Here is a 55,664-nt window from a genome sequence, read left to right as displayed (position 1 = left end):
ACCGGGATCGCGTATACGGCCGCGTCGTCACGCCTGGTCGCGACGGCCACCACGATGCCAAGGACACGCCCCGTCTTCGGGTCGAGGACCGGCGTGCCGCTGTACCCCGGCCGGGCCATGTGGGCGCCATGGGCCCGCTGGTCGACCTGCTGCCTGAACTGCTTGACCAGCGGGCGCAGTCGGGCCGATATCCAGCCGCCTGGCCGGCCCTCGACCGGCCCGAACAACAGGACGTCCCCCTCCGTGAGGTCTTCGTGGGCCAACGGCATGGGGGTCGCACCGATCGGCCTGGCTTCACCGACGAGCGTCAGCCCCGCCACGTCGAGCCCGTCGAACGCGGTCCCGGGCTCCGCCCAGACGTCGACCCGAGCACGGCGTTCCGGTGCCAGCGCGGCGAGCTGGGACAGCAACGGAAATTCGAGCCGGACGACCTGTCCCGTGGCATCGTCGGCGCTGCGCGGTGAACGTCCAAGTGCCGCGTTCACGACGTGTGCACAGGTGACGATGTGGTCCTCGTCAACGAGGACACCGTGTCCGACGATTCCCCCACCCGAGGAGCGGAAACGGACGACGGCCGCACCGGACGCGACCATCACGCAGGCGAGGGCTCGGCGGGCACGGGCCGGGGCGTCCACTGGACGGTCACGGTGAAATGCACCTCCGCGGTCCCCTTGGCGAAGATGACCCCCGTCTCGCCTCCCAGCTTGAGCCCGAATTCGATCGACACCGCGTCCGCACTGAGCTCTTCCAGTGTCTTCGCCAGGCCGGTCAGGGCGGGACGAAGGCTCTGAAGGCTCGACTCCAGGGTCCGCGACGCTTGCCCCACCGACCGTCCCGGCTCGGGAGAGGCCAGGACCACGGAGTCCTCCGGGATGTCGGCGAGGTCCACCTCCGCGACGAGGAACTCCCCCGCGTCCAGCGGAATCCGCACCAGCCCGGTCATCCGGCCTCTCCCCTCCGCCACCCGCCTCAGCCCTTCATCGTCTCTCGAAGGGCCACCGTCACACAGCCCCCGTCACAGGCTTTTCCCCGGGCTTGGCCGGTGCCGTGCGACGTGCCCTCGTCGTCGACAACCGGCCGCGGGGCCGACGCAGCCGCAGCACGAGCGCGTCCAGTGCGGTGGCGAGGGCGAAGACCACTGCCACGGCGACGACGAAGAGGACGGCGAAGAGCCTCCAGAACTCCGGGGTCAATGACGTACCCACGATGCTCTCCTCCTCTCGCCGGTGTTTCCCTGCCTTCATCGAACACCGCCGTGCGATCGCCGCGCAGGGGCCACCAGGCCCCCGTACGTCCCGGCTCGGCCCGTCCGCCGGGCCGGGTGGCCCCTGGTGTGCGGTGGGATACCGCGTCACTCTGAAGGTGCCGGGCCGGTACGCCCACCGGGCCGCGGGGCGCGGCCACTCGGACCTCATCCGGCAGGCCCGGTGTCCGCCGCCCGGTGGCATCTGCCGAAGCCGTGGCAAGCCCGTATCGTGGAAGGAGCGACGGTTCCTCTCCGCCCCGCCCCGGCGTGAGCCCATGAGGGAGCCACCATGCCTGATGACAAGACCGTCGAGCGGTTGGTCGCCGCTGCGGCGACCGCACCGTCGATGCACAACGCGCAACCCTGGCGGTTCCGCTTCCTGCGCGACAGCGACACCCTCGAATTGCGCGCCGACCCGGCACGGGCCATGCCCGCTTCCGATCCGTCGCACCGTGCCCTGCACATCGGATGCGGAGCCGCGCTGTTCAATCTGCGCGTCGCGGCGGCGCACGCGGGCCGGCTGCCGCAGGTGCGTCTGCTGCCCGACCACGCCGACCCGGGGCTGCTCGCCAGCGTCGGCCTGTCCGACGGTCCTCCGGAGGGACCGGACGCCGAGCTGGAAAGGCTGTATCCGGCGATACACCGCAGGCACACGAGCCGATACCCCTTCTCCGAGCAGGGGCTCTCGGACGCCCAGCGGGCCGTGCTGGCCCAGGCCGCCGACCGCGAGGGCGCTGTTCTGCTGTTCCCCTCCACCTGGCATCTGGAAGCGCTGCTCGACCTGGTCCAGGACGCCGAGGGGCGTGACGGCGTCGAGCCGGCCCGCGACGAGGACCTCGCCCGCTGGACACGGCTCGGTGCGGCCGAGGCCGACACGGCCACCGAAGGCGTCCCCGAGTACGCCTTCGGCCCTCACAAGCGGGACGGCCGCGCCCCGGTGCGCGACTTCGCAGGCCGTCGGCCCGTCTCCGACCGCGGGACGACCACCTTCGAGTCCCAGCCGAACCTGGTCCTGCTCGGCACCGCGGACGACCGGCCGGCCGACTGGCTGCGCGCCGGCCAGGCCATGGAACGGGTCCTCCTGCGGGCCACGCTCGACGGCCTGGCCACTTCCCTCACGTCTCATGCCCTGGAGTGGCCGGACCTGCGCGAGCTCGTGCGGGATCCGACGTCGGCCGTGGGCTTCGTGCAGATGGTGCTGCGCATCGGTCACGGCCCGCACGGGCCGACGACCCGCCGTCGCCCGGTGCGCGAGGTTCTGGAGTTCGGGTAGGGCCGGTCGGCCCCTGCCGGGACCTGGTCGGCCCTTCCACCTCAGTCGCCCCACGCACGACACTGAAATCGAAGCCAGGTGCGAATCGAGGCCGTGAACGATCGAGGCAAGGGCAACTCGCCGTCCTCGGCGACTCCGGCCCTGACCAGGAGGTACGCATCATGTCCCGCACTGTCGTCGCCGGTTTCGACGGCTCCCCCGAGAGCCGTGCCGCCGCCGAGTGGGCGGTCCGCGAGGCACAGCTGCTCGGCTCGGAGCTGAAGCTGGTCAGCGTCTGGCAGCCCGTTCCGCTGGCGTACACGCCGTTCCTCGGTGCCGAGAGCCAGCAGCACGAGGCGGTACGGGTGCCTCATGAGGCGGCCGACGGCCTCAGGTTGCGCCACCCCGGTGTGTCCGTGAGCGTGGAGCAGCTCAGCGGGCGGCCCAGTGAGGTGCTGGCCTCCGCGGCGGACGAGGCCGGGCTGTTGGTTCTCGGGGCGCGCGGGCTGAGCGGTCTCGGCGGTTTCCTGGTCGGGTCCGTGGGGCAGGCCGTGGTGGCCCATGCCCGACGCCCGGTGGTCCTCGTCCGGGCAGGGGAACAAGCCGCGGACGAGCACGTTCAGGACCCGTCCGGGATCCCGTCCGCCGCGACGGCGTACCGGCCCGTCGTCCTAGGGCTCGACGCCGACAGCCCCGACGCGTCGGTGATCGAGTTCGCCTTCGAGGCCGCGGCGCGCCGTGAGACGGCCCTGCGCGTCGTCCACGCCTGGCCGCTGCCTCCATACTTCGCCTACGGCCTCCCCGAGGACCCCGAACTCAACGCCCGGCTGGCCAAGGACGACGCGGCCGCTCTGACCGACGTCCTCGGCTCCTGGCGGCAGAAGTTCCCGTCCGTCGAGGTGCGGGAGGAATCCCGCCCCGGCAGGCCCGCGGACCACCTGACCGCCGCCTCCAAGGACGCCTCGCTCGTGGTCGTCGGGCGCCGCGTCCGCAGCTCACCGGTCGGTCCCCGCATCGGGCCGGTCACGCACGCGGTGCTGCACCACGCGGCCGCCCCGGTCGCCGTCGTCCCGCACGACTGACTCGAACAGGACGGGTGAAGGAGATGCCGCGCATGGAACTGCCCGTGGTCGTCGGCGTCGACGGTTCCGCTCCGAGCATGCGGGCCGTGGACTGGGCGTCGGACGAGGCCGCCCTGCACGGCGTGCCGTTGCGGCTGGTGTACGCCTCGTTGTGGGAGCGCTACGAAGGGCCCGCGCTGGCGCAGGTGCTGGGCAAGCCCTCGCAGCATGTGCGCGCCGACCTCATCGTCGGCGGTGCCGTCGAACGGGCCGAGCGCCGCGTACCGGATCTGAAGATCTCCGCCGAAGTGCTGCGCGCCGACGCGGTGAGCGCCCTGCTCCGGGAGGCCCGCAACGCCTCCATGGTGGTCGTGGCGTCCCGCGGCCGCAGTGGCGTCGCCGAGTTGCTGCTCGGCTCGGTCAGCCTGGCGGTCGCCGCACGAGCCGCCTGCCCCGTCGTCGTGCTGCGCGACGGCCGCGGCCAGGGTCCTTGGACCCGTGCCGGGCAGCGGATCGTGCTCGGGGTCGGCGACGAGGCGGACTCGGCGGCGGTGCGCTTCGCGTTCCAGGAGGCCGCCGACCGCCACGCCGCACTGCACGCCGTACGGGCGTGGCGCTGTCCCGCGCACGACTCGTCCGATCCCCCGCTCACGGTCGGCGATGCCGCCCGTGACCACGAACAACGCGCCACGGACCTGGTGAACGAGACGCTGCGGGACGCGGTGGTGGAGCACCCCTCCGTGCGGGTACGCCCCCGGATGGTCGAGGGGGTGGCACGCACGGCGCTGGTGGAGGCTTCGCGCACCGCCGACCTCCTCGTCGTGGGCGCCCGCCGACACCGCGGACACCTCGGTCTCCAGCTCGGCCGGGTCACGCACGCGGTGCTGCACCATTCCGCCTGCCCCGTGGCCGTCGTCCCGCAGCGGACGTGACGCCGGTGCCCCGCTCAGAGCCCGGCCGTGTGGTCGGCAGCGACACGGGGGCGCTTCCTCCTTCCGGCCACGCCGCCTCCCTTGTTCTTCGAGTGCTCCTCGAACCGCTCCTCGACCCATCCAACGACGTTCACGAGGTTGTTCATGACCAACGCCAGGCAAGAGCACCCGGACAGCAGCACGACGTTGACCGACGAGGAACTACGCACACTGGACGCCCACTGGCGGGCCGCCAACTACTTGGCGGTCGGCCAGATCTACCTGCTCGCCAATCCCCTGCTCACCGAGCCGCTGCGGCCCGAGCACATCAAGCCGCGGCTGCTCGGACACTGGGGCACATCGCCCGGACTCAACCTGGTCCACACACACCTCAACCGTGTGATCAAGGAGCGCGGCCAGGACGCCCTGTGCGTCTGGGGGCCCGGTCACGGTGGGCCGGCCGTCCTCGCCAACTCCTGGCTCGAAGGCAGCTACAGCCAGACGTACCCCGATGTGACCCGGGACGCGGTGGGCATGGAGCGGCTGTTCCGCCAGTTCTCCTTCCCTGGCGGAGTGCCGAGCCACGTCGCCCCCGAGACCCCGGGCTCCATCCATGAGGGCGGCGAACTCGGCTACGCCCTCTCCCACGCCTACGGCGCCGCACTCGACAACCCCCAGCTCCTTGTCACCTGCGTGATCGGCGACGGCGAGGCGGAGACGGGACCGCTGGCCGCCTCCTGGCACTCCAACAAGTTCCTCGACCCCGTGCACGACGGCGCGGTCCTGCCGGTCCTGCACCTCAACGGCTACAAGATCGCCAACCCCACGGTGCTGTCCCGGCTCCCGGAGGCCGAACTCGACGAGCTGCTGCGGGGATACGGCCACGCCCCGCTCCATGTCACGGGCCACGATCCGCTCCAGGTCCACCGGGACATGGCCCAGGCCATGGACACCGCCCTGGACCGCATCACCGAGATCCAGCGCACGGCACGCAAGGAGGGCGGGATCGACCGGCCCCTGTGGCCCGTGATCGTGCTGCGCACCCCCAAGGGCTGGACCGGACCCGCCGAGGTCGACGGGCTGCCCGTGGAGGGCACATGGCGCTCCCACCAGGTCCCGCTGTCCGGCGTCCGCGACAACGGGGAGCATCTGCGGCAGCTCGAGGAGTGGATGCGGTCGTACCGGCCCGAGGAACTCTTCGACGCACAGGGACGGCCGCGGGAGCAGGTCCTCGCCTGTGTCCCCGAGGGCACGCGGCGCCTTGGCTCCACCCCGCACGCCAACGGCGGACTGCTGCTGCGGGAGCTGCCGGTACCGCCCCTGGAGAAGTACGCCGTCGCCGTGGACAAGCCCGGCGCCACCCTGCACGAGCCCACCCGTGTGCTCGGCGACCTGCTCGAATCCGTCATGTCGGCGACGAGCGAGCGGCGTGACTTCCGGATCGTCGGTCCTGACGAGACCGCCTCCAACCGTCTCCAGGCCGTCTATGCCGCCAGCGGCAAAGCCTGGCAGGCCGAGATGCTGCCCGTGGACGAACACCTCGACCGGCACGGCCGAGTCATGGAGATCCTCTCCGAGCACACCTGCCAGGGCTGGCTGGAGGGCTATCTGCTCACCGGCCGACACGGCCTGTTCTCCTGCTACGAGGCGTTCGTCCACATCGTCGACTCGATGGTCAACCAGCACATCAAGTGGCTGCGGGTCACCCGTCGCCTGCCCTGGCGCGCGCCCATCGCCTCGCTCAACTACCTGCTGACGTCGCACGTATGGCGCCAGGACCACAACGGCTTCTCCCACCAGGACCCCGGCTTCGTCGACCACGTCCTCAACAAGAGCCCCGAGGTCGTACGGGTCTATCTCCCGCCGGACACCAACACCCTGCTGTCCGTGGCCGACCACACCCTGCGCAGCCGCGACTACGTGAACGTGATCGTCGCGGGGAAGCAGCCCTGTTTCGACTGGCTCAGCCTGGAGCAGGCGCGCGCCCACTGCGCCCGCGGTGCGGGGATCTGGACCTGGGCCGGTACCGAGGACAGCGCGCGGGAACCGGACGTGGTGCTCGCGGGTGCGGGTGACGTACCCACCCAGGAAGTGCTGGCCGCGGCGCAGTTGCTCCGCCAGCATCTGCCGGAGCTCGCCGTACGGGTCGTCAACGTCGTCGACCTGGCCCGCCTGCTGCCCGCCGAGGAGCACCCGCACGGCATGCCCGCCGCCCAGTACGACGCCCTGTTCACCCAGGACAAGCCGGTCATCTTCGCGTACCACGGCTATCCGTGGCTGATCCACCGCCTCGCCTACCGTCGCACCGGCCACCACAACCTGCACGTGCGCGGCTACAAGGAGATCGGCACCACGACGACGCCCTTCGACATGGTGGTCCGCAACGACATGGACCGTTACCGCCTGGTCATGGACGTCATCGACCGCGTCCCTGGCCTCGCCGTCCGCGCTGCCGACGTACGGCAGTCGATGGAGGACACCCGGCTGCGCCACCACGCCTGGATCCGCGAACACGGCACCGATCTCCCCGAGGTCGCCGACTGGACCTGGACCGCCTGACGTGCCCCGGCCCGTACGGGAGTACGTCTCCATGAGCGCAAGCACCGGCCTCGGCTCCGGCATCCGCCGATGAGCTCGGGTCCCGCCCGGGCCGCCGTTCCCCGCGCACTGCGGGGCACGGCGGCCGTGGTCCTCGACACCGACGGCGTCATCACCGATTCGGCGCGGGTGCACGCCGCCGCGTGGAAGACGGCCTTCGACGCCCACCTGCGCGACCGGCAGGTCCACCAGCGCCCCTTCGACGTCCGCGACGACTACCTGCGGTACGTCGACGGCAAGTCACGTCTCGACGGGGCACGGGCCTTCCTGGAGTCCCGCGGGCTCGACTCCGCCGAGGACGAGGTGCGGGCCGTAGCCGCCGACAAAGAACGGCTGTTCACCGAGCGGCTGCGTCGGCACGGCATCGACGCCTATCCCGGCACGGTCCGGCTGCTGCGTGTCCTGCGGTCGGCGGGACTTCCGCTGGCTGCCGCGTCCGCGTCCCGGCACGCTCCGGAACTCCTCGACCACGCGGGGGTACGGGACCTCTTCGACACCCTGGTCGACGGTGCCGCGGCCGCCCGCCTGCACCTGCCCGGCAAGCCCGACCCCGCCCTGTTCCTGGAGGCCGCCCGCCGCCTGGGCGTCCCCGCCGCTCGCACCGCCGTCGTCGAGGACGCCCTCGCGGGCGTGGCGGCAGGGCGGCGCGGCGGCTTCGGCCTGGTCGTCGGCGTGGACCGGGCCCGCACCCCGCAGACACGTGCCGCTCTCCTGGACCACGGCGCGGACATCGTGGTCGACGACCTCGCCGATCTCCTCGCATCGGAGGACTGAGCATGCCCGACGGGACCGACCTCACGGACCTCACCGACTGGACCTGGGAGTACGAGGGCTACGACCCCGCGCAGGAACGGCTCCGTGAGTCGCTGTGCACCCTCGGCAACGGCTATTTCGCCACACGCGGCGCCGCCCCCGAGTGCGCCGCCGGCACCGTCCACTACCCCGGCACGTACGCCGCGGGCTGCTACAACCGGCTGACGTCCGAGGTGGCCGGGCGCTCGATCGAGAACGAGGACATGGTCAACCTGCCCAACTGGCTGCCGCTGCGCTTCCGTACCGGCGCGGGCGAATGGCTGGCCCCCGACACGCACAAGCTCCTCGACCACCGCCTGAGCCTCGACCTGCGCTCCGGGATCCTCACCCGCACCCTGCGCTACGAAGACGAAGACGGCCGCCGTCTGGCGGTGCGCCAACTGCGCCTCGCGCACATGGCGGACCCTCATCTGGCACTGCTGCGCACCGAGTTCACCGCGGAAGGATGGTCCGGGGACCTCGACGTCGAAGCGGCGCTCGACGGGACGGTCACCAACGCCGGCGTCGAGCGCTACCGGCGACTGGCCGCACGCCATCTCACACACGCACACACCGGCGCCTCGGACGACAGGACCACGGTGTGGTTGCGCTGCCGCACCACGACGTCCGACATCCGCGTCGGCCTGGCCGCCCGGACCACCGCCGACGCTCCGGCGAGGATATCCGTCGCGCGCGACGACGGGCGGGCCGTCCAGCGACTGCTGCTCCGCCTCACCGACGGACAGACCGTGACCCTCGACAAGACCGTCGCGCTGCACACCTCGCGCGACCCGGCCATCAGCGACCCGCTGCACGCCGCCATCGACCGGGTGGGCCGCGCTCCCGACGCCACCGCGCTGATCGCCTCGCACCGCACCGCCTGGCGGCAGCTGTGGCGCAACGCCGAGCTGGACGTCCCCGACAGCACGGGTCCGGTGCTGCGGCTGCACCTCTTCCACGTCCTGCAGACCCTCTCCCCGCACACGGCCGACCTGGACGTCGGCGTCCCGGCTCGCGGCCTGCACGGAGAGGCCTACCGGGGCCACGTGTTCTGGGACGAGCTGTTCATCCTGCCCTACCTCAACCTGCACCTGCCCGAGGTCTCCCGCGCCCTGCTCGCCTACCGCCACCGCCGTCTGGAACAAGCCTGCTTCGCCGCCCGCGACGCCGGGCACAGCGGCGCCATGTACCCGTGGCAGAGCGGCAGCGACGGCCGGGAGGAGACCCAGGAGCTGCACCTCAACCCGCGCTCGGGCCGCTGGCTGCCCGACCACTCCCGCCTCCAGCACCACGTCGGTTCGGCGATCGCGTACAACGTGTGGCAGTACTGCGAGGCGAGCGGCGACAGCGAGTTCCTGCACACCAAGGGCGCCGAGATGCTGGCGCAGATCGCACGGTTCTGGGCCGGGCTCGCCACGTACGACAAGGCGCTCGGCCGCTACCGCATCCGCGGCGTGGTCGGCCCCGACGAGTACCACGACGCCTATCCGGGATCGGCGCGCCCGGGCCTCGACGACAACGCGTACACGAACGTCACCGCCGCCTGGGTGCTGGCCCGAGCACTCGACGTGGTCCGCGGCCTGCCCGAACCGCGTCGCCGGGACCTCGCCGAGCGCATCTCCCTCGCCGCCGGTGAGCTCGACGCCTGGGAGGACGTGTCCCGGAAGCTGTACGTGCCTTTCCACGGCGGCGTCATCAGCCAGTTCGAGGGCTACGGCGAGCTGGCCGAGCTCGACTGGGTGTCGTACCGGGCGCGTTACGGCGACATCCGGCGCCTGGACCGGATCCTGGAGGCCGAGGGCGACAGCGTCAACCACTATCAGGCGTCCAAGCAGGCCGACGTCCTGATGCTCGGCTATCTCTTCGGGCCGCGCGAACTCCAGGGCCTCTTCCGGCGGTTGGGGTACGTACTGGACGACGCCACGTGGCAGCGCACCGTCGATCACTACCTGGCCCGTACCAGCCACGGATCCACTCTCAGCAGCCTCGTCCACGGCTGGGTCCTGGCCCGCGCCCGGCGCTCCGATGCCTGGACCTACGTCCAGGAGGCGCTGGCCGGGGACATCGCCGATCTGCAGGGCGGCACCACCGGGGAGGGCATCCACCTCGGCGCCATGGCCGGCACGCTCGACCTCGTCCAGCGCGGTCTCACCGGCCTCGAGACCCGCGGCGGGGCGCTGCGCCTGGATCCCGTACCGCTGCCGGAGCTGTCCGAGTACGGCTTCGCGATCCGCTATCGGGGGCACTGGAGTGTCCGGCTGCGGCTGAGCGCGGGACAGCTGCGGATCACCGTGCCGGAGTCCGACCGGGATCCGATCGACATCGCGCTCGCCGACCGCACCGTGCCGGTGGCGCCCGGGGAGTCGTGCGCCCTCGCCCTCACGGGCGAGCAAAGGGCGTGGACGGCATGAGCCAGTCCACGCCCCTCGACCCCCGCGCCGGGTACCCGCGGCTTCCGGTCAGCGCAGCCAGTGGTTGCGACGGACCACGGGGAGCCTCGCCCACAGCCTGCCGACGCCCAAGGTGTCGCCGGAGGAGGCCGCCGCGAGGGCTATGAGTGCCACGGCGTAGATGAGGTGGTACTCCACCAGGGGGTTCGTGGACATGCTCGCTCCGCCGTCGGAGAGGTGCTTGGCGGGCGGCCATTCGGCCATCCACATCAGGGCCATCATGAGCGTGCCCGCCAGCGCGGCGAGACGCAGGGCGATGCCGCTGACCAGGGCGACTCCGATACCGAGCAGGCCGAGCATGAACAGCCAGTCGGCCCAGGCGTCACCGGCCCAGGAGTGGAACGTGGACTCCATCGGGCCGGCCGCCACATTGCTCAGGAACCCCTTGGTCGGCGAACCGCCGTCAACCCACCCCTGGCCCGACGCGGTGGCGTAGCCGAAGCCGAAGGCCTTGTCGAGGAACGCCCACAGGAAGACGAACCCGGTCAGCAGGCGCAGCGAGGCGAAGGCGTAGTCCCGCACGGTGTGCGCCTCGGCGCGGTGCGTCACCGCGGTCGCGGACGAGTCGCGCCGGGTCCTGCGGAGGGACGGCAGGTGGAGTCCCGGGCTGCGGTGCGGGTGGTCGTGCACGGCCATGGTGATGCCCTTCCGGTGAGCGGTGCTCTCGATGCCTGACATCGCTCACTCTTCTCGCCCGGGACGGGGTCCGCCGGATGCCGAAGGGCCGTCACTGTGGTTCCGTTCGGTCCCACGGTGCGGGACCGAACGGACCCGTGGGGAGGGGCCGCACGGCCGGGCCCGCGCGAACCGCAGGCCAGTTCCGGCGCGTCCGGCGACGGTGCGCCTCGGTACCGACCGGCCCGCAGCGGAGCCGTTGGGCCCTTGGGCTGCGGGGCGACTCGGGAACATCCTGGAAGTGGCGAGTGCTCACACCCCTTCTGGAGGCACCCCATGAACCAGTCCCCCATGCCGAGCACGCTCAAGACACTGCCCTCGGCGGACCAGCAACGGCTGATGGACATCGCCCGCGAGGTGTCGTTCCCGCAGGGCACCCGGCTCTTCGAGGAGGGCGGGCACGCCGACCGGTTCTGGATCGTCCGTACCGGTACCGTCGCGCTGGATCTGCACGTTCCGGGCCGTCGCGAGGCCGTCATCGAGTCCCTCGGCCACGGCCAGCTCGTCGGCTGGTCCTGGCTGTTCGCCCCGTATGTCTGGCACCTGGGTGGCGAGGCGACGGCGCCTGTACGGGCCTACCAGTTCGACGCGCCCGCCGTGCGGACGATGTGCCAGGAGGACCCGGAGTTCGGCCGGCACGTCGCCGAGTGGGTGGGAGGAGTCGTCGCCCACCGGCTGCACTCGACACGCACGCGGCTCCTCGATCTGTACGCCCCGTACGGCAGCGGCAACACCCTGTGACTTCCTGCGCTCCGGGCTCCGCGCAGGACTGACCGCCATGCACGGCAGCCCGCACGTCGTGGGCGACGTCATGACGCGATGCCCCTTGTCGGCGCACCGGGCGACGCCCTTGTCAAACGCCTTCCGGTCGTCGACGGACAAGGCTGCCTGGTGGGCATGGTGAACCCGGGCGGTGGAGGGTGTCGTGGACGTGGAGTTCGTGCCCACCGAGAATGGTGGGACCGGTCGGCCCTAGTGCGCCGAAGGCCGGACGGGTGATGATCGTCGTGACGGACAGCCCGCGGTCCGTCGTCCTCCGGGGAAAAGGGGTCGACATGAGCGAGGCACGCACGTTCACCGAGTCCCACCCGATCCGCGTCTTCCTGCTCGACGACCACGAGGTCGTCCGACGTGGCCTGTCCGACCTCCTGGAGGCCGAGCCGGACATCTCGGTGGTGGGTGACGCCGACACCGTCGAGCAGGCACTCGTGCGAGGTCCCGCGGTGCGTCCGCACGTGGCGGTCCTCGACGTCCGCCTGCCCGACGGCGACGGCGTGACCGTCTGCCGGGAGCTGCGCAGTCGGATGCCGGAGCTGGCCTGCCTGATGCTGACGTCCTTCGACGACGAGGATGCCCTCCTCGACGCCATCATGGCCGGAGCCGCGGGCTACGTACTCAAGCAGATCAAGGGTTCCGACCTCGTTTCGGCGGTACGCACGGTCGCCTCGGGGCAGTCGATGCTCGATCCGGAGACGACCGCCCGCCTGATGCGCTCCTTGCGCGCCGAACCCGGCGACGCCCCTGCCGTCGCACCCGAACTGGCCGCCCTCTCGTCCCGGGAGCGCGACATCCTCACGCTCATCGGGGAAGGCCTCACCAACCGGGAGATCGGCAAGCGGCTCTATCTGTCGGAGAAGACCGTCAAGAACCACATTTCCCGGCTCCTGGCCAAGCTCGGCGTGCACCGCCGCGTGCAGGCCGCGGTCCTCGCCTCGCAGTTGGAGCAGCCAGAGCCCCGGCAGCCGCCCACGAAGTGACGGCGCGGGGCCGTACGGCACCGTGCGAGGCCTGACGGCCCCTCCCCCGTCGTCGCCGCGGACGCCACGCTGGATCTGCTCACCGCATCGCCCCGCCGAATCGTCGGTACGGGCGGGGAGGAGTTCCTGATGAGTGCTGCCGTGCTGGACGCGTCCACGCTCGAAACCCTGGTCGCCGCGGCCGTGGCCGCCCCGTCGATCCACAACAGTCAGCCCTGGCGCTTCCGGCTGGATCCGGACGACACCGCTCTGGAGATCCGTGCCGTGGAGCGGCGCGGGCTGCGCCACATCGATCCGCACGGCCGGGCGCTGCACGTGTCCGTCGGCTGTGCGGTCTTCAACCTCCGGGTGGCGGTGGCGCACTTCGGCTGGACCCCGGTGGCCCGGCTGCTGCCGCGATCAGCCGAGCCGGACCTGTTGGCCGTCGTGCCCCTCTGCGGCACCGCCACGGGCCGGCCGGCGCGCCTGTCGGCTCTGTACGACGCTCTGTGGCGTCGGCACAGCAGCCGGTTCCCCTTCTCCGGGCGACCGCTGCCCCGCACGTTGCTGGGCGAGCTCGCCATGGCCGCGCACACCGAGGGCGCTCTCCTCACCCACCCCGGTCCAGCCGAGACGGATCGTCTTCTCCAGCTCACGCGCGAGGCGGAGCGCCTTACCACCGCCGACGGCGACCGGGCCGCGGAGAGCCGCCGCCTGGTGCACGGCATCGACGGCACAGGCCTCGGCATTCCGTCGGCGGCCCTGGGCCGGCAGGATGCCCACGAGCGGATTCCGATGCGGGACTTCGGCGCCCACCGGCATCCGGGCGTGCTCGTCAGCCGCCCCTTCGAGAAGCGCCCTTCGGTCTCCGTGCTGTCCACCGTCCACGACCGCAGGGTGGACTGGCTGCGGGCCGGACAGGCCCTCGAACGCGTCCTGTTGGTGGCCACCGCCCACGGCGTACGCGCTTCGCTGCTGCACCAGGCACTGGAGTGGCCGGGCCTGCGCGAGCGCCTGACGGGACCGCGGCACGGCCGACCGGAGCACGCCCACATGGTGATCCGCCTCGGGTACGGCCCGGAGGGGCCACCGTCCCCGCGTCTCACGGCGCGCCAGGTGATCGACGACGGCGGACCTCCGCCCCGTCCCGGCAGGTTCTCAAGCCTTCCCTGAACGCGTCGGCACGCGCCACACCAGCCGTGTCCCGCTGCCTTCGGGCCGTTCACCGAACGTCAGCTCTCCGCCGAGCGTGCGAGCCCGGTCCGCCATGTTGGCCAGTCCGCTCCGGGCGACGTCGCCCGGAATGCCGCAGCCGTTGTCCGCGACGCAGAGAGTCAACTCACCGCCGGTGCAGCGTAGATGGATGTCCACGGATGACGCCTTCGAGTGCCGGGCGACGTTGCTGAGCGCCTCGCTGAGGACCGCGAGCGTGTGGTCGGCGACATCCGCCGGTACGTCCGTTTCGACGAGGCCTTCGATCCGCAGCGCGGGAGCGAACCCGAGCGACGCGGTCGAGGTACTGACCGTCTCCGCGACACGGGCCCGCAGGCCCCCGCCGCCGACCGCTCCGTCGCCGCGCCCACGCAGGCCGAAGATGGTGGATCGAATGATCTTGATGGTGTCGTCGAGGTCGTCCACGGTGCGTGACAGCCGCTCGACGGCCTGCGGATGGTCCACGAACCGCTGAGTGCTCTGCAACGTCATCCCGGCGGCGAACAGCCGCTGAATGGCCAGATCGTGCAAGTCACGGGCGATCCGGTCGCGGTCCTGCAAGAGGGCCACCTGTTCGGCGTCCTGACGCCGTTCGGCGAGTTCGAACGCCAGCGCCGCCTGCCCCGCGAAGCCGAGCAAGGGACCGGTGTCGTCGCCCGCGAAAGCCGTCTTGCCTGCTGTCCGTCCGAGCAGCAGCACGCCACGGGCCTTCCCGCCGGCGCCGAGCGGAACGGCCACGACCGGGCCGAGCCCGACCCACTCCGCGGCATCCGCGCGGGTGCGGGCGTCATGCCGGATGTCGGGGCTCACCACAGGCTCGGATGCGGTGAGAGCGGCACCGACGAAGCCGTCCTGGGCGGAGAGTCGCAGGCCGCTGCGCCGCTCCGCGTCCGTGCCGACGGCGAGCAGCGGCCGCAGCTCCTCGGTTCTGGCGACGTACTCCGCGATCATCCCCACATCGGCCGAGACGATGTCACGGGCCTGCTCGACGATCAGTTCCATGACCCGCGTGCCGGGCTCCCCGGACAGCAGAGTGCTGGTCACCTCCGCACTGGCCCGCAGCCAGCGCTCGCGCAGCCGCGCCTCCTCGTACAACCGCGCGTTCTCGATCGCGACACCCGCCGCCACCGCGAGGGTCGAGAGCACCGCCTCGTCCTCGGCGTCGAACTCGGTGGCACCGCGCTTCTCCGTGAGGTACAGGTTGCCGAAGACCTGGTCGCGCACCCGGATGGGGACACCCAGGAACGAATGCATCGGCGGGTGTTCCGCCGGGAAACCCTGGGACGCGGGATGCTCGGAGAGCTCTGGCAGGCGCAGCGGCTGCGGATGCCGGATCAGTTCGCCGAGAATCCCGTGCCCGCTGGGCAGATCACCGATCCGGCCGCGCTGCTCGTCGTCGATGCCGACCGTCAGGAACTGCACGAGCCTGCTGTCGTCGCCGATCACTCCGAGCGCGCCGTACTCGGCGTCCACCAGCACGACCGCGGCCTCGACGATGCGCCGCAACACTTGTGGCAGCCCGAGCTCCCGGCCCACCGAGAGCACCGCTTCCAGGAGGCTGTGGACCCGGTCCTGCGTACCGCGTGCGGCGTCGATCCGCGTCTGCAACTCGTCCAGCAATTCGTCCAGTCGCAGCTTGGGCAGGTGCTGGTCGGGTCCCATGTGCGCTTCCCCACTCACCGCTACCTCCGACCGGATCCTGCAGCCAAAGTGCGGCTCGGCAGCCACGCTCCTTTCTCTCACCGTACCGGTCGACCAATCCCCGCGAGAGGGTTCGGATACAGGTCGTAGTCACGTTGGCCAAGATCTGTTGCCAACCCCCAGGATCCGCCACCGGTATCCGGCCAGGTCCTGCCCCGTGACTTCGCTGGAGCCACCGTCCGGGCCCGGCAGCCGACGATCTAGGAGTGCGGCACGACCGCCACGGGACATGTCGCGTGGTGGATCATGTGGTGGGTCACGGGCCCGGTCTGTGGGCCGAAGTGTGGGTGTTCGCGCTCCCGCCTGCCGACGACGAGCAGACCGGCACCGGCTGCGGCGTCCAGCAGAACGGGCGCCGGGCGCCCCTTCTCGACGGTCTCCGTGACGGCCACGTCAGGGTGCTTCAGCCGCCACGGTCGCAGAACGGCTTCGACGAACCCCTGCCATTCCCGCACCTGTTTCGGCTGCTCCACCAGGGCGATCTCGCCGGAGCCGATGCTTGCGGGCGACGGATCGCTCCACGCGTGCACCACGTGCAGCGGCGCACGGCGCACCAGGGCCGAGGAGAAGGCGAACTCGATGACCTCGTCGCACGGTTCACTCACGTCGATGCCCAGGACGACGGCGCCCTCCGGCTGTCGTTCCGCGGCCCGTACGAGCACAGCCGGGCGGGTGGTCCGTGCGACGACGCCCTGGGCGACCGATCCGACGAGCAACCCCGTGACCGCACCCCGGCCTCGTGAGCCCAGCACCGTCATGACGGCGCCGTCCCCCGCCCGCAGCAGAGCCGCCGTCGCAGGCCCTGCGGTGTGCTCGTCGGTCAACCGCACCGACGGGCACACCGACCTCACCTGCTCCTCGGCCTCGTCCAGGATCTGCCGGGCGCGGCGCCGCGCGACGACGCCTGCCGGCCCCGGCTCCTCCGGCCGTGGGCCCCCCGCATGGATCAGGTGCAGCCGGGCATCGCGGAGGACGGCCTCCGCCGCCGCCCAGCGGGCCGCGGCGATGCTCTCGGACGACCCGTCCACGCCGCTGCACAGTGTCCGTTCCATGGCACGCGCCTCCTTGGTCGCCGCCTACAGCCGTTCGGCCACGTACACGGTCAGGTCGAGCAGTCGGTTGGTGTAGCCCCATTCGTTGTCGTACCAGCCGAAGACCTTCACCAGGTCACCGTGGGCCTGTGTGAGGGCGGGGTCGAACACGCATGAGGCGGGGTCGCCGATGACGTCACGGGAGACGATCGGGGCCCGTGAAACCCGCAGGATGCCGGACAGTTCACCGGCGGCCGCCTCGTCGAACGCGGCGTTGACCTCCTCGGCGGTCGTCTCCCGCCGCAGCACGACGGTGAGGTCGGTCAGCGAACCGTCCTCCACGGGCACGCGCAGCGCGAGTCCGTGCAGGGCCCCGTCAAGGTCGGGCACGATGGCGCCGACGGCGCGCGCCGCGCCCGTGCTGGTGGGGATGATGCTGAGTGCGGCGGATCGGGCCCGGCGGAGGTCCTTGTGCGGGCCGTCGAGCAGTGCCTGGTCGTTGGTGTAGCCGTGCACGGTGGTCAGCAGGCCGCGGGCGATGCCGAAGCGCTCGTGCAGCACCTTCACCATCGGCACGACGCAGTTGGTGGTACAGGAGGCGGCGGAGACGATCTGATGCCGTGCGGGGTCGTACGCGTCGTGGTTGACGCCCATGACGACGGTGGCGTCGACTCCCTTGCCGGGGGCGGAGAGCAGCACCTTGCGGGCGCCGCCCTTGAGGTGCAGAGCCGCCGCGTCGCGGTCGCGGAAGCGGCCCGTGGATTCGACGACCACGTCCACGCGTTCCGTGCGCCAGTCCAGGGCGGCCGGGTCGCGTTCCGCCGTGACCGCGACGCGGTGTCCGCCCACGGTGATCGACGTGTCGTCGTGCAGGATGTCTTCCCGGAGCCTGCCGTACGTGGAGTCGTACTCCAGCAGATGCGCCATCGTTCCCACCGGGGCGATGTCGTTGACGGCGACGACCTCGACGTCCGAGCCGCGCTCCAGGGCGCAGCGCAGGTAGGTGCGGCCGATGCGGCCGAATCCGTTGATGCCTACGCGGACGGTCATGTGCGGCTCCTTGGGGTCGTGGTGGCCGTGAGGTCCACGGCGCATCGTCGGGTGAACCGTGCTTCGGTGATCGTCTGGGGGCGGCTCATTCGTGCGCGACAACGGCGATGGGGCAACCGACGTGCTGGATGGCCATGCGCGTGACGTGGCCCGTGTGGCCGCCGACGGCGCCCCGGCGGGCCTCGCGGCCGAGGACGAGAAGGCCCGCGTGTTCCGCGGCCCGCAGCACGGCGTGGACGGGGCGGGTGTGCTCCGCCTCCGCGTGGACGGTGACGTCGGGGTACTTGTCACGCCACGGGTCGAGCACGCTGTCCAGTGCCCACTCGGCGTCCCACCGGCCCGGCGCATCCCCTTGTTCACCGGTGTGGGTGTGAGGAAGCCTCCACGCGTACACGGCGTACAGCGGAGCGGCGCGGTGCCGCGCGGCCTCGAAGGCGAAGTCGAGCAGCGCGTGGCAGTCGTGCGCCAGGTCGAGGGCCAGCGCCACCGGTCGGTACGGATTGCCGGCCGAGGCCTGCCCGTCGCCGTTCGGCACGTGCTCGTCGACGGCGGTGAAGCCCTCGCGCACCAGGACGACCGGCGTCCGCGCGCGGGCCACCACGGCCGTGGCGACCGACCCCGCGAGGAGGCCGCCCAGTCCGCCGAAACCCTGACTGCCGAGGACCAGCAACTCCGCGGACTCCGCCTCGGCCACGAGCGCCGGCACCGGCAGCCGCCCGATCGGCTCGGCGGTCGGACACACCCTCGGACACTCAGCGCGCACCTGGTCCACGACACCGTGCAGGATCGTTCGCGCACGGCTCTGCGGAACCTTCAACTCCGGCAGGCTCACCGGTTCCGTGTCCTGCGGCATCCCTTCCCAGGCGTGCACCAGCCGCAGCGGGAGACCGCGGCGTACCGCCTCCCGAGCCGCCCAGTGTGCGGCACAGACGCTCTCACGTGAGCCGTCAAGGCCCACCACGATCGGTCGGACCATCGTCGTCACCCCCTCTTGTGTCACAAGCCTCGCGCGGTCGACGTCGGGTGGGCAGGGGCCGCCCGGCCCCATGCCCCGGGCCTTTCGGGTTGCTCATGCCGGGCCGCTCTCCGCAACCGGGGATGGAGCCGGCGGCGAGTTCAGGCACGTTCCAGGCCCGCTGCCGTCTTCCGTGCGGGACGCGGTAGGGCATGTTCGTCGGATGAGTGCGGTTCGGGCACAGTCACCACGGGGCACACCGCGTAACGCAGGCAAGTCCGCGCGACCGCGCCGAGCGCAGGCCCAGAGACATCCCTGAAGGGCTTGCGGCCGAGCGCGAGCAGCACGGCGTCCTCGGTGTGGCGTAGAAGAACCCGCTCGGCAGGGCCGCGATCCAGCAGCGGAACGAAGTCGATGCCCGGGTCCACGTCAAGGAGTTCGGCCACGGCCTCCTCCAGCGTCGTGGTGGCACACGCGTGTTCCTGTTCCGGCGTGCGCCGTCCCGCGGCGGGCGCGTAAGGCGCTCGCAGGACAGCAGTCGGCTGCCAGGCGTGCACGACCACGAGCGGAGCACGCAGAAGCCGGGCCTTCGTGGCCGACCAACGCAGAGCCGCGAGGGCGGCAGCCGAGCCGTCCACTCCTACGACCAGCCCACCCTTGGCCACATCCATCATGATGTCCTCGTTCCGCATCAGGGCCGTCCATGGCGGCGAGGGACCGGAACTCACCCGCTCCCGTGCCCCTCGCCCGGTCCAGCGGCCGTACCGTCACGCGACACGCCTCAGCATCGGCGGCACCGATGCGAGTGCCGGTCCCGGAGCCTGAGGACGCGTTGCCCTGACCGGGTCCAGCAGCTTCCGGTTGTCCTGCCCCCACCGTGGCCCGCGACCGCCGGGAACGAACAGGGGCCACCCGGCCGCGGTGCGAGGCCGAAGGAACCCGGCCCGTCGCCCGGCCGCGCCCCGATGAGGCTCCGCCACACGAGGTGGCAGAACCCCGGTGCGGCCGAGCTGCCCTCCGGTGTACGCCGACTGACCGAGAAGGAGACTGGCTGGGCGCCGCAGCCCGTCCTAGGGTGAAGTGCCTCCCAGCCCGGCCGCACAGCACGCCGGCCGTCCACGTCACAAGCTGTCGGAGCTCAGCCACCCCAGGATGACCGAAGGCGTGGCAACCGACCCTTCGTGCACGAGGCCCTCCGGCGCGATCAGCCCGACCTGATGAACACAGAACTCCGGAGCTGCACGTCACAGCCCGGAGGGGTTCCCGTGCCCGCCCCCTCCAGGCCGGGGCCGGGCCCGGCCCCGAAACGACCGCGGAGGTGACGATGACCACCGAAGTACGCACACCGATCGTGGTCTGTATCGATGAGGATCCGTCCTGCCGGGAGGCACTGGCCTGGGGGGCCGACGAAGCCGCAGGACGCCAGCTGCCTCTACGCCTGCTCATGGCGCGGGGCCAGACCGGCCATGGCCTGGCTGAGCCCATGCGGTCCCGGGAGGACCAACAGGCCCGCGCCCCGCACGGCGCGGCGGAACAGAACCTCGACGAAGCGGTTGCCTACGTCCACAACCGTCACCCGCGCTTGGAGGTCTCCACGCTGCTGGTTCTGGATGCACCTGCGCCGATCCTGCGCGACCAGTCCCGCACGGCCACGGCCGTGGTGCTGGGCTCGCGACGGCGGAACAAAAGAGGGCAACTGTTCGCCTCAGCCCCTTTCGCGTTGTCGGTCATCGCGCACGCCACCTGCCCTGTGGTGGTCGTGCGCCACCACGAACTCGTCGGCCAGCAGCCGTTCTTCGTCGTGGGTATGAACGTGGGTCGGGACGGCCACCACCATTCCGCAGCCGCCCTCGACCTCGCCTTCGTGGAAGCCGCCCGGCGCGGTGCGGCGCTACGGGTGCTGTACGTATGGCGCCCGCCGCTCCTCGGCGTCCTGGACGAACGAGCGGCCTTGCGTGACTGCCGCCAGGTCCTGTCGGAGACGGTGGCAGTGCGACAGGCCCTTCACCCAACCGTGGACGTACACCACAGGGTTGTCCGCGGCCACCCGGCGCAGGTACTGACTCAGGAGTCCGCGCGCGCCCTGGGCCTCATCGTGGGAACTCGCGGTCGCGGCCTGCCCGGCCCGGCGCTCGGCTCAGCCCTCCACAGCGTGCTTCGCCACGCCCGGTGTCCGGTGGTCGCCGTTCCCCGGCCGACTGCATGCCGCCATCCGCGCGGGCAGCCGCGCGTCCATCTGTTGTTCTGCGGAGCCCGGAGAGCTGTCGGGCAGTGCACCCGCATGCTCACCTGCCTCGCCCGCGCTCGGCTCGGCAGGTCGGTGCGGGTGTGCCGGGCTTGTGCCCGGCTTGGCTGCAGTGCGGTCCTAGGACGTCGCCGCAGCACCCGGTGCTGCAAATGGCCGGAGCTTCGACGATGAGTCCGTCATCAAGCTGAGCGTGGGTGAACGCCGTCTGGCTCGAAGTGCGGTTTGCGCCCACCTCCATCCAGTGATCACGGTCAAGAACGGGGTCACCCAGGTCGTCTCGGAAAAGATCTCGACCCGCGCCATGAAGCGGCCCGAGTTGGAGACTGCCGGGAAGCTCGCCGGGAAGATCCGCTCCTCCGGAGTCGCCGTGACGCTCGTCGTCCAGGGGCGCAAACGGCTCGGCCGCGGCATCGGACCCGCCATGCGTCGGGAACATGCAGAGGCGCGCGCTTCACATCCCGGTACTCAGACGCGTCGTACCGGGATGGCCCAGGTGCCCGTCTTCGCGTCCGGCACCGGAACCTCGACGGTCAGGACACCGTCCTTGTAGTCCGCGGTGGCATCGTCGCCCCGGGCGGCGGCGGGCAGCCGGACCGAGCGGGCGAACGTCCCATAGCGGAATTCGGTGTGGTGTTCGGCGGTGGTCTCGGCGCCACGTTCGGCGCGCAACGTCAAGACGCCTTCGGCAATGCCGAGTTCAATGCCCTCGGCCGGGTCGACCCCCGGGAGTTCGGCCCGCAGGGTGTACACCCCCTCCCTCAACGATTCCTCTATCCGGATGCCGTGCGGACCAGGGGTCGTGAGGACTCCGGGCAGCCCGGACTCCACCCAGGCGAACAGATCCGGCAACACCGGTGGCCATCCCGGCAGCCGTTCGATCATTCCGGTCATCTCGCCCTCCCTGCGATGCTGTTGTCGGGCTTGTACGTCGCTCTTGTCGGGCTTGTCCGTCGCCTCATCCTTCCGCCACCGACACAGGGAGAGGGCTCTCGCGCCTAGCGTCGAGGGTGACGAAACCATTCGATGCCCCGGAACGAGAACCCGATGGAAGACTACGAGCATGCCGCGATGGCTGACCCGTTTGCCCGCTCGGCTTCTTTCTTCACTCAGCTGATCTCCGATCTCTCCGGCCCCGCCATGCTGGTCCTGCCTCATCGGGATGTGGAGGAAATGGCCGCGGCGCGGGGCCGGGAGCGGGCCCGGCTGCTGCTGCAGGCCCACCTTGATCTGCGGGCCCGCCACGAGGAGACGGAACTGGCCGCGCTGAATCCGTGCTCGCGTGCGGCCCTGGCCGGCGGACGCACCCGCCTGGAGCGCGGGCATCACCGCGAACGGGCCACCGTCCTTCGGACGGTGAGGGTCACCCGGTGCGCGCTCAGGTCACCGGGCCAGGTCAACTGCTACCCGGCCGACAAAGTGCTCGGCCTACCGTACGAGCGGCACAACCATGGGAGTACGCAAGCACGCCGTGCTCGAGGCGGTACGCGGTTCATACGACACCGCGATGGAGGCGATCACCCGATGCTGCGGGAAGGTAGCAGGCAAACGCCAGTCGAACACCTCGTGCAGGCAGCGGCGGTGAACGTGGCCGCGTTCTACGCCGCCCGCATCCCCATGCCGCAGAGCGCGGACATGCTGCTGGTGCTGTCCGTGGACGGCAAGGGGATCATCATGCGCCCGGGCCACCTGCGCGAAGCCACCCGCAAGGCGGCCGAGCGGGCCAAGCGGACCTTCCGCACCCGCCCGGCCACCGGCGAGAAGGCGGGACGCAAGCGGACGGCGCACGACATCATCTCCCCGCCCGGCGGCCGCAGCGGCGAGCGAGCACCCCGGCCAGGGCCGAAAGCACAGGAGAAGTGGCTGACAGAATCGGTCGAACACGATCCCGAGCACGTCCTCGCCGCTGCCTTCGACCAGGTCCAGGCCCGTGACCATCCACATCGTCCTCGACCTGGTCCACGTGATCGAAAAACTCTGGGCCGCATCCCGCTGCTTCCACGCCCCCGCCGACGCGGACGCCGAGGACTGGATCGCCGTCAAGACCGCCCGCATCCTTCGCGGACGTGCCCAGCAGGCCGCCGATGAGATCCGCGCCGAGGCTGATCATCGCAAGCTGACCGGTGAACAAAGGCGCGGCCCGCCACCTCATCGCCGACGGACTCGACATCACCGGCAGCAGAAGGAGCGTCCCCGGCGCCGAAGCCCTCCTCATCCTCCGCGCCGTCATCAGTAACGACGACTTCCCGGCGTACTGGAACTTCCACGTCCAGGCCGAGCACCGACGCCTGCATCCAGGAGCCGACCAGGCCAACTACAGACTCACCGGTTGAGCGATGATCTCGCCTATGACCACATTCACCGTCCGCAAGGCACAGGCCGCCGACGCAGTTGCTCTGGCACGTCTGAGGTGGCGTTTCAAGCTGGAAGACGAGCCGAACCCAAGCGGCGGACAGGAGTCCTTCATCCGCGAGTGCACCGAGTGGATGCGTACCCGTCTGGCCGGGTCCTGGACCGCCTGGATCGCCGAGGCCGATAACGAAGTCCACGGCCATGTCTTCCTGAACCACGTGGAGAAGATTCCCGAGCCAGGCGCCGACGCCGACACGCTCGGCTACGTCACCAACTTCTACGTCTGCCCGGAGCACCGCGGCCGCGGTCTGGGCAGGGCGCTGCTGGACGAAGTAGTCCGCCACGGTCGGCAGAACCGCATGGACACTCTGATCGTCTGGCCCTCGGAACGGAGTGCATCCCTGTATCGCCGGACGGGCTTCGCTGCACCGAAGGAAACCCTGGAACTGCCCATCGAACCACTCTGATTGCTCAGGAGGTCCCCGCAGAACAGCTACACCCAATCGATAATCCCGACAAGGGACGCCGAGGAGAGGCCCTGGCGCCCACGTCGATCATGGGCCGGGCATCGTTCCTGGCGGCACCGGAGCAGATGTCGACATGGGGTCGACCAAACCCGGCGCGCCCAACGGCCCAGCACGCCTGTCGCCCCAACTACGCCGTACGGCCTCCAAGTCGGTCCTGTCGGCCCGCCCACCGCAGGGTCCCGACGCGGTGCACTGGATGGTGAGAGACCTGGTCGTTCCACTTCGGTGGCCGGGCAAAGAGAGGAGAAGCCATGCTTACAGCCCCTGCTCTCCGCCGTCTCGCGTTGGGCGGCGCAGTGCTGCTGCTCGGAGCGACGGCACCGGGCATCGCGACCGGCAGCCAGGCCAGGAGCGCGGCCGTGGCCACCCCGGAGGCCCCACAAGCCCGCGGCGGCAGCCCGCAGTCCACGGTCGATCGGGTCGCTGACTTCTACGGCGCGTACATCGACATCCTGTTCGACTCCGGTCGAGGGCGCCTCAGCCATGCCCTCCGCAACCACTACCTGACCCCCGAGTTGCGCCACACTCTGGCCCGCTGGGAGGCCACCCACCACAAGGACGGCGTGCTGCGCGCCACGGGGGTCCCCACGGCCTGGAAGGTCGTCTACAACGACAGCGGGATGGGGCACTGCTGGAGCCGCGTAACCCTGACCTGGAAGGTCTCGGAGAATCACATCCGCCACACTCATCTGATGGTCCAGTCCGACATCGCGACGCGCTTGATCTCCGACCTCAAGATCGGCAAGTGACCGTTGCGCCTCGGCCTGCGAGGCGAGCGCGATCAGCCGCTGCGAGCCGTGACCCTGCCCACTCGCAAGGCCCCGCCCATGAGAAGGCGGTCGGTCCCAGACGAGACCGACCGCACTCTGCCACCCTCACTCGGCACGGCAGGTTCCGGGCAACGGCTCAGGGGCAAGAGTCCGACTCCTTGATCGGCGTCGGCGCCGCCCTGCGGATGAGCACAGTTCTCGCGGAGCCCTCGCAGGGCAGCGTCAGCCCCTGGTCAGTGCCGACTTCTCACAGCATGCGACGACAGGTTCAAGAACCGATGGGTATCCGCAGGACCTGCCCCGGGGTGATCTTGTCCGGGTCGCTTATCTGGTCCGGGTTGGCACGCACGATGCGCTTGAACAGCGAGGGGTCTCCGTAGTGTGCCTTCGCCAGTCCGGACAGGGTGTCCCCCTTGACCACCTTGTGCTCGCGGTAGCCGTAGTAGCCGGGCACGATACGCGGCCCGTAGAGGACGGGCGTGGTCACCACGTTGATCTCGCTGCCGTCCTTGGGGCTCTTCTCGAACACCTGGATAAGAAGCCGGTCGGCCTGGAACTTGGCTTTGCCGACGTCCACCTGGACGTGGAACTGTCCGTGCTCACCAGTGCCGCCGCCGACGTTGAAGTGTCCGGTCACCTCGTCATGGCCATCGCCGACCCGGTAGTGGAGCGTGCCCTCGTGGCCAGTGCCGACTCCACCCACGTGCACCGGGTTGCCGACGAGATCAAGCTTTCGAGGTTGATCGATCCGATTGGTCATGAAACCTCCAGCGCCTAGAGAGCCTGTGGTTCCCCTCCAGCCAACTCCCTTTTCCACCGCCCGCAAGCGGAGCTTTCGGACGTTTCAGGCGCCCGTCCGAGCAGATGGCCCGAAGGGCCGCTGTCGGGTGCCCCGGTCGGCCTGGCTCTGTTCACGGGTAGCGACAGCAGTTGTTCACGGATTGGTGCTGGTCATGCCGCAGATGTCGAAGGTCGAGCTGTATGCGGCGATCCGGCGGGCAAAGCCGTGCACCGCGTCTTCGCCTCATGCGGGCAGGAAGCCTTCTTCGAAGGCCACGTGCACGCGCTCAGAACGCTGGGCGGTGTTCCGCGGAGCAAGGTCCGCTACGACAACCTGAAGTCCGCGCCCGCCCAGGTCCTGGGACTCAGCCGGGCTCGGGGCGAGACGGACCGCTGGTCCCCGAAGTCGCCTGGCTCGCTGAGCTGAACGAACTGGCGGAACAGACCACAGCGGGCTGATCAACCACTTCAACGCCTGGCCAGGCAGCCGCTGAAGAACGGCCAGGCCGACGTCACGCGAGCGGGACACGGTCTGGGGCCAGGGGCCCGGCGTCCAGATGAGCTGCGATGCGCGTGATGGTCCGGGCGTTGTCCTCGAAGAGGTGGGCATGCATGCCTGCCGCCCGGGCGGCCTCGACGTTGACCTCGACATCGTCGATGAACAGGCAGTTTTCCGGCCGCACGTTCAAGCTGGCGCATGCGGCCTCGAAGGCACGCAGGTCGGGCTTCTCGATGCCGATCTCGTGGGAGTAGACGATCTGCTCCACCAATTCGTCGAAGTGATACAGCGTCGTCTCCCGCTCGCGGGCGCCGACGAAGCTGTTGCTCAGGATGCCCAGCCTGCAGCGTCCCCGCAGCCCCCGCACATAGTCGATGAGGTCCTCGTTCGGCGTCCCCAGATACTCCGCCCAGAGATCAGCCATGAAGGCTTCACCCTGGGAAGCGTCGAGACCCAAACGGACCGCCACCTGCTCGTGCACCTCTCGCTCGCTGATGCTCCCGACGCTCCCGGCCCGCCACACGTCGCGCATCCGCTCATGGACAGTGCCCAGTGGCAGCTCCAGCCGCTCTTCCCACCGTTGCACCCATCCAGTTTCCGGCGTGATCTCCAGCACGCCGCCGATGTCGAGAACGACACAGGTCGCGGTCACGCGAACTCCCCCTCTTCGTCCTTGCCCAGCGAGCACAGACCGCCCGCTCATGTGATCGACAGAGACACTGTCGTCTCCCCCTCTGGGGCAAGGTCAAGCGATCTTCGAAGCTTGTGACAGCCCTGTCGCAACCCGCCGACCCGACTCACCTCAATCAGCAGGTGCCTTCAAAACTCATGACGATCTGCGAAGCCGCCCACCGGACGATGCCGTCAAAACTCGTTAACCAACGCTGTCGCAAGAAGTGATCGAAACCAGCCCAGAACTCCTCGGCGTGGAAAGGCAGCGGTACACGATCTCCGCGACGACGAGTACGGCCAGCCATCGACGGCCTCGCCCGTCAGCCAGTCGAGCACGTCTTCCTCGCTCAACGTCCTGTCGCACGAGCCCAGCATCAACTTCCCCTCAATCGGGACAGGTTTGCCGCTGGGCACCCACGGGTGCAGCAACACGCGCATGGTGACCTCTCCCCGGTGGCCCGTTCAGTCCGCGACAACAGTGATCTCGGGCGCCCGACGCAGCGAGTTGTGGACCGTGCAGTGGTTCACGACCGCGCACAGCGCCCGTCGCCGCACCTGGCTGAGGGGCACGGGCAGCAGGATCCGCATCCGCACAGCCGCGACCCGGGCGGGCCGGTCGTCCGCCATGTCGAACTCGGCTCGCACGCGCAGGCCTTCGCACGGCAATTGGTGGCGTTGCAGGAATCGACCGGCGTAGTACGCGACGCAGGCGGCGAGCGACGACACGAACAGCTCCACCGGTGTGGGTCCGTCGTCGTCGCCGCCCGCCACGACGGGCTGGTCGTGGTCTCGGACGAACACCGCGAAAGTCCCCGCAGCGATCAGGAACCAGCCGACGAGCGCCGCCCACTGCCCCACGAGCACCCCGCTCAACAGCACGGACGCGAAGCCGGGGAGAAGCATGAACCAGCCGAGGTACCGGCCGGCCGTGGCAGCGCCGCGAGCCGCTCGCACCGGGTCCTCACCGCGGTGCCACAGGTAGGCCCGCAGCACGCGCCCGCCGTCGAGCGGCGCCGCGGGCAGCGTGTTGAACACGGCGCGCACGAAGTTGATCGCGGCAAGCCAGCTGACGCACTCCACCGCGAGACCGGGCGCCGACAGCACCGCCATCCAGGCAGCGGTGCCGGTGAAGAACACCGCGGCGACCAGACTCGTCAGCGGGCCCACTCCCGCGATGCGAAGCTCTGTGCCCGGATCCCGGGCGTCGCCGCGCAACCGCGTGCCCCCGCCGAACATCCACAGGGTGACGCCCTCGACGGCCACACCACTGCGGCGGGCGACGACCGCGTGTGCCATCTCGTGTGCCAACAAGGAGACGATGAACACCAGAGCCGTGATCAGACCGAGTCCCCAGTAGGCCCAGGCGGGTTCGCCGGGGTATGCCTGCGGAAAGCGGCCCCGCGCGAGCGTGACAACGACGAGAGCCACGATGAACAACGTGCTCCAATGCACACCGACCCGTACGCCTGCGATGCGCCCGAGGCGCAGAGTCGCATTCATGGTCGGCCTCCTGACCGTCCGTGCCCGGCTTCGACTCGTCAGACTGCCCCTTCTCCTTCGCATCCTCCTGCCGCACGTGCCGTGCCAGGCAGGTCGGACGGCCCCCGTCCAGGGACGCTCGGCCCCTGACCACCGTGGTGGCCCGACCGGACGCTTCAGCGTGAGACAGATACGACAAGGCAGGCACGACAGAGCATGCGGTGGCCCTGGGGCCACCGGGCACGGGATGGTCCGTCATGACGGAACAGCGCACACTCACGCCTTACGACCACGCCGCCAACCACGTTGTCCGCGCGGCTGCCATGGCGCCCTCACTGCACAACTCCCAGCCCTGGCTGTTCACCTGCTCCGGTGGCCGGGTCCTGTTGTACGCGGACGGCACTCGGCGGCTTCCGCTGGCCGACCCCCGCGGAAGGCAGCAGGTGATCAGCTGTGGTGCGGCGCTCTTCAACCTGCGACTCGCCGTGCGGAACCTCGGGTTTCAGCCGATGGTGCAGCCCTTCCCCGACGCGAGGGTGCCCGCGCTGCTCGTACGGGCGGGCTGGGGAGCGTACGACCCGTCGACCCCCGAGGAGAGGCTGATGCACCACGCGATAGGCAAGCGCCACACCCATCGTGGGCCCTTCCACACGGCACCACCACCCGCGCCCCTGATCGAGGCCCTCCGGCAGCAAGCGCGCTCCGAGGGCGCCGAGCTGTGCACCCTGGACGACCTCACCTCACAGAGTCGCCTCGCCGAACTGGTCCGTGAGGCCGAGCGCCTCAGGCGGCACAGCCCGGCCTATCTCGCCGAACTGCGCCGCTGGACGCGGCTGGGCGACGACTTGCGCGACGACGGGGTGCCCGCCGCGGCCTGCGGATTCCATCCGGACTGCACGGCTTTGGCCGGTCGTGACTTCACCGATGTGACGCGTCATCCCGAAACCGCCTCGCCGCCCGGGAAGTGGCCGGCCCGCACCGGGCTCGTGGTCCTGCTCACCACGCCGCACGACGGCTGTCAGGACTGGCTGCGGGCGGGCCAGGCCCTGCAGCGCGTCCTGCTGTACGCGACCGGCCACAAGGTCGCGGCCGGGTTCCACACACAGCCACTGGAGTTCACCGGCCTGCGGGCCAAGGTGCGCGCCGTCGTACCGTCAGGTCAGCACCCCCAAATGATCCTGCGCCTCGGATACACCCATGACCGGGTGCGTACGCCACGTCGGCCCGTGGCGGACGTGCTGGCCCGCAGCACCGGCACGAGGCCCACCGCGTGACTCCGGCGCGGCGGGCAGGTCCCTGGCGCGCCGCCCGGAACGTCACGTGTGCGGCACGACCGCGACCGGACACGCGGCATGATGCAGAACCGCGTGGTTGACCGGGCCCAGTTGCATGCCGAGGTGTCCCTTGCGGCGGCGGGCGCCGACCACGAGCAGGTCGGTACAGGCCGACGCCGCCAGCAGTGCGGTCCGGGCATGTCCTTCGACCACGTGTTTGCGCACATCCACCGTCGTGTCGCCGCGCACGATGTCACGCAGCGCCTCGTCCAACTGCCCTTCGGCGCGGATCTGGTGGAAGTCCGTCGGCTCCCCGCGCCGCGGCTCGTCCGGCACAGCGTGGGCGGGACACCGCCAGGAGTGCACGGCACGCAGCACGACTCCGCGTGCCTCGGCGGCCCGGAGCGCGAAAGCCACAGCGGACCCTGACTCACCTGCCTCGCCGACCCCGGCGGCGACCTCGCGGAACCCGCCGTCGCGGTTCTTCTCCCCACCGCGGACCACGATCACGGGTGATGGGGCGTGCGCGGCCACCGACAGGCTCACGGACCCCAGCAGCAACGATGTCAGCTCGCCCCTGCCACGGCTGCCCACCACCACCGTGGTTCCGCGCCCGCTCTCCCGGATCAGCAGTGTCGCCGGGTCCTCGGCCACCACGTCACTGGTGACCTTCAGCGCCGGCGCACGACGGCGCGCACGCTCGACGCTCTGCCCGACGATGTGATCGGCGTACACATGCGCCGGACTGCGATGAACGCCGAACGACGGCTTGTGGCCCTCGTACCGCTGCCACGCGGAGGCGTAGACGATCCGCAGTGGCACTCCACGGAGTGCCGCCTCGCCGACAGCCCAGTCCACCGCGGCCAGGCTCTCCTCGGAACCGTCCACACCGACGACCAGATCCTGCTCCACGGCCCTCATCCCCTTCTCGTTGCTCGGCCCGTTGCGTGTGCCCCCATCGCAAGCCGGGGTGACGTACTCCAGCGAGGCAGAGGCGCAGCGGCCCCCGGAAGGGGCTGATCGGCCCCTGCGCGGTGCGCGTCGGGGACGACCACGGTGAGTCGCATGAAGAAGCGCACGCACATCGCCGTTGTCGGCGTCGGCAATGCGTACCGGCACGACGACGGGATCGGCTGGGCGGTCGTCGGGCGACTACGGGAGCGCGCCGCGCGGCGTCCCCTGCCGCCCGGGACAACGCTTGCCGCCTGTGACGGGGATCCCGTTCGGCTCATCGCCCTGTGGGAGGGCGCCGAGCTGGCCGTGGTCGTGGACGCCGCGCACGCGCATCCAGGCACACCGGGCCGCGTCCACCGCATCGAGTTGGACGCCGTGCGGCTCGCGCAGCCCCCGAGGGCCAGTTCCCACGGTCTGGGGCTGGGTGAGGCCGTCGAACTGGCCCGCGTCCTCGGCCGGTTGCCTGGTCGGATGGTCGTGTACGCCGTCGAAGGTGCCGACAGCTCTCTCGGTACCGGTCTGTCGCCCGCGGTCGCGGAAGCCCTCGCGCCACTGACCGAGTCCGTCGAGCTCGAAATCGTGCGGCATCGTGACGCCGCCGCGCGGGGGTGAGTGGAGGATGCGTGTGACGCGGGCTTTCACGGTCCACGGGACCGTCCAGGGCGCGGGGTTCCGCCCCTTCGTGCACCGCTTGGCGGACGGGCCCGGCCTGAGCGGCTGGGTGGCGAACGTGGACGGGCACGTCGAGGGCGAGGTGACGGGGCCGGACGCGGTCACGGAGTTCGGCCGAGGGATACGCGCGGACGCACCCCCGCTCGCACGGGTGCGCGGGGTCGTGTTGCGGGAGCCGGACGGCACGCGACGCGTCTGCGTGAGATCCCCGCCGACGCGGCGACCTGCGACGCCTGTCCGCGCGAGCTCTTCACGCCGGAGAACCGGCGCCACCGGTATCCGTTCGTCGACTGCACCGACTCGGGCCTCGGGCCGCCATCATCGAGGGCCTGCCATACGACCGCGTGCGGACGACGATGCGCCGTTTCCCCCTGTGCGCCGACTGTGCCGCGGGGTACGCCGACCCCCGCGACCGGCGCTTCCACGCCGAACCCGTGGCGTGTCCGGCGTGCGGCCCGACCCTCACATCGGGGACTCGCGCGGCGAGCAGGCGCTCAAGGCAGCGGTGGGGTCGCTCGCCACAAGCGGGATCGTCGCGGTCAAGGGGCTCGGCGGCTATCAGTCGGTGTGCGACGCGACCGACCCCGAGGCGGTGGCGGAGCTGCGGCGGCGCAAGCGCAGGCCGGTCAAGCCGTTCGCCGTGATGGTGCGTGTGGCGGGCGGACCTGCGCGGCTGAAACAGCACCGAGCGGGCGCTCCTGACGCCGATCCGCGCCCGCTACGACGACTCCGTGGTGACCGCCGCAGGCCGGCTTCCGCTCACCGCGCGCCGCGCCCGCGGTCCGGCCCCCGCACCTCTGCCCCTCAGTCCCCCCGCACCCGTGCCGCTCGCTGGCGCGGGCGCGCAGACGAAGCACACCTTCACGCTCCGGGTACCTGTCCACACGATGGGCCCTGGAGCAGCCCGTGCCCCGCGTCGCGGTGCAGCGCCATCACGCCCACGTAGCCGCGTGCGCCGCCGAGCACGGAGTACACGGGCCGTTCGTCGGCGTCGCCTACGGCGGCTTCGGTCTCGGGGACGACGGCACGCTCTGGGGCGGGGAGGTGTTTCGTCGCCGACCTGCCCCACTATCGACGCGTGGGGCGCTTCGCCACCGCACCGCCTGCCCGGCGGCGAGTTCGACACCGTCGCGAGCTTTCTTGGACTCGCCGACACCGTCAGTTACGAGGGTGAGGTGGCCGTCGCCCTGGAGGCCGCCGCGGGCCTTGCGGGCCGGGACCACCCGGTGCCGCTCAAAGACCGCCTCGTGCGCGTGGCCGGTCTGTGGGTCTACGACTCGGCGGCCACGCCCGGAGACCTGCTGGACCGGCAGGCCGACGGCGGGTCCGTGCCGCGTCTGGCCGCCGCCCTCCACAGTGCGCTCGCCGCCGCCACCGCCGAGCTGGGCGCCCGTGCGGTCGGGGACAGCGCGCCCCGGACGGTGTGTCCGGGCGGCGGCTGTTTCGCCGACGTCCAGTTGCTCACGCAAGTACGGCGACGACTGCGAGCCCACGGCCTTCGGGTCCTGGTCGACCGTCAGGTTCCGGTCGGCGACGGCGGCATCAGCTGCGGGCATGCCGCCGACGCCGCGGCCCCGCTCGCCGAGGAACGTCGGGGTACGGCGCGGAAGGGCAGGTGACAGCCGTGTGCTTGGGGGTTCCCGGACGGGTGCTCGACCTTCACGACGACGCCGGGTTGCGCATGGCGACCGTCGACTTCGGTGGCGCTCGGCGCGACGCGTGTCGAACTGCACACCGGACGCAGATGTGGGCATGAACGTGGTCATCCATGTCGGCTTCGCCATCGCCCAGGTCGACGAGGCCAAGACCCACCGCACTCTGGACGTGCTGCGGGTGATGGCCGACGCGGTCGAGGGCGAGTTCGGGCAGGCCTTGCCATGAGGGCCGTTCGGCCCGAGTCGGGGCGCCGGTCGGCCACTGCCCGGCACCGGTGTCCGGCACGACCCTGAAGACGTCAACCGACCGAACACAAGCGCGAGGTACACGATGACCGGCAGCGCCGCTTCCCGTTCTTCCGCACCCGCACCTCGGCCCGCACCGGCCACGGCCCCCGCGCATGCCCTGCTCGCCGACGGCACCACCATCCTCATACGCCCCGGCGAGCCGGCCGATCACGACGCGGTCCTGCGCCTGTACGAGGACATGTCGCCCGAGCACCTGCGGCTGCGGTTCTTCGTCGCGAGCCACCGGTCGGCCGAGCAAGCGGCGGCCCGCGTGTCCGGCCGTGCCATGCCGGTCGTTTCGCGGAACGTGCGGCCGGAAGGTTCCGGGTACTGCGCGCTGCTCGCCGAGCACGACGGCCACCTCGTCGGGATCGCCGAGTACGAGACCACGAACGACGACTCGACCGACACGGGCGTCGTCACGGCGGACATCGCCCTGGCCGTCAACGACCACTGGCACCACCGCGGCATCGGCACCCTGCTCCTGGAGCACCTGGTGTCCACGGCGCGCGCCGCCCGCATCACCGCGTTCACCGCCGACGCGCTCGCCGAGAACCACGAGGTCCTCAAGGTCTTCGCGGACCTCGGTCTGAGCACCGCACGCCGCTTCGAGGGCACCGAGGTGCAGTGCGTCGTCCAACTGGCCCAGACCGACACCTATTTGACGTCCGTGGACTTCCGCGGCCGCACCGCCGACGTGGCGAGCCTGCGGCCGTTGCTGCGCCCCGAGTCGGTCGTCGTCGTCGGCGCGGGCCGCAGGCCGGGCTCGGTCGGCCGGGCCGTCCTGCGCAACCTGTGCACCGGCGGCTTCACCGGCCGCCTGTTCGCCGTCAACCCGAACGCCGCCACCGTCCTCGGCGTCCACACGCACCCCGACATCGCCTCCTTGCCGCAGGTTCCGGAACTCGCGGTGCTCGCCGTGCCCGCGGCCCAGGTGCCCGCGGCCGCCGAGGAGTGCGGCAAGCTCGGCGTGGCCGCCCTGGTCACCGTCTCCGCCGGGCTCGACGTCGACCAGGCGCGGGCGCTGCTCGACATCTGCCGGACCCACGGGATGCGCCTGGTCGGCCCCAACTGCCTCGGCGTCGCCAACGCGGAACCGGACGTGCGCCTGGACGCCACGTTCGCCGCCACGCACCCGCACCCCGGGACGGCGGGGGTCGCCGTCCAGTCAGGGGGCGTGGGCATCGCGCTCCTCAGCGGGCTGGCCCGACTGGGTGTGGGGGTGTCGAGCTTCGTCTCGCTGGGCGACAAGTACGACGTCAGCGGCAACGACCTGCTCCAGTGGTGGGAATGTGACGGGCACACCGACCTGGCGCTGCTGCATCTGGAGTCGTTCGGCAATCCGCGCGCCTTCGCGCGCACCGCACGGCGCGTCACCCGGCGGATGCCCATCCTGACGGTCGACGCGGGCCGTACCGAGGCCGGGCGGGCGGCGGCCGCCTCGCACACGTCGGCCGCCGCCACTCCCACCATGACGCGCCGGGCCCTCTTCAAGCAGGCCGGCATCACCGCCACTCGGTCGGTCGGTGAACTCCTCGAAGCCGCCGCGCTGTTGCACAGCCAGCCGCTGCCCTCCGGGGCCCGCGTCGCCGTGGTGACCAACGCGGGCGGCGCCGGGGTACTCGCCGCTGACGCCTGCACCGAAGCGGGGCTCACGCTGCCGCCGCTCGGCACCGACCTCATCGACGACGTTCTGGCCGTCCTGCCCGAAGGGGCCACCGCCACCAACCCCGTCGACGCCACCGCCGCGGTCAGCGAGGAGCAACTGCGCGCCTGCGTACGGCATCTCACCGCGAGCGGCCGCGTCGACGCGGTCCTGGTGGCACTCGTGCCCACCGCAGTCGCCGCGGCGACGGGCGACGCGCTGGTCCGCTCCCTCACCCACACCCCGGACCGCCGTCGCGACCGTCCGGTCGTCGCGGTCCTGCTCGACCAGGATCTACCGGTGCGCCTGCTGCCCGCCGAGGACGGCACGGTGCCCTCCTACGCCGACCCGCAGGCGGCCGCCCGCGCGCTCGCCCACGCCGCCGCACGCACCCGGTGGCTCGCCCGCCCGCCCGGCACCGTGCCCGAGCTCGACGGCATCGACCCACCGCGTGCCAACGCGACGGTCGAGGCCCATCTCAACCAGCACCCGGAAGGCGGCTGGCTCGGCCCGCGCGAGTGCGCCGAACTCCTCGACGCCTACGGCATCCGCCAACTGCCCTGGGCCTGGGCCGAGACCGAGGACGACGCGGTGCTCGCCGCCGAACGCCTCAAGGGCCCCGACGGGCTCGTCGTGCTCAAGGCCCACTGGCCCGGCCTGCTGCACAAGAACCAGGAACACGCACTCCACCTCGACCTGCGCGGCGACGCACAGGTCCGCGCCGCCTACCGGGACTTCGAGGTGCGCTTCGGCCACCTGATGACCGGCGTGGTCGTGCAGCCGCTCGCCCCACGCGGCGTGGAACTCTTCGCCGGCGTCGTCCAGGACGAGATCTTCGGCCCCCTGGTGCTGTTCGGGCACGGCGGGACCGCCACCGAGGTACTCGCCGACCACGCGGCCCGTCTGGCACCGCTCACCGACCACGACGTCCACGAACTGATCACCGCCCCCCGCTGCGCGCCGCTGCTCTTCGGAAGCGCGGGCGGCGGACCGGTCGATCTGGAAGGCATCGAGCAACTGCTGCTGCGGCTCTCACGACTGGCGAGCGACCTGCCGCAGCTCGCCGAGGCCGACCTCAATCCGGTCCTCGCCCGGCCCGAGCTGATCACCGCGCTGGACGTACGCGTCCGCGTGCTGCCGCGCCGGGCCCAGGACCCCTATCTGCGACAACTGCGACGGCTCCGCTGAAGCCGCCGAGGACACCGAGCGCGCCGAGGAGGCGAAGGCAATGAAACACCGCAAGGTCGGCACCGTCATGACCACCGAAGTCGTCCAGGCCACGTACGACACTCCCTTCAAGGAGGTCGCCCGGCTCCTGGACCGGCACCGCATCAGCGGACTTCCCGTCGTGGACGGCGAGCAGTACGTCATCGGAGTGCTCTCCGAGACGGACCTCATGGCCCGTCAGGCGGAGGCCGAGGCCCCGTACACACCGGAACCGTCCATCCGCTGGCGGAAACTGCTCCCCGGCGCGCGCAAGCGGACGGCCAAGGCCCACGCCCGTACCGCGGGACAACTGATGTCGCAGCCCGCCGTGACCGTGCACGCCGAGGACACCATCGCCGAGGCCGCCCGCACCATGGCCAGGCATCGCGTCGAGCGACTGCCCGTCGTGGACGAGGAGGAACGTCTCGTCGGCATCGTCACCCGCCGTGACCTGCTTCAGGTGTTCCTGCGGCCCGACGTGGAGATCCGCCGCGACGTCGTCGAAGAGGTCCTCGTACAGACCCTGTGGCTCGCGCCGCAGACCATCGCCGTGGAGGTCCTCGACGGCGTGGTGACGCTACGCGGACAGCTCGAGCGGCTCAGCGACATCCCCATCGCCGTCCGGATGACCCGGCAGATCGACGGCGTGGTCGCGGTCGTCGACAAGCTCACCTATCGCCTGGACGACTCCCACCTGCGGCCCTCGGAGGAGGCGCTGCACGGCGTCGCCGACGACTGGCTGCGCAAACTGTGAGAGGGGTACGGCCATGCCACCCACGGTCCTGGTCGCCTACGGATCGACCTATGGTGCCACCGCCGAGCTGGCTCACACCGTCGGCGCTGTCCTCGACAAGGCCGGGCTGGCGGCCGACGTGCGGCCGGCCGGGGAGGTGCGGGATCTCTCCCCGTACGACGCCGTGGTGCTGGGCGGCGCGCTGTACGCCGGGCGCTGGCAGCGTGACGCGCGGCGTTTCGCACGGCGACACCGGCGCGCGCTGGCCAGGCGCCCGCTGTGGCTCTTCAGCAGCGGTCCGCTGGACTCCTCGGCGTCGCGGCGGGCCCTTCCGCCGCCGTCCTCCGTACGCCGCGTTGCACGCAGGCTCGGCGCCCGGGGACAGGCCACCTTCGGGGGATGCCTCGACGAGCGGGCCCGTGGCCGTGTCGCCCGGATGATCCTGAACTCCGGCAAAGGGGGCGACTTCCGCGACTTCGACGCCGTGTCGGCGTGGGCGAGCGGGATCGCCCGGGAGGTCGGCTCCCGCGTGGACACCGGAGACTGACGCCATGCCGTGCCGCGTTCCGTGGTGGCGGCTGCGCCGCGGTCCGCTGTGGCGCCGCTCGGACGTGATCGAGGCCTGGACGGTGCTCGTCGTCGGCGTCGTGCTGTTCGTGGGCGCTCCCGCCGCGGGGGTCGTCGCCGGTGCGCTCGCGCACCGCGACGGCGTCGCGGCCGCCCGGGCGGAGCGGGCAGAGCGGCATCGGGTCTCCGCCGTGCTCATCGCGAACGCCCCGCCCGTCGTGCCCACCGCCGACGGCACGGTGCCCCTGCACCGGGTGCCGGCCCGCTGGACGGCGTCCGACGGCACCCCGCGCACCGGCGACGCGTTGACACCGGCCGGCAGTCGGCGCGGGGAGCGCGTCGCGGTGTGGCTCGACGCCCGCGGCCGGGTCGCCGAGGCGCCGCTCGACGCCGGCGACGTCGTGCTGCGCGTCGTCGGCGCATCCGCCGCCGCTGCGGCCGGGGCCGCGCTGACAGCGCTGATCGCCCTGCACACGGTGCGCGCCGTCCTCGACAAGCGCCGTATGGCCGCGTGGGACGAGGAGTGGCAGAGGACCGGACCGGAGTGGGGAACCCACAGGACCTGATCCCACGGGCCGAGGCGGTCACGTCGGCCGCCTCGATCCGCTCGCGATGTAACGGTCGGGCCGGGCCGCGTCGCCAGGGTGCCTGGCCGCCCGCCGGTGCCCGCGGAGGATCCGGCCCGACCGGTATGTGCAGGGCGAGTGCCGCCCTCGCGCCGGGCTCGGTGACGTCCCGCCCGACGCGACGAGGAGCCACCGGCGACGCTCCGGCACGGCTCGACGGCCCGTCCGTGGAACCGTCCGGCTCGGGTTTGCGCCCCAACGGTCCTCCGACCGGCCCGAACGGCCCCTGCCGAGCCGGGCCCGCACCCCCGATTCTGGTCATGTGCGAGTTGCCCTGCACCTGACGACGCGACCTGCGAACCGCACGTGGCGAGGAGGACTCCATGACCGCGACCGGAGCCACCGCGGTGCTCGACCGTGCGGGGCTCGACGCCCTGGTGACCGCGCTGGTGGCGGACGGCCGCACGATCGTGGGCCCCACGGTCCGCGACGGGGTCGTCGTCCTGGCCGAGCTGACGTCCGCCGACGAGCTGCCGTTCGGCTGGGGCGTCGAACCGGACGCCGGGCATGACCGGCTGACGCCCCGCGAGGACGGAGCCGCGTTCGCGCACAGCGCCGGGCCGCAGTCGTGGAAGGCCTTCCTGTACCCGCGGCGCGAGCATCTGTGGAGCGCCCGGCGGGCGTCCGAAGGCGTTCCGGTGTTCACCGAGGTCCGCCCCGCCCCGCGTACATACGCCTTGCTCGGGGTCCGCCCCTGCGATCTGCGGGCCCTCGCGGGCGGCCACTACCTGGACCACGGCTGTCGGCAGCGCCGGAGGGGGGCGCTGCTGATAGCCGCGGAGTGCACTGGGCCCGGCGCGACCTGCTGCTGTGTGTCGACCGGCGGTGGCCCCGCGGCCGACGGCGACTTCGACCTGGCGCTCACCGAAGTCGTCGACGACTTCGGTCACCGCTTCTTCGTCCGTGTGGGCAGCGCGGAAGGAACGCGCCTGCTCGACGGCGTACCGCACCGGCCGGCGGACCTGATGACCGAGGCCGTGGCGCGCGGTGCGGTTGCGGCGGCCAGGGAACGCATGAGCCGCTCGTTGCCGCCGCTCGGCCTGCGGGCGCGGATGGGCGCGAGCCTGACGGCCGACCGCTGGGACGACATCGCCGCGCGCGGCCCGAGCTGCGTCAACTGCACCATGGTCCGCCCCACATGCTTGCGCACCACCACCGAGGAGGTCACCGACCTCACCGCGGACCACACCGAGCGGTGGCAGCGCGGGTACTTCTGCTTCGACTGGGACGTCTCACTCCTGCACGGCGGTCCGGTCCGCGCCTCTTCCCGCAGCCGCTGCCGGCAGTGGCCCACCCGCCCACTCTCCTCCTGGCACGACCAGTTCGGAAGCGGCGGCTGTGTGGGCTGCGGGCGCCGCATCACACGGTGCCCGGCCGGGATCGACGTCACGGAGGGGGACGCCGCACTGGCCGCCGAACGCGACGCGTCGGCCTGCGACCAGCACACCGCGTACGACGACGGGTCGGCGCACCACGACAGGGGGGGCACAGCCATGAACACCACGACCACGTCCACCACCACGATGACGCAGGCTCTGCCGCCGAGGCACCGCACCCGTCTGCTGCGCATCGCCCGCGAGGTCGATGTCCCCGAGGGCACCCGGCTGTTCGAAGAGGGCACTCGCGCCGACCGGTTCTGGATCGTCCGCACCGGCACCGTCACTCTCGACATGCGTGTGCCGGGGCGTCGGCCACCGGTGATCGAGGCCATCGGATTCGACGAACTGGTCGGCTGGTCCTGGCTGTTCCCGCCGTACGTGTGGCAGCTCGGCGCCGAGGCGACGACGCCGGTGACCACCTACGAGTTCGACGCGACGGCGGTTCGGTTCATGTGCGAGCACGACCCCCACCTCGGTTCGGCCGTGGGCCAGTGGGTCGGCAAGGTCCTCGCGCACCGGCTGCAGTCGGCCCGCACCCGGCTGCTCGACCTGTACGCGCCCTACGGCGGTGGCAGCGCACGATGACCACCCAGCCGTCCACCACGGCGCCGCGCGCGGGGCGACCGAAGCCCCACTGAGCTGCACCACCATGACGCCCTGGCGGCCGACGACACCGTCACCGACGCCCTGCTCGTTCCGCCCACCGCGCAGCACCAGGGCGCGGCGATCCGCAAGCACGACCCGTGCGTCTCCTGATCCACCCACTTCCTCGACCTCACCGTCGTCCGCACCAACGGAGGCACCGATGCCTGACGCACCGCACGACCAATCGCCCGCAGCCGAGTCCGCGCGCCCGGATCTGCCGCGCGAGGACTCCCCGTACCACGTGAGCGACGTGATGACCCACACCGTCATCGCCGTCGGCCGGGACGCGTCCTTCAAGGAGATCGTCGAGCTCATAGACACGTGGAAGGTCAGTTCGCTGCCGGTGCTCGAAGGCGAGGGCCGCGTCATAGGTGTCGTCTCCGAGGCGGATCTGCTGCCCAAGGAGGAATTCCGCGACGTCGACCCGACGCGGTACGACGTGCTGCGGCGCCTGTCCGACATGGCCAAGGCCGGCGCGATCACCGCGGGCGAGCTGATGACCACTCCGGCCGTGTCCGTGCACGCCGACGCCACGCTGGCCGTGGCCGCGCGCGTCATGGCCCGGCGCCGCGTCAAGCACCTGCCGGTCGTCGACGCCACCGGGCTGCTGCAAGGCGTGGTGAGCCGGAGCGACCTGCTCAAGGTGTTCCTGCGCCCCGACGAGGACATCGCCGCCGAGATAGACCGCAGCGTCCTGTCCTCGCTGCCCACGCAAGCGAGGGTCTACGTGCGCGTCCATGAGGGCGTCGTCACGCTCGGCGGCACCCTGCGTGACACGGCGCTCGTCCCCGTACTCGCGCGCGCGAGCCGCGCGGTGGAGGGAGTCGTCGACGTCCGCCTCGACCTGAACCGGCCCGCGAGCGAGATGTGAAGTACCTCGCCCCGGTCTTGCCCCGCCGTCTCCTGGACGAGCTGCGGGCCGCCGCCACCCGCCCATGGCAGATCATGGAGGTGCGCGGCGGCCAGACCCACACGCTCGTCCGCCAGGGCATCGACGAACTCCTTCCCGCGGGCATCCGTATGATCCACGGGGACCCGGCTGTCCCGTCTGCGTCACTCCGCTGGAGACTCTGGACCGCGCGGTGGCACCCGCCACCCGCCCCAACGTGATCCTCGCCAGCTTCGGCGACATGCGGCGCGTACCCGGCACTTCGACGGACCTGCTGTCCCTGCGGGCACGTGGCGCAGACATGTGGGTGGTGTACGCGCCCACGGACGCAGTCCGCGTCGCCGCAGCGCACCCAGACCGTCAAGTCGTCTTCCTCGCCGTCGGATTCGAGACGACCGCGCCCGCCAACGCCATGGCATCGTCCCCGCGATCGACGACCCGGCATGGCCGGAGGTCCTGGCCGAGCTGGCCGCCGCGCAGGCGGACAGGTGGACGCTGACACCGTCAACCGGGAGCTGTGCATCGCACGCAAGGCGATCTTCTGGTGGCAGCGCCAAGGCTCGATCGAAGGCCATCCCACAATCGGCATCGAGCGGCGGTCGGCACGGCCGGACCGCACCAAGGCTCTCGCGGAGAATCAGATGGGTGTAGCTCTCCCGGAGGGACAGGGTTGATTAGGCCGCGAGGGTGCGTTGGTCCTGGTCAGGGATGTGGTGGACCCGGTGGTGTTCGCGGGTGAGGTGGTAGCGCCAGTAGGTGTGGAAGTCGCCGTTGCTGTTCAGTGCCCGGAGTTTCAGGAGGGCTTCAGCTCCAGCGAGGCCCCAGCGGGCCCGGTGATATCGAGCCGGTCGGCGATCAGGTGTCGACAGGCGCCTTCGATGACTCCGGTTGCGATGGGCCAGCCTGCCGCGAGTGCGCGCTCGTAGTGGAGGAAGCGTTCGTTGTTGGTGAGGTAGCGGATGCAGGCTTCCGCGCCATGGAGTTGGACGTCCGTCAGGCTTGCTGCTTGGGTCTTGATCGACTCGGCTGTTCTCCGGGCTCCGCCGGCCAGGATGCTCAACGCGTGGATGGCGACCCAGTCCTCGGCGGCGGGATCACCGTTGTTGTGAAAACTCCAGGCGGCGCCCCAGAGGTACTCCAGGACGTGAACGAAGTCGATGACGATGTTGACCGTGACTCCCCGCGAGGCGGCTTCGGTCTGGATGAGGTCGAGTTGGTGACGGGCACCGTCGACGAGGACGACCCAGGGACGCCGGTGGTCCCGGTCGCGTGCTTCGGCCTGTTCGAAGGCCGTCTTGATGACACTGGCCGCGTCGTCGATGACCGAGCCGTGCAGCCGTTTCGCCTTGGCGCGAGGCCCGGGCCGCAACTTCCGGTGGCCGTGCCGACCGCCCGGCGGGGCGATGACATCGTGCGGACGCCTGGGTGCGGGTTCGGCATCGTAGACGGCGGCCAGGGTGGCCATGCGTTTTCGGGCGGGCTTCTCCCCGGCGGCGAGCCGGGTGCGGAAGAGGGTGGGGCGGGCGGCGGCTTTCTGGGTCGCGGGCCGCAATGCGTCCGGACGCATCACGATGCCCTTGCCGTCCGCCGATAACACCAGCAGCGTGTCGGCGGTGCACGGGGCAGGGATCCTGGTGCGGTAGAGGGCGTCGATGTCCACTGCGGCGTTCACGGTCAGGTCTTCGACCTGCCGTTTGCCGATCACCGGCCCGCAGCGGCGGGTGATTGTCTCGGTCGCGGTGTCGAAGGAGGCCCGTACCGATTCCAGGACGGCCAGCCGTGCCAGCGAGTACGAGTGTCGCCGCCTGGGCAGCGACAGAGCGGTGTCGGCCGGGTAGACGTTGGCGACGCCGGGGCGCCGTCATGCGCACCGGCGGACGACCACGGTTCCGAACAGCGTGGCCAGCTGCCTCTGGTGGCCTTGTTCGAGGCGGGTGCGGGCCAGGCGGTCGGGACCGACCACTACCGGCGAATGTGTGCGGGCGGCTGCCTCCTCGCGCAGTGCGCGCAGGTCGAGGTAGTCCTGCAGGAGCTGGCGGAGCAGTAGCCTTCCTCGGTTGTCGAGGAGTTCTCACCCCGCGGTGGCGGGGCGAACATGCCCGGCTCGTCCTCGGCCAGCCAGCCCCGTTCCACCAGCCTCTTCAGCTTCGACCGCAGCCCCTCGACCTTCGAGCGGTCCACGCTCAGCCCGGCCGCCTCGGCCACTTGCATCGCCCGCAGCGGATGACCGGCGTCATCGATGACTTCCAGAAGATCGCGGTAGGCACCAGGCAGCACCGAGGTGTCCAGACCCGGATGCCAGGGCGGCACCGTCAGCACCCCGATCGGCGATCCCTCCCCAAACGGGGAGTCCGCACGGAATCGCCCACCTTCACGCCGTCAAGTCAGCATGAGTCGCGCCCCCGTCCGCCCGTCACCGTCTCCGCGCACCCGTGACCAGCCGGAACGAGCCCATACCCATGCCTGACGGCCTGTCAGAAAAGTCGGCATCGGGTCAGCATGAGTCCTATCAGAGCCGACTACAGCCACCCACAGACTGGAATTGCGGTCACCGCTGCCACAGCCTGCAACGACTCAAGGGAGGCAGCCTCCTCCGAGGCTCGGCATCAGCCTGAAGGAGCACCCTCGCGGACCGTCCCGAAGGGCCCGATTGCCGCATCTCACCAGGTCAGCGCACTCGACCTCGCGGCTTCAGCGCCACCGGCGGCAGCTCCGGCGCGGGCAGCGGGGCCCCGTCATAGCCCTTCACCTCGCCGAAGCGGGTGCCCGTCATCCACTCAGTGCGGGCCTGTTCGATGTCGGACTGGGTGCGCCCGATGAAGTTCCACCACATGATCAGCTCCTCCTCGAACGGCTCGCCGCCGAGGAGCATCAGGCCGGCGTCGGAGTCGGCGCGCAGGGGGAGTTCGGTGCGGCCGCAGCCGAGGTACAGCATGGAGCCGGGGAGTACGGGGACTCCGTCCACGTGGGCCTCGCCGGACATGGACAGGACGGCGTACTCGAAGTCGGGCTCCAGTGGAAGGCGTACGTCCGTTCCCTGCGTGAGGGTCAGGTCCGCGCCGACGATCGGCGTGTACGTCGTACCGGGCGACTCCGCACCGTCGAGCGCGCCCAGGAGCAGCTTCGCGCTGACGCCGGGCGCGGTCACGACCGGCAGGTCGGCGTGGTGCTCGAAGTGCGCCTCGGTGTGGCGGTGGGCGTCCGGCAGGGCGACCCACAACTGCGCGCCGTGCAGCAGGCGGGCGTGCGACTTGGGGCTCTCCTCGGAGTGGGAGATCGCCTTGCCCGACGTCATGAGGCCCAGCTCGCGGGGGCGGATCGTCTGCAGGCTTCCGGTGCTGTCCCGGTGCAGGACCTCGCCCTCGTGCAGCCAGCTGACCGTCTGCAGGCCCATGTGCGGGTGCGGCGGCACCTGCATGCCGGGCTCGTCGGCGATGTCGTCGGGGCCGTAGTGATCGACGAAGCACCAGGCGCCGACCATCCGCCGGCCCAGGTTCGGAAGCAGTCGCCGTACCTCGGTCGACTCGCCGAGCTTCACACGTCGTGGGCTGAGGAGTTCCCGCACCGGTTCCGCGACGACGAACCCGCGACCGCCGCACAGCGCGGGCACCGCCTCGCGATCAAGATTGCTCATAGGGCACAACTTAGCCCCGAGCACCCGGAGCGGACAGGGCAACTCCCCGACCCGGGCCCGGCCGGCGCCGCCACCGCGCGGCGGCGCCGGGGTCAGAGCTCGGAGCCGCTGTCCAGCGTGGCGTAGTACGCGCCCACCTCGTTGAGATACGCGGGATCCGTCGTCTGACTGTCGGTCGTGAACTGGGGCGCCTCCTTGACCTGGTCCTTGGAGTGCCCGACCGTCACCGTCCCGGCCTCGCGGTCGATCCGCGTGACGGCCCCGGCCGGGATCAGCACGCTCTTGCCGAACACCCACACTCCGGTGTCCACGACCAGATGCTGGCGGCCCGGCTGGTCCACGTGCCGGTCCACCTGCCCGATGACGCCGTCGGTCGCCTCGACCGTGAATCCCGTCATGGGCTCCTGCGGCACACCCTCGTGGCCGCTGCCGGGCGGATAGGCCCAGATGTCCTTCACCGCATGTGCTCCCTCTGCTCGGGCGGCCGGCCGCCGCTTGCGCCGCGTCCGTGCCGCCGCTGGTTCCGTCACGTGGCGCCGGTCGCGCCACGTCCACGGATGCCGCTCTGCGACGGGGTCCTGAAAGTCGGCTCATTGTCCACCCCGTCGCCTCCTCCTGAGCCGGTCTTCGACGAGACACCCGATACATCCGATATCCCGTCCCGGGCCTCGCATGCCAATCGTGGAATATTCAACTTCCTGGGGTCGTTGTGGGCGGTCAAGGAGGCACACAGTGGAGTTCACCTACTTCGACCACGGCACCGCGGCCGAGCGCTGGGAGCGCGCGGGCCAGTTCTTCGACGCCAAGGAGTACACGACGGCGGCCCGCATCCTCGCCCCGCTCGCCGACGAGGTCCCCGAGCAGGTCGCCCCGCGCCTGCTGCTGGCGCGCGCCTACTACCACTCGGCCCAGCTCCGCCGCGCCGAGACCGAACTGCGCACGGTCCTGGACCTCGACCCCGTCGAGGGCTACGCCCGCCTGATGCTGGGCCGCACCCTGGAACGCCAGGGCCGGGACGCCGAGGCGGCGCCGCATCTGCGGATGGCGGCGGCGCTGGCGGGCGAGTTCGCGGCCTAGGGCCGAGCCGTCGGAGCCAGGGCCGAGCCATCGGAGCCGAGGCTGAGCCCTCGGGCCGAGCCATCGGGCGGGCCCTGACGACCGGACGGGGAGCGCGGCGGCAACTAAAGCGCATTAGTTGTCGCCGCGCTCTAGCCTGAACCCTCCTCCCTGGTCAGAATTGCCGGGACCTGGAACGACCTTGTCACGGCAATTCGGCATACCTGGAGGAGAGTTCAGGATGATGAAGAGACGGAGCGTCCTTCTCGGCGCCCTCGCCCTGACCGTGGCGTCGGGTGCGACGGCCACGGCCGCGACCCGGGGCGCGGCGGGGAAGCGTGTCGTCGTCTACTACCAGACGCAGTACACGAACGGCACGTACGTCTCGCCCCTGGGCCTGACCAGGAACAAGACCGGTGTGACCGATGTGCTGGTCGCCGCGGTGCATCTGAATGACCTCAACGGTCCCTACGCGCCGGTGCACCTGAACGACGATCCGCCGGGCGCCGCGAAGTACGACCAGATGTGGCGGGATCTGAAGGAGCTGCAGGGCCGGGGCGTACACGTTCTGGCGATGGTGGGGGGCGCGGCGCCGGGGAGTTTCACGCGGCTCGACACGGAATTCGACACGTATTACCCGCTGTTGCGGGACTTCATTCGGCGGTACGGGCTCGACGGTGTCGATCTGGATGTGGAGGAGCGGATGTCCCTCGCGGGCATCGTGCGCGTCATCGACGCGCTGCGCGCCGACTTCGGCCCCGGCTTCCTCATCACGCTCGCCCCGGTGGGGTCCGCGCTCAGCGGCGGCGGGAACCTGTCGGGCTTCGACTACGAGCGGCTGTACCGCGCCCGGGGCGGCGACATCGCCTGGTTCAACGCGCAGTTCTACAACGGCTGGGGCAGCATGACGTCCACGTCGAGCTACGACGCGGTGATCCGGCGCAAGCTGATACCGGCGTCCAAGGTGGTCGCCGGCACCTTGACGGACCCCTCCAACGGCGGCAGCGGCTACGTCGCCCCGGCCCGGCTGAAGTCGACGATCCGGGGCCTGGTCGCCAAGTATCCGGACATGGGCGGCGTCATGGGCTGGGAGTACTTCAACTCGCAGCCGGGCGGGACGGCGCAGCCGTGGCGGTGGGCCGCGGAGGTGTCGTCGGCGCTGGCCCGGTCCCGCTGAGGGCGCGGCGAGGCGAGCCAAGGGCCCCGGTGCCGTGCCTCTCGTGAGGTACGGCTAGCGAGGTACGGCACCGCTGCTCAGCCCCACAACGCCTCGCCCCTCAGCCCCACAACGCCTCGCCGCCCGCCACACCCAGGAAGGCCACACCGAGGCCCACCGCGACGCTGCCGACGACGTTCGCCGCCGCGGCGAGCGGCAGTCGGCCCTCGGCCAGCTGCCACGTCTCGTACCCGAAGGTCGAGTACGTCGTCAGCGCGCCGCACAGGCCGGTGCCGAGGAACAGCTGGGTGTGCGCGGACGCCGCGCCCGCGCTCGCGGCGCCGGTGACGACGCCGAGGACGAGGCAGCCCACCACGTTCACGGTGAACGTCCCCCAGGGGAAGGCCGGTCCGTACCGGGCGCGCACCGCCCGGTCGGTCAGGTACCGCAGCGGAGCGCCGATCGCCGCTCCCGCCACCACGCACAGCCAGTTCACCGTCCGCCCGCCTCCCGTCGCGCCGCCAGGACCCGGCGCGTCGCCACCGTCGCCGCCCCCACCGCCGCGAGCGCGGTCAGCGGCGTCAGCGCCAGGTGGAGCAGGCCGGTCGCCAGGTGGCCGCCGTCCAGCAGCCGCTCGGTGTCCACCGCGTACGTGGAGAAGGTGGTGAAGCCGCCGAGCACCCCGGTGCCGAGGAACGGCCGGACCAGGCGGTGGACGGGTGTCCGGGCCGCGGCGATCAGCGCCATGAGGACGCCGATGAGCGCGCACCCCACGGCGTTGACGGCGAACGTCGTCCACGGGAAGCCGCCCGGCGCGACCGGCCACAGCAGCGCCGCGCCATAGCGGGCCGACGCCCCGGCCGCGCCGCCCACGGCCACCGCCGCGAGAACCGGCCACCCGTCGCGCGGCGCCGCCACCGTCCCGCTCATCCGTCTCCCGTTCTCCCGCCCGTGCGGCGTCCGTCTGTGTGTCCGCCTGTGTCCTCGGCGTGCCGTCCCGTGTCCTCGGCCGCGGCCTCATTGTCGCGCGCGCCGGGGCACGTGAGCGCGCCGGGACGGCTGTGGCGTGCGGAAACTCGGTGGACAACGGGTCGCGCTGTGGGTGGGATGAGGTCTTCGCGGATCCGGTGGCCACGGCCGCCGGGCCGTGTTCGGTCGAGTCGCGTCGAGGAGAGTCCGTGTCAACAGGTGGTACCGGCAAGCCGTTCGCGTACGAGGAGTACGAGGATCACGACGACTTCGAAGACCACGAGGATGACGAGGAAGACGGCGGGGGCGGCGGGGAGGACGCGAGCGAGGACGGGGACGTCCGCGTCGACGGCGCGCTGGTGCGGCGGCTGCTGACCGCGCAGTTCCCGCAGTGGGCGCACCTGCCGATCCGGCCGGTGCCGCGCTCGGGCATGGACAACGTCACGTACCGCCTCGGCGACGATCTGACGGTCCGGATGCCCCGCTACGAACGGTGGGTCGGGCAGGTCGAGCGCGAGCAGCGCTGGCTTCCGTGGCTGGCGCCGCGGTTGCCGCTCGCCGTCTCCCAGCCGGTGGCGCGCGGGAAGCCGGGCGAGGGCTATCCGTTCCCGTGGTCGGTCTGCCGATGGCTCGACGGCGAGCCCGCGACGACGGACGGCCTGGCCGATCCGCGGCGGACGGCGGTGGAACTCGCCGGGTTCGTGACCGCGCTGCGGTCGATCGATGCCACGGGCGGTCCCGAACCGCAGTGGAGCAACGCCTTCCGCGGTGCTCGGGTCGGCGCCGAGTGCGACGCTCTGACCGCCGACTCCCTCGTACGCGCCAAGATCGCGAAGCTGCGCGGGATGGTCGACACGGACGCGGTGACCGCCGTGTGGGAGCAGGCCCTGGCTGCCCCCGCGTGGGACCGGCCGCCCGTGTGGCTGCACGGCGACCTCGCGACCGGCAATCTCCTGGCCGTCGACGGCCACCTCACCGGGGTGATCGACTTCGGCACGTTGGCCGTGGGCGACCCCGCGTGCGACCTGATACCGGCGTGGATGTTCCTGCCTCCCGAGGCCCGCGCCACGTACCGCGAGGCCGTCGGCGCCGACGACGCCATGTGGGCGCGCGGCCGCGGGATCGCCCTGGCCGGGTCGCTGCCGGTGCCGGACGATCCGTTCTTCCAGCAGGATCCGGCGCGGGTGACGACGGCGCTGCGGCATCTGGAGGGGATCCTCGCGGACGGGGTGTGAAGGTCCGGCGCAGGGACGTCGGCCGCCCCGCGCCTCGGACGCCGGTCCCTCCCGGCGTCCGCCGCGCCCCTCAGCGGCCCACAGCCCGCGCCAGCTGCGCCTTCGTCATCGACGAACGGCCCTTCACCCCGCGCCGCTTGGCCTCCTCGTACAGCTGGTCGCGGGTCGGGCCCTTGGCGCCGCTGTGCGAGCGCAGGCCTCCCCTGCGGCCGGACGAGATGTCCTGCGTCGACGTACGGGAGGCGGTCTTGGCCTCGCCGCTGCGCGCCCGCTCCTTGTTCACGGTGCGCGCCGCGATCTCCCGCGCCCGCTCCGGCTTCTCGCCGCGCTGCTCGGCGCTCTCCTTGATGTGTTCGTACTGACGCTCACGCTTGGCATTCGACCCTCGTGGCACGGCCGGTTCTCCTTCCTCGGCGGGCCCCGGCTCCGGTGTGCTCCGGGCCAGGGGCGGGGAATCCACGTGTAACCGCTCGGCGGAATCGTCAAACCGGGGTTGTTTGTCCAGAGCGACCCCGGGCACCCGCCGCCGCATGGATGAGGTACCGCTGCGACAGGAGTGGATCCACCGGGCCGCGTGCGCGGACGTCGATCCCGAGCTGTTCTTCCCGGTGGGGACGACAGGACCGGCCGAAAGGGACCAGGAGGAGGCCAAGCGGGTGTGCGCGCGCTGTCCCGTGGTGGAGCAGTGTCTCGCGTACGCGCTGGGGTCCGGGCAGACGTCGGGCGTCTGGGGCGGCAAGGACGAGGCGGAGCTTGCGGCGCTGCGGCGCAGGCGGCGGGCGGCCGAGCGGTGGCAGGAGCGGCGGGGCGTGCGCAGCGCGGGGTGACGAGCGGCCTGGGTCCGTCCCCGTACTCCCTGGCCTCGTGCGCGGCTATCGTTGCGGCCTGGCGGGTGCTCTGGGTGCCCGCGGGGCGCACGGAGTCGCGAGGGGGAAGCGGGGCCCATGGGGCGGGCGGGGTGGATACGCGTTCCGGTCGGTGACGGGGCCGGACAGTGGGCGGCGCGCGGGCGCTGCCACAAGGTGCTGCTCATCGTCCACAACGTCACGTCCGCCACCAGGCTGCTCGACGTGCTGCCGCTGTTCCGCGACGACTTGCGCGTGCAGTTGCTCGCGACCTGCACCGGCTCGTCGGCCTTCCAGGCAGGGACCGCGGAGCTTTTGGAGGAGGTCGGGGTGCCGGTCCTCCCGTGGGAACAGGCCGCGCGCACCCCGGTGGACCTGGCCCTTTCGGCCAGCTTCGGAGGTCAACTCCAGCTCCACAGCGGCCACTTGGCGATCCTCTCCCACGGTGTTGGCTACAATAAGAAGCTGCCGAGCCGGGAGCCGGGAGCCGGGAGCCGGGAGCCGGGAGCCGGGAGCCGGGAGCCGGGAGCCGGGAGCCGGGAGCCGGTGTTCGGCCTTTCGCCGGAGTGGCTGCTGGCCGACGGCACGCCCATCGCGGACGCGCTGGTGCTCTCGCACCCGGAACAGGTCGAGCGCCTGCGCGCCGCCTGCCCCCAAGCCGCCGCGACCGCCGTCCTCGGCGGCGACCCCTGCTTCGACCGGCTCCTGGCCGCCCGCCCGTACCGGGACCGGTACCGCCGTGCCCTCGGTGTGCGCCACGGCCAGCGGCTCGTCCTGCTGAACTCCACCTGGAACCCCGAGTCGCTGTTCGGTGACGGCGGCGAGGACGTCCTGCCCGCCCTGCTGCCCCGTCTGACAGCCGAACTGCCCGCCGACGAGTACCGCGTCGTCGCCGTGCTGCATCCCAACATTTGGCACGGCCACGGCCCCGGCCAGGTCAGGATGTGGCTCGACCGGGCCCGCCGCGGCGGCCTCACCCTGGTCGACCCGCTGCACGGCTGGCGGCAGGCGCTGCTCGCCGCGGACATCACCCTGGGCGACTTCGGGTCGGTGACGTACTACAGCGCGGCCGTCGGTACCCCGGTGCTGCTCGGCTCGGCCGCGACGGACGGCCTCGGCCACGACTCCCCCGTCGCCGCGTTCGTCCGCGCCGCACCCCGGCTCGACCCGTACCGCCCGCTGCGGCCGCAGCTGGACGCGGCCCTGGCCGGGCACGCCCCCGTACCCGGCCCCGCCGAGCTGACGTCGTCCGCCCCCGGCCGCTCGGCCCAGCTCCTGCGCCGCACGTTCTACGGCCTGATGGGGATACCGGAGCCCGCGGCGCCCGCGCTCCTCGCCCCGCTCCCCCTGCCCCCGTACGAGCCGCCCGAGCGCACCGCTCCCCTGCGCGTCCTCACCCGGCTGCGCGGCGCGGGCGAGGTCGACGTCGCCCGGTACGCGGAGCCGCGGGACGAACCGGACGCCGAGGGGCAGGCCCACACCGCGGTGCACGAGGACACCCTCGACCCCCGCGCCCTCACCCTCGCCGACGTCATCCTGCGCCACGGCGCCCCGGACGACCCCCGGCTCGGCCCGCCCGCCGCCTGGGCCGAGGACGTCCTCGCCCGCCACCCGCACTGCGGCCTCGCCGCGTACGTGACCGGCCCCGGCGACTGCACCGTCCGCACCCGCGCCGGACACCTGCTGCGGCTGGCCTCCGACCCCCACTCGGCGGACCCCGCGGCCTGCGCCTCCGCGCTCCACGCCTGGCTGGCGGCGGGCAAGACGCTCGGCGAACTGTCGGGCTGCCTGACGGTGTGGACGGGCGGTACGGCGACTCAGGTCGCCGTCGTCCCCGCCTGACCGTCTCCGTCCCGCAGCGCCCGCAGATACGCGACGTGGTGCCCGGCGTTCTCCGCCGCCAGTGCCTCGAGCGCCCAGGTGATCAGGGGCAGCGCGGCGTCGCGGCGCCCGCTGAGGACGTACAGCTCCGCGAGGTCGGTGCGGGCGCGCGCGCCGTTGTACCGCTCGCCCTGCCCGTCGAAGCGCCGCACGGCGTCCGTGAGGCGCGCCTCCGCCTCGTCCAGCGGCAGGTTCTCGGCGAGGGCGAACCCGCGCTGGGCCCGCCCTCTGAAGCGCTGCAGCAGCGCACGGATCCGTGGCAGGTCCGCGAAGCCCTCGTCCCCGGGGCGGATCCCGTCGGCGATGCGTCCCGACTCGACGAAGAGAGCGTCGGCCTCGCGGAACGCCCAGCGGGCCAGCTTCACCCGGCCCAGCGTCTCGACGGCCGTGGCCTGCCCCCGCAGATGCCCGGCGTGCCGCTCGGCCACGAGGGCCGCCTCGGCCTCCCGCTCGGCCTCGTCGAAGTCGAGCGTCTCGATGAGGGCGGACGCGAGACAGACATGCATGCGCCCCGCCATCCGCGTGCGCGGGCACACCTCGTCCGCGACCCGGGCAGCCACGCGCAGGGCGGGCAGCAACGTCTCGTGCTGCCCGGCCTTGAGCTGTACGGCCCACAGCGCCTCCATCAGGGTGCACGCGGTGTCGCCGAAGCCGAACTCCCGGGCCGCGATGACCGCTTGGACCAGGTTGCCCAGCTCGTCCAGGAGCGCGGCAAGGGCCCGGCCGCGGTCCGCGTACGTACCGGGAACGACCTGTTCGTAGGCGGTGCTCAGATGCCAGCGCTCCGGCAGGGCGTCCAGGTCGGCCCGCACGGCGAACCGCACGTACCACTGGAGGGTGCGCTCCATGGCCCGCGCGCAGCCCGCGACGCCGTCGTCCCGCATGGCCCGGCCCTCCGCGTGCCGGCGTACGAGCGGCCGGTACCGGTAGCGCCCGGGGCCTGCCGCCTCGACGAGCCTGAGTTCGACGAGCCGGTCGAGCCCCGCGCTCGCGGCCGCATCCGTGATCTCCGCCGCCGCGGCGAGCGGCCCGGCCGTGACGGCGGGCCACGGCCACAGCGCGCCGCGGCGGTAGAGCCGGGCGAGGCCCGGGTCGAGAGCGCCGCAGATGTCGTCGAGCAGGGTGTCGTCGCCGGTCACCTGGCCCCCGTCCGCCGCGTCGTCACGCCCGGCCAGGGCGTCGGGATCCGTGCCGTGCCGCCCCTGTGCCCACTGCGCCGCGACCGCCCACAGAGCGTACGGAGAGCCCGCACACCGCGCGAGGGTCCGGTCGAGCGCGGGGCCGATCCGCTCCACGGTGTCCTTGCCGACCGCTTCGTGAAGGAGTCGCAGGGAGTGCCGCCGGGAGAGCGGGTCGACCTCGATGGGCTCGGCGTCGAGGCCGGGGAGCCGACGCCGGGCCACGACGACGGTGAACACCTCGGCGCAGGACGCGAGCAACGGGCCGACCTGCGCGGCCGAGTGGGCGTGGTCGAGGATGACGAGCATCCGGCGCCCTTCGACGAGCCGCTGGAACAGGGCCGCCCGGTCCCCGGGGCCGGGCGGGATGTCCGGGTCGGTGACGCCGAGGCCGCGTAACGCCGACCGCAGGGCCGCCTCGGCGTCGAGTCCGGTGCCCGCGGGGCCTGCAGCGAGGTCGACGTACAGCCGCCCGTCGGGAAACGCGGTCCGCTCACTCGCCGCGAACTGCACAGCGAGTCCGGTGGTGCCGATGCCCTCGGGCCCGTGCAGGAGCGCCCGGCGGGGCCGTCCGTCGTCCTTGCGCCGGGCCTCGCGCCGCAGCTGTCGCAGGGGTTGCTGCCGGTCGACGAACGTCCGGGCGGCGCCGGGCGGCGGCGCCACTGACAGCGCCGCGGGCTGCTGGAACGTGCGCAGCACCAGCCCCTGCACCTCCAGGAGCCGTGCGGCGACGCCCGGGTCGCGCCGGGCCGCCGCCAGCAACTGCGGGGCGAGCGCCGCGAGTTCAGCGGACCGGTCGGGCGCCTGCGACTGTCCGCCGAACAGCCCGCCGACGAGCGCGTAGAGCTGTTTCCCGGCCTCGTTGGCCATGCCGGACCCCACCGCCCCCAGCGTCGCCGTGATCATCCCCAGCGATATGGGATCCACCCTGCCCCCGCTCTCCTTGAGCCCGCGCCCCGTCTGCGCCCCGCTCCCGGCAGGCAACAGTATCGACGCCCCGCGGACCCGGTCGTCACCGAGCGGCGCGCGGGGCGTCCGGCGCCAACTTCCGGCCACGGTCTGGCCAGTTCGCGACGCGGGGCGACCGTCAGCCCCGGTACGTCTCGAGCAGCCGCAGCCACACCTCGCTGATCGTCGGGTACGCCGGGACCGCGTGCCACAGGCGCTCGACGGGGACCTCGGCGGCGATGGCGACCGTGGCGGAGTGGAGGAGTTCGCTGACGCCGGGGCCGACGAAGGTGACGCCGAGGAGGATCTCGCGGTCCAGGTCGACGATCATGCGGGCGCGGCCGCGGTAGCCGTCGGCGTACAGGCCGGAGCCCGCCACCGACGCGAGGTCGTGGTCGACGGCGCGGACACGGTGACCTGCGGCTTCGGCGGCGGCGAGGGTCAGGCCCGCGGAGGCGGCCTCGGGGTCGGTGAAGACGACCTGGGGGACGGCGTCGTGGTCGGCGGTGGCGCTGTGGGTGCCCCAGCGGTCGGTCTCCAGGAGGGGCACCCGCTGGGCGCGGGCGGCGATGGCGGCGCCCGCGATCCGAGCCTGGTACTTGCCCTGGTGGGTGAGGAGCGCCCGGTGGTTCACATCGCCGACGGCGTACAGCCAGTCGCTGCCCGTCACCTTGCAGCTGTCGTCGACGGTCAGCCACGCACCGGGCTCCAGGCCGACCGTCTCCAGGCCGAGGTCGTCCGTGCGCGGCGCACGGCCGGTGGCGAAGAGGATCTCGTCGGCCTCGACGGTGGCGCCGTCGTCGAGCGTGACGGTGAGGGTGGCGCCCTCCCGGTGGACCTCGCGCACGGAGGTGTCCGTGCGGACGTCGGCGCCCGCCTCGCGCAGCGCGTCGGCGACGAGTTCCCCGGCGAACGGCTCCATCTTGGGCAGCAGCCCCTCACCGCGGACGAGCAGCGTCACCCGCGACCCGAGGGCCTGCCAGGCCGTGGCCATCTCCACGCCGACCACGCCGCCGCCCACGACGACGAGGCGCCCGGGGACATGGTCGGAGCTGGTCGCCTCGCGGCTGGTCCAGGGCTTGGCGTCGGCGACGCCCGGCAGATCGGGGACGACGGCGCGGCTGCCGGTGCACACGGCGACGGCGTGGCGGGCGGTGAGCCGCCGCAGCGTGCCGTCCCCGGCGGTGACCGTGACCTGGCGGGCGCCCGCGAGGCGGCCGTGGCCCCGGTAGAGGTCCACGCCGATGGAGTCCAGCCAGCCCACCTGGCCGTCGTCCTTCCAGTGCGAGGTGTAGTCGTCGCGGTGGGCCAGGACCGCGGCCGCGTCCAGGGGGCCTTCGACGAGGTGACGCAGGCCCGGTACGCGACGGGCGTCGGCGCGGGCCACGGCCGGGCGAAGCAGGGCCTTGCTCGGCATGCAGGCCCAGTACGAGCACTCGCCGCCGACGAGTTCGCTCTCCACGATCGCCGCGCTCAGGCCGTTGGCGCGGGCCCGGTCGGCGACGTTCTCGCCGACCGGTCCCGCCCCGACGACCACGACGTCGTAAGTGATGGTTTCGCTGGCTTCCGTGGCATCCGTCATGAGGACAGTCTGGTCCCAGGTGTGCGGCGTGGCCACACGGGTACGCGCGCGGAATACGGCCGTCGCCCCGGCCGTTGTGCACGACGGCTTCGCCCTCATCAGGAAGAGAGAACAAACCATGAGCAGCACGACAGTGGAGCTCACGAAGGAAAACTTCGACCAGACGATGACGGACAACCAGTTCGTCCTGATCGACTTCTGGGCGTCCTGGTGCGGGCCCTGCCGCCAGTTCGCCCCGGTGTACGAGAAGGCCGCAGAGGCCAATCCGGACCTGGTCTTCGGCAAGGTCGACACGGAGGCGCAGCCGGAGCTCGCGGCCGCGTTCGGCATCCAGTCGATCCCGACGCTGATGATCGTCCGCGATCAGGTCGCGGTGTTCGCGCAGCCCGGCGCGCTGCCCGCGGAGGCCTTGGAGGACGTCATCGGCCAGGCCCGCAAGCTGGACATGGACGAGGTGCGCAAGTCCGTGGCGGAGCAGCAGGCCAAGGAGCAGGAGCAGTAGCAGCTGGTCACGAGCGCGCTCACGGGCGTGGGGGGGGGGGGGGGGGGCCCCCCCCCCCCCCCCCCCCCCACCCCACCCCCCCCCCCCCCCCACCCACACCGAATACCGCCCCCCTCCTCGCTCCCCCAATTCTCTCTCCCCCCCCTCTCCC

The 55,664-nt window shown here is 71.8% G+C and carries 54 protein-coding genes and 7 pseudogenes (1 of these 61 cut by a window edge); 38 read left to right on the top strand and 23 right to left on the bottom strand.

Annotated elements, in window-relative coordinates; genetic code table 11:
- The 3 genes in view from ACZ6AA_RS35665 to ACZ6AA_RS35655 are tightly spaced (at most 58 nt apart) and all read right to left on the bottom strand, a layout consistent with a single transcriptional unit that may run on beyond the window.
- A protein-coding gene (locus tag ACZ6AA_RS35665; RefSeq protein ID WP_471462604.1) for an nSTAND1 domain-containing NTPase crosses the window boundary here: on the bottom strand, positions 1-593 show its start. The gene continues 2,332 nt to the left of window position 1, outside the view; the window shows 593 of its 2,925 coding nt (coding positions 1-593); its start codon is at positions 591-593; its stop codon lies off the left edge, out of view.
- A complete protein-coding gene (locus tag ACZ6AA_RS35660) occupies positions 593-943 on the bottom strand; it encodes a CU044_2847 family protein (protein ID WP_468455148.1) in 351 nt (116 codons plus the stop codon). Before ACZ6AA_RS35660 ends, ACZ6AA_RS35665 begins: the two co-directional genes overlap by 1 nt.
- Before the next feature lie 58 nt (positions 944-1,001).
- Positions 1,002-1,205 carry a hypothetical protein gene (locus ACZ6AA_RS35655; RefSeq protein WP_468455146.1) on the bottom strand — a complete coding sequence of 68 codons (204 nt, stop codon included), beginning with the start codon at positions 1,203-1,205 and terminating at the stop codon, positions 1,002-1,004.
- A gap of 330 nt (positions 1,206-1,535) precedes the next feature.
- On the opposite strand from ACZ6AA_RS35655, the gene ACZ6AA_RS35650 reads away from it, so the two are divergent.
- From ACZ6AA_RS35650 to ACZ6AA_RS35625, 6 genes are all read left to right on the top strand, one after another.
- Positions 1,536-2,519: an Acg family FMN-binding oxidoreductase gene (locus tag ACZ6AA_RS35650; RefSeq protein ID WP_468483425.1), complete on the top strand. Its 984-nt coding sequence runs from the start codon at positions 1,536-1,538 to the stop codon at positions 2,517-2,519.
- A 161-nt stretch (positions 2,520-2,680) separates the two neighbouring features.
- Positions 2,681-3,580: a universal stress protein gene (locus ACZ6AA_RS35645; protein WP_468455142.1), complete on the top strand. Its 900-nt coding sequence runs from the start codon at positions 2,681-2,683 to the stop codon at positions 3,578-3,580.
- Positions 3,581-3,612: 32 nt separating this feature from the next.
- Positions 3,613-4,491 (top strand): universal stress protein, encoded by an 879-nt coding sequence (locus tag ACZ6AA_RS35640; RefSeq protein ID WP_468483427.1) that lies wholly within the window; start codon positions 3,613-3,615, stop codon positions 4,489-4,491.
- A 144-nt stretch (positions 4,492-4,635) separates the two neighbouring features.
- On the top strand, positions 4,636-7,029 hold the full coding sequence (locus tag ACZ6AA_RS35635; protein ID WP_471462588.1) for a phosphoketolase family protein: 2,394 nt from the start codon (positions 4,636-4,638) through the stop codon (positions 7,027-7,029).
- A 69-nt stretch (positions 7,030-7,098) separates the two neighbouring features.
- On the top strand, positions 7,099-7,842 hold the full coding sequence (locus ACZ6AA_RS35630; RefSeq protein ID WP_471462586.1) for an HAD family hydrolase: 744 nt from the start codon (positions 7,099-7,101) through the stop codon (positions 7,840-7,842).
- A gap of 2 nt (positions 7,843-7,844) precedes the next feature.
- Entirely contained in the window at positions 7,845-10,271 is a 2,427-nt protein-coding gene (locus ACZ6AA_RS35625) for a glycoside hydrolase family 65 protein (RefSeq protein WP_471462584.1), read from the top strand.
- A 48-nt stretch (positions 10,272-10,319) separates the two neighbouring features.
- Here the strand turns inward: ACZ6AA_RS35625 and ACZ6AA_RS35620 are convergent, their stop codons facing one another.
- Positions 10,320-10,946 (bottom strand): hypothetical protein, encoded by a 627-nt coding sequence (locus ACZ6AA_RS35620; protein WP_471462602.1) that lies wholly within the window; start codon positions 10,944-10,946, stop codon positions 10,320-10,322.
- A gap of 315 nt (positions 10,947-11,261) precedes the next feature.
- On the opposite strand from ACZ6AA_RS35620, the gene ACZ6AA_RS35615 reads away from it, so the two are divergent.
- The 3 genes from ACZ6AA_RS35615 (at position 11,262) to ACZ6AA_RS35605 (ending at position 13,894) form a co-directional block, all read left to right on the top strand.
- A complete protein-coding gene (locus ACZ6AA_RS35615; RefSeq protein WP_468455130.1) occupies positions 11,262-11,726 on the top strand; it encodes a Crp/Fnr family transcriptional regulator in 465 nt (154 codons plus the stop codon).
- 314 nt (positions 11,727-12,040) lie between these two features.
- Positions 12,041-12,742, top strand: a complete 702-nt coding sequence (locus ACZ6AA_RS35610; protein WP_468455128.1) for a response regulator — start codon at positions 12,041-12,043, stop codon at positions 12,740-12,742.
- Between the two features lie 129 nt (positions 12,743-12,871).
- The gene (locus ACZ6AA_RS35605) at positions 12,872-13,894 is read left to right on the top strand and encodes an Acg family FMN-binding oxidoreductase (protein WP_468483432.1); all 1,023 of its coding nucleotides are present in this window, start codon (positions 12,872-12,874) and stop codon (positions 13,892-13,894) included.
- Here ACZ6AA_RS35605 and ACZ6AA_RS35600 read toward each other — a convergent pair.
- From ACZ6AA_RS35600 to ACZ6AA_RS35580, 5 genes are all read right to left on the bottom strand, one after another.
- A complete protein-coding gene (locus tag ACZ6AA_RS35600) occupies positions 13,880-15,595 on the bottom strand; it encodes a sensor histidine kinase (RefSeq protein ID WP_468455124.1) in 1,716 nt (571 codons plus the stop codon). The genes ACZ6AA_RS35605 and ACZ6AA_RS35600 overlap by 15 nt on opposite strands.
- A gap of 239 nt (positions 15,596-15,834) precedes the next feature.
- Positions 15,835-16,686, bottom strand: a complete 852-nt coding sequence (locus ACZ6AA_RS35595) for a universal stress protein (RefSeq protein ID WP_471462582.1) — start codon at positions 16,684-16,686, stop codon at positions 15,835-15,837.
- Positions 16,687-16,710: 24 nt separating this feature from the next.
- Positions 16,711-17,715 carry a type I glyceraldehyde-3-phosphate dehydrogenase gene (gap, locus tag ACZ6AA_RS35590; RefSeq protein WP_468455120.1) on the bottom strand — a complete coding sequence of 335 codons (1,005 nt, stop codon included), beginning with the start codon at positions 17,713-17,715 and terminating at the stop codon, positions 16,711-16,713.
- Positions 17,716-17,800: 85 nt separating this feature from the next.
- Entirely contained in the window at positions 17,801-18,691 is an 891-nt protein-coding gene (locus tag ACZ6AA_RS35585) for a universal stress protein (RefSeq protein WP_468483435.1), read from the bottom strand.
- Between the two features lie 140 nt (positions 18,692-18,831).
- Positions 18,832-19,362 carry a universal stress protein gene (locus ACZ6AA_RS35580; protein WP_471462580.1) on the bottom strand — a complete coding sequence of 177 codons (531 nt, stop codon included), beginning with the start codon at positions 19,360-19,362 and terminating at the stop codon, positions 18,832-18,834.
- Between the two features lie 632 nt (positions 19,363-19,994).
- Here ACZ6AA_RS35580 and ACZ6AA_RS35575 point away from each other — a divergent pair.
- Positions 19,995-21,089 (top strand): universal stress protein, encoded by a 1,095-nt coding sequence (locus tag ACZ6AA_RS35575; RefSeq protein WP_471462578.1) that lies wholly within the window; start codon positions 19,995-19,997, stop codon positions 21,087-21,089.
- A 294-nt stretch (positions 21,090-21,383) separates the two neighbouring features.
- Here the strand turns inward: ACZ6AA_RS35575 and ACZ6AA_RS35570 are convergent, their stop codons facing one another.
- A complete protein-coding gene (locus ACZ6AA_RS35570) occupies positions 21,384-21,809 on the bottom strand; it encodes an Hsp20/alpha crystallin family protein (protein ID WP_468455112.1) in 426 nt (141 codons plus the stop codon).
- Positions 21,810-21,962: 153 nt separating this feature from the next.
- Here ACZ6AA_RS35570 and ACZ6AA_RS35565 point away from each other — a divergent pair, with 153 nt between their 5' ends.
- The 4 genes from ACZ6AA_RS35565 to ACZ6AA_RS35550 all read left to right on the top strand — a co-directional run bounded on the left by ACZ6AA_RS35565 (position 21,963) and on the right by ACZ6AA_RS35550 (position 24,543).
- Positions 21,963-23,003, top strand: coding sequence for a hypothetical protein (locus ACZ6AA_RS35565; protein WP_471462576.1), 1,041 nt, complete (start codon positions 21,963-21,965; stop codon positions 23,001-23,003).
- A gap of 35 nt (positions 23,004-23,038) precedes the next feature.
- Entirely contained in the window at positions 23,039-23,248 is a 210-nt protein-coding gene (locus tag ACZ6AA_RS35560) for a hypothetical protein (protein WP_471462574.1), read from the top strand.
- Between the two features lie 15 nt (positions 23,249-23,263).
- Complete coding sequence (locus ACZ6AA_RS35555; RefSeq protein WP_471462572.1) at positions 23,264-23,734, top strand: GNAT family N-acetyltransferase; 471 nt, start codon at positions 23,264-23,266, stop codon at positions 23,732-23,734.
- Between the two features lie 311 nt (positions 23,735-24,045).
- A complete protein-coding gene (locus ACZ6AA_RS35550; RefSeq protein WP_471462570.1) occupies positions 24,046-24,543 on the top strand; it encodes a hypothetical protein in 498 nt (165 codons plus the stop codon).
- Between the two features lie 289 nt (positions 24,544-24,832).
- On the opposite strand, the gene ACZ6AA_RS35545 is transcribed toward ACZ6AA_RS35550, so the two are convergent.
- Positions 24,833-25,324: a Gmad2 immunoglobulin-like domain-containing protein gene (locus ACZ6AA_RS35545; RefSeq protein WP_468455105.1), complete on the bottom strand. Its 492-nt coding sequence runs from the start codon at positions 25,322-25,324 to the stop codon at positions 24,833-24,835.
- A 297-nt stretch (positions 25,325-25,621) separates the two neighbouring features.
- Between ACZ6AA_RS35545 and ACZ6AA_RS35540 the strand changes: the two genes are divergently transcribed.
- Positions 25,622-25,771, top strand: a complete 150-nt coding sequence (locus ACZ6AA_RS35540; RefSeq protein ID WP_468455103.1) for a hypothetical protein — start codon at positions 25,622-25,624, stop codon at positions 25,769-25,771.
- 85 nt (positions 25,772-25,856) lie between these two features.
- Here ACZ6AA_RS35540 and ACZ6AA_RS35535 read toward each other — a convergent pair whose 3' ends face one another.
- A complete protein-coding gene (locus tag ACZ6AA_RS35535; protein ID WP_468455101.1) occupies positions 25,857-26,495 on the bottom strand; it encodes an HAD family hydrolase in 639 nt (212 codons plus the stop codon).
- A 482-nt stretch (positions 26,496-26,977) separates the two neighbouring features.
- Entirely contained in the window at positions 26,978-28,015 is a 1,038-nt protein-coding gene (locus ACZ6AA_RS35530) for a site-2 protease family protein (RefSeq protein WP_471462568.1), read from the bottom strand.
- A gap of 236 nt (positions 28,016-28,251) precedes the next feature.
- On the opposite strand from ACZ6AA_RS35530, the gene ACZ6AA_RS35525 reads away from it, so the two are divergent.
- Complete coding sequence (locus ACZ6AA_RS35525; protein ID WP_471462566.1) at positions 28,252-29,268, top strand: Acg family FMN-binding oxidoreductase; 1,017 nt, start codon at positions 28,252-28,254, stop codon at positions 29,266-29,268.
- A gap of 42 nt (positions 29,269-29,310) precedes the next feature.
- On the opposite strand, the gene ACZ6AA_RS35520 is transcribed toward ACZ6AA_RS35525, so the two are convergent.
- A complete protein-coding gene (locus ACZ6AA_RS35520) occupies positions 29,311-30,189 on the bottom strand; it encodes a universal stress protein (RefSeq protein WP_468483446.1) in 879 nt (292 codons plus the stop codon).
- Positions 30,190-30,333: 144 nt separating this feature from the next.
- On the opposite strand from ACZ6AA_RS35520, the gene ACZ6AA_RS35515 reads away from it, so the two are divergent.
- The 16 genes and pseudogenes from ACZ6AA_RS35515 to ACZ6AA_RS35440 all read left to right on the top strand — a co-directional run bounded on the left by ACZ6AA_RS35515 (position 30,334) and on the right by ACZ6AA_RS35440 (position 41,201).
- Positions 30,334-30,834, top strand: a complete 501-nt coding sequence (locus ACZ6AA_RS35515) for a hydrogenase maturation protease (RefSeq protein ID WP_471462564.1) — start codon at positions 30,334-30,336, stop codon at positions 30,832-30,834.
- 7 nt (positions 30,835-30,841) lie between these two features.
- A pseudogene (locus ACZ6AA_RS35510) lies at positions 30,842-31,006 on the top strand (acylphosphatase); the annotation flags it as partial.
- Positions 30,940-31,158 (top strand): annotated as a pseudogene (locus tag ACZ6AA_RS35505) (hypothetical protein); the annotation flags it as partial. The pseudogenes ACZ6AA_RS35510 and ACZ6AA_RS35505, both read left to right, overlap by 67 nt.
- 92 nt (positions 31,159-31,250) lie before the next feature.
- Positions 31,251-31,316 (top strand): annotated as a pseudogene (locus ACZ6AA_RS35500) (hypothetical protein); the annotation flags it as partial.
- A gap of 17 nt (positions 31,317-31,333) precedes the next feature.
- A pseudogene (locus ACZ6AA_RS35495) lies at positions 31,334-31,486 on the top strand (hypothetical protein); the annotation flags it as partial.
- A 583-nt stretch (positions 31,487-32,069) separates the two neighbouring features.
- Positions 32,070-32,513 carry a Kae1-like domain-containing protein gene (locus ACZ6AA_RS35490; protein ID WP_468483448.1) on the top strand — a complete coding sequence of 148 codons (444 nt, stop codon included), beginning with the start codon at positions 32,070-32,072 and terminating at the stop codon, positions 32,511-32,513.
- A 133-nt stretch (positions 32,514-32,646) separates the two neighbouring features.
- Entirely contained in the window at positions 32,647-32,775 is a 129-nt protein-coding gene (locus tag ACZ6AA_RS35485; RefSeq protein WP_468455802.1) for a hypothetical protein, read from the top strand.
- A 105-nt stretch (positions 32,776-32,880) separates the two neighbouring features.
- Positions 32,881-35,670 carry a bifunctional acetate--CoA ligase family protein/GNAT family N-acetyltransferase gene (locus ACZ6AA_RS35480; RefSeq protein ID WP_471462562.1) on the top strand — a complete coding sequence of 930 codons (2,790 nt, stop codon included), beginning with the start codon at positions 32,881-32,883 and terminating at the stop codon, positions 35,668-35,670.
- Positions 35,671-35,710: 40 nt separating this feature from the next.
- Entirely contained in the window at positions 35,711-36,442 is a 732-nt protein-coding gene (locus ACZ6AA_RS35475) for a CBS domain-containing protein (RefSeq protein ID WP_468455085.1), read from the top strand.
- Between the two features lie 13 nt (positions 36,443-36,455).
- On the top strand, positions 36,456-36,968 hold the full coding sequence (locus ACZ6AA_RS35470) for a flavodoxin domain-containing protein (protein ID WP_471462560.1): 513 nt from the start codon (positions 36,456-36,458) through the stop codon (positions 36,966-36,968).
- 4 nt (positions 36,969-36,972) lie between these two features.
- The gene (locus tag ACZ6AA_RS35465) at positions 36,973-37,554 is read left to right on the top strand and encodes an Rv1733c family protein (protein ID WP_471462558.1); all 582 of its coding nucleotides are present in this window, start codon (positions 36,973-36,975) and stop codon (positions 37,552-37,554) included.
- Positions 37,555-37,937: 383 nt separating this feature from the next.
- A pseudogene (locus ACZ6AA_RS35460) lies at positions 37,938-38,984 on the top strand (4Fe-4S dicluster domain-containing protein); the annotation flags it as partial.
- A gap of 123 nt (positions 38,985-39,107) precedes the next feature.
- Positions 39,108-39,578, top strand: a complete 471-nt coding sequence (locus ACZ6AA_RS35455; protein WP_468455776.1) for a Crp/Fnr family transcriptional regulator — start codon at positions 39,108-39,110, stop codon at positions 39,576-39,578.
- A gap of 313 nt (positions 39,579-39,891) precedes the next feature.
- Entirely contained in the window at positions 39,892-40,509 is a 618-nt protein-coding gene (locus tag ACZ6AA_RS35450; protein ID WP_468455775.1) for a CBS domain-containing protein, read from the top strand.
- Positions 40,506-40,945, top strand: a pseudogene (locus ACZ6AA_RS35445) (HypD family hydrogenase formation protein); the annotation flags it as partial. The gene ACZ6AA_RS35450 and the pseudogene ACZ6AA_RS35445, both read left to right, overlap by 4 nt.
- A 70-nt stretch (positions 40,946-41,015) precedes the next feature.
- Complete coding sequence (locus ACZ6AA_RS35440; protein ID WP_468455077.1) at positions 41,016-41,201, top strand: hypothetical protein; 186 nt, start codon at positions 41,016-41,018, stop codon at positions 41,199-41,201.
- Positions 41,202-41,320: 119 nt separating this feature from the next.
- On the opposite strand, the pseudogene ACZ6AA_RS35435 reads toward ACZ6AA_RS35440, so the two are convergent.
- The 4 genes and pseudogenes from ACZ6AA_RS35435 to ACZ6AA_RS35420 all read right to left on the bottom strand — a co-directional run.
- A pseudogene (locus ACZ6AA_RS35435) lies at positions 41,321-42,361 on the bottom strand (ISKra4 family transposase); the annotation flags it as partial.
- A 128-nt stretch (positions 42,362-42,489) separates the two neighbouring features.
- The gene (locus tag ACZ6AA_RS35430) at positions 42,490-42,846 is read right to left on the bottom strand and encodes a hypothetical protein (protein WP_468483360.1); all 357 of its coding nucleotides are present in this window, start codon (positions 42,844-42,846) and stop codon (positions 42,490-42,492) included.
- 349 nt (positions 42,847-43,195) lie between these two features.
- Positions 43,196-44,161 (bottom strand): pirin family protein, encoded by a 966-nt coding sequence (locus ACZ6AA_RS35425; protein WP_468483359.1) that lies wholly within the window; start codon positions 44,159-44,161, stop codon positions 43,196-43,198.
- A gap of 92 nt (positions 44,162-44,253) precedes the next feature.
- Positions 44,254-44,619, bottom strand: coding sequence for a PRC-barrel domain containing protein (locus ACZ6AA_RS35420; protein ID WP_468460620.1), 366 nt, complete (start codon positions 44,617-44,619; stop codon positions 44,254-44,256).
- A 274-nt stretch (positions 44,620-44,893) separates the two neighbouring features.
- On the opposite strand from ACZ6AA_RS35420, the gene ACZ6AA_RS35415 reads away from it, so the two are divergent.
- Entirely contained in the window at positions 44,894-45,238 is a 345-nt protein-coding gene (locus tag ACZ6AA_RS35415) for a tetratricopeptide repeat protein (RefSeq protein ID WP_468460622.1), read from the top strand.
- 220 nt (positions 45,239-45,458) lie between these two features.
- On the top strand, positions 45,459-46,394 hold the full coding sequence (locus ACZ6AA_RS35410) for a glycoside hydrolase family 18 protein (RefSeq protein ID WP_471462555.1): 936 nt from the start codon (positions 45,459-45,461) through the stop codon (positions 46,392-46,394).
- A gap of 100 nt (positions 46,395-46,494) precedes the next feature.
- Here the strand turns inward: ACZ6AA_RS35410 and crcB are convergent, their stop codons facing one another.
- Entirely contained in the window at positions 46,495-46,869 is a 375-nt protein-coding gene (crcB, locus tag ACZ6AA_RS35405) for a fluoride efflux transporter CrcB (protein WP_471462553.1), read from the bottom strand.
- Entirely contained in the window at positions 46,866-47,303 is a 438-nt protein-coding gene (locus ACZ6AA_RS35400; protein WP_468460628.1) for a fluoride efflux transporter FluC, read from the bottom strand. Before ACZ6AA_RS35400 ends, crcB begins: the two co-directional genes overlap by 4 nt.
- 248 nt (positions 47,304-47,551) lie before the next feature.
- Here ACZ6AA_RS35400 and ACZ6AA_RS35395 point away from each other — a divergent pair, with 248 nt between their 5' ends.
- Positions 47,552-48,577, top strand: a complete 1,026-nt coding sequence (locus tag ACZ6AA_RS35395) for an aminoglycoside phosphotransferase family protein (protein WP_468483356.1) — start codon at positions 47,552-47,554, stop codon at positions 48,575-48,577.
- 70 nt (positions 48,578-48,647) lie between these two features.
- Here the strand turns inward: ACZ6AA_RS35395 and ACZ6AA_RS35390 are convergent, their stop codons facing one another.
- A complete protein-coding gene (locus tag ACZ6AA_RS35390; protein ID WP_468460632.1) occupies positions 48,648-48,971 on the bottom strand; it encodes a plasmid stabilization protein in 324 nt (107 codons plus the stop codon).
- A gap of 136 nt (positions 48,972-49,107) precedes the next feature.
- Here ACZ6AA_RS35390 and ACZ6AA_RS35385 point away from each other — a divergent pair, with 136 nt between their 5' ends.
- Both ACZ6AA_RS35385 and ACZ6AA_RS35380 read left to right on the top strand, forming a co-directional pair.
- A complete protein-coding gene (locus ACZ6AA_RS35385) occupies positions 49,108-49,404 on the top strand; it encodes a WhiB family transcriptional regulator (RefSeq protein ID WP_468460633.1) in 297 nt (98 codons plus the stop codon).
- Positions 49,405-49,521: 117 nt separating this feature from the next.
- Complete coding sequence (locus tag ACZ6AA_RS35380; RefSeq protein ID WP_471462550.1) at positions 49,522-51,264, top strand: hypothetical protein; 1,743 nt, start codon at positions 49,522-49,524, stop codon at positions 51,262-51,264.
- Here ACZ6AA_RS35380 and ACZ6AA_RS35375 read toward each other — a convergent pair.
- Complete coding sequence (locus ACZ6AA_RS35375) at positions 51,240-53,408, bottom strand: tetratricopeptide repeat protein (RefSeq protein WP_471462548.1); 2,169 nt, start codon at positions 53,406-53,408, stop codon at positions 51,240-51,242. The genes ACZ6AA_RS35380 and ACZ6AA_RS35375 overlap by 25 nt on opposite strands.
- A gap of 160 nt (positions 53,409-53,568) precedes the next feature.
- On the bottom strand, positions 53,569-55,011 hold the full coding sequence (locus ACZ6AA_RS35370; RefSeq protein WP_468460639.1) for a dihydrolipoyl dehydrogenase family protein: 1,443 nt from the start codon (positions 55,009-55,011) through the stop codon (positions 53,569-53,571).
- Between the two features lie 118 nt (positions 55,012-55,129).
- Here ACZ6AA_RS35370 and trxA point away from each other — a divergent pair, with 118 nt between their 5' ends.
- A complete protein-coding gene (gene trxA, locus ACZ6AA_RS35365; RefSeq protein WP_030362580.1) occupies positions 55,130-55,513 on the top strand; it encodes a thioredoxin in 384 nt (127 codons plus the stop codon).
- Positions 55,514-55,664: the final 151 nt, after the last annotated feature.

Source organism: Streptomyces sp. NPDC040610, from assembly GCF_055594065.1.
The sequence above is the reverse complement of the archived record's forward strand: the minus strand, read 5'-3'. Positions and strand labels throughout refer to the sequence as shown.

Bases quoted from the DNA above. Each gene is read 5' to 3' on its own strand.
- ACZ6AA_RS35660 (WP_468455148.1), bottom strand. From the start codon at position 943: ATGACCGGGCTGGTGCGGATTCCGCTGGACGCGGGGGAGTTCCTCGTC.
- ACZ6AA_RS35650 (WP_468483425.1), top strand. From the start codon at position 1,536: ATGCCTGATGACAAGACCGTCGAGCGGTTGGTCGCCGCTGCGGCGACC.
- ACZ6AA_RS35645 (WP_468455142.1), top strand. From the start codon at position 2,681: ATGTCCCGCACTGTCGTCGCCGGTTTCGACGGCTCCCCCGAGAGCCGT.
- ACZ6AA_RS35640 (WP_468483427.1), top strand. From the start codon at position 3,613: ATGGAACTGCCCGTGGTCGTCGGCGTCGACGGTTCCGCTCCGAGCATG.
- ACZ6AA_RS35635 (WP_471462588.1), top strand. From the start codon at position 4,636: ATGACCAACGCCAGGCAAGAGCACCCGGACAGCAGCACGACGTTGACC.
- ACZ6AA_RS35630 (WP_471462586.1), top strand. From the start codon at position 7,099: ATGAGCTCGGGTCCCGCCCGGGCCGCCGTTCCCCGCGCACTGCGGGGC.
- ACZ6AA_RS35625 (WP_471462584.1), top strand. From the start codon at position 7,845: ATGCCCGACGGGACCGACCTCACGGACCTCACCGACTGGACCTGGGAG.
- ACZ6AA_RS35620 (WP_471462602.1), bottom strand. From the start codon at position 10,946: ATGGCCGTGCACGACCACCCGCACCGCAGCCCGGGACTCCACCTGCCG.
- ACZ6AA_RS35615 (WP_468455130.1), top strand. From the start codon at position 11,262: ATGAACCAGTCCCCCATGCCGAGCACGCTCAAGACACTGCCCTCGGCG.
- ACZ6AA_RS35610 (WP_468455128.1), top strand. From the start codon at position 12,041: ATGAGCGAGGCACGCACGTTCACCGAGTCCCACCCGATCCGCGTCTTC.
- ACZ6AA_RS35605 (WP_468483432.1), top strand. From the start codon at position 12,872: ATGAGTGCTGCCGTGCTGGACGCGTCCACGCTCGAAACCCTGGTCGCC.
- ACZ6AA_RS35600 (WP_468455124.1), bottom strand. From the start codon at position 15,595: ATGGGACCCGACCAGCACCTGCCCAAGCTGCGACTGGACGAATTGCTG.
- ACZ6AA_RS35595 (WP_471462582.1), bottom strand. From the start codon at position 16,686: ATGGAACGGACACTGTGCAGCGGCGTGGACGGGTCGTCCGAGAGCATC.
- gap (WP_468455120.1), bottom strand. From the start codon at position 17,715: ATGACCGTCCGCGTAGGCATCAACGGATTCGGCCGCATCGGCCGCACC.
- ACZ6AA_RS35585 (WP_468483435.1), bottom strand. From the start codon at position 18,691: ATGGTCCGACCGATCGTGGTGGGCCTTGACGGCTCACGTGAGAGCGTC.
- ACZ6AA_RS35580 (WP_471462580.1), bottom strand. From the start codon at position 19,362: ATGCGGAACGAGGACATCATGATGGATGTGGCCAAGGGTGGGCTGGTC.
- ACZ6AA_RS35575 (WP_471462578.1), top strand. From the start codon at position 19,995: ATGACCACCGAAGTACGCACACCGATCGTGGTCTGTATCGATGAGGAT.
- ACZ6AA_RS35570 (WP_468455112.1), bottom strand. From the start codon at position 21,809: ATGACCGGAATGATCGAACGGCTGCCGGGATGGCCACCGGTGTTGCCG.
- ACZ6AA_RS35565 (WP_471462576.1), top strand. From the start codon at position 21,963: ATGGAAGACTACGAGCATGCCGCGATGGCTGACCCGTTTGCCCGCTCG.
- ACZ6AA_RS35555 (WP_471462572.1), top strand. From the start codon at position 23,264: ATGACCACATTCACCGTCCGCAAGGCACAGGCCGCCGACGCAGTTGCT.
- ACZ6AA_RS35550 (WP_471462570.1), top strand. From the start codon at position 24,046: ATGCTTACAGCCCCTGCTCTCCGCCGTCTCGCGTTGGGCGGCGCAGTG.
- ACZ6AA_RS35545 (WP_468455105.1), bottom strand. From the start codon at position 25,324: ATGACCAATCGGATCGATCAACCTCGAAAGCTTGATCTCGTCGGCAAC.
- ACZ6AA_RS35530 (WP_471462568.1), bottom strand. From the start codon at position 28,015: ATGAATGCGACTCTGCGCCTCGGGCGCATCGCAGGCGTACGGGTCGGT.
- ACZ6AA_RS35525 (WP_471462566.1), top strand. From the start codon at position 28,252: ATGACGGAACAGCGCACACTCACGCCTTACGACCACGCCGCCAACCAC.
- ACZ6AA_RS35520 (WP_468483446.1), bottom strand. From the start codon at position 30,189: ATGAGGGCCGTGGAGCAGGATCTGGTCGTCGGTGTGGACGGTTCCGAG.
- ACZ6AA_RS35515 (WP_471462564.1), top strand. From the start codon at position 30,334: ATGAAGAAGCGCACGCACATCGCCGTTGTCGGCGTCGGCAATGCGTAC.
- ACZ6AA_RS35485 (WP_468455802.1), top strand. From the start codon at position 32,647: ATGAACGTGGTCATCCATGTCGGCTTCGCCATCGCCCAGGTCGACGAG.
- ACZ6AA_RS35480 (WP_471462562.1), top strand. From the start codon at position 32,881: ATGACCGGCAGCGCCGCTTCCCGTTCTTCCGCACCCGCACCTCGGCCC.
- ACZ6AA_RS35475 (WP_468455085.1), top strand. From the start codon at position 35,711: ATGAAACACCGCAAGGTCGGCACCGTCATGACCACCGAAGTCGTCCAG.
- ACZ6AA_RS35470 (WP_471462560.1), top strand. From the start codon at position 36,456: ATGCCACCCACGGTCCTGGTCGCCTACGGATCGACCTATGGTGCCACC.
- ACZ6AA_RS35465 (WP_471462558.1), top strand. From the start codon at position 36,973: ATGCCGTGCCGCGTTCCGTGGTGGCGGCTGCGCCGCGGTCCGCTGTGG.
- ACZ6AA_RS35455 (WP_468455776.1), top strand. From the start codon at position 39,108: ATGAACACCACGACCACGTCCACCACCACGATGACGCAGGCTCTGCCG.
- ACZ6AA_RS35450 (WP_468455775.1), top strand. From the start codon at position 39,892: ATGACCCACACCGTCATCGCCGTCGGCCGGGACGCGTCCTTCAAGGAG.
- ACZ6AA_RS35425 (WP_468483359.1), bottom strand. From the start codon at position 44,161: ATGAGCAATCTTGATCGCGAGGCGGTGCCCGCGCTGTGCGGCGGTCGC.
- ACZ6AA_RS35410 (WP_471462555.1), top strand. From the start codon at position 45,459: ATGATGAAGAGACGGAGCGTCCTTCTCGGCGCCCTCGCCCTGACCGTG.
- ACZ6AA_RS35400 (WP_468460628.1), bottom strand. From the start codon at position 47,303: ATGAGCGGGACGGTGGCGGCGCCGCGCGACGGGTGGCCGGTTCTCGCG.
- ACZ6AA_RS35385 (WP_468460633.1), top strand. From the start codon at position 49,108: ATGGATGAGGTACCGCTGCGACAGGAGTGGATCCACCGGGCCGCGTGC.
- ACZ6AA_RS35380 (WP_471462550.1), top strand. From the start codon at position 49,522: ATGGGGCGGGCGGGGTGGATACGCGTTCCGGTCGGTGACGGGGCCGGA.
- ACZ6AA_RS35370 (WP_468460639.1), bottom strand. From the start codon at position 55,011: ATGACGGATGCCACGGAAGCCAGCGAAACCATCACTTACGACGTCGTG.
- trxA (WP_030362580.1), top strand. From the start codon at position 55,130: ATGAGCAGCACGACAGTGGAGCTCACGAAGGAAAACTTCGACCAGACG.